At 40.9% G+C, this 51,030-nt stretch carries 52 protein-coding genes, 1 tRNA gene, 9 pseudogenes and 1 riboswitch (1 of these 63 only partly in view); of the genes and pseudogenes, 55 read left to right on the top strand and 7 right to left on the bottom strand.

Going from position 1 to position 51,030, the window contains the following annotated elements; all coding sequences use genetic code 11:
• Nucleotides 1-535 precede the first annotated feature (535 nt).
• From rpmH to mnmG, 7 genes are all read left to right on the top strand, one after another.
• Nucleotides 536-670 (top strand): 50S ribosomal protein L34, encoded by a 135-nt coding sequence (rpmH, locus tag ETP43_RS16235; protein WP_022171424.1) that lies wholly within the window; start codon nt 536-538, stop codon nt 668-670.
• 81 nt (nt 671-751) lie between these two features.
• Nucleotides 752-1,120: a ribonuclease P protein component gene (gene rnpA, locus ETP43_RS16230; protein WP_022398558.1), complete on the top strand. Its 369-nt coding sequence runs from the start codon at nt 752-754 to the stop codon at nt 1,118-1,120.
• Entirely contained in the window at nt 1,101-1,310 is a 210-nt protein-coding gene (gene yidD, locus ETP43_RS16225; RefSeq protein WP_118619854.1) for a membrane protein insertion efficiency factor YidD, read from the top strand. The genes rnpA and yidD overlap by 20 nt, the downstream gene beginning before the upstream one ends.
• A gap of 39 nt (nt 1,311-1,349) precedes the next feature.
• Nucleotides 1,350-2,648 (top strand): YidC/Oxa1 family membrane protein insertase, encoded by a 1,299-nt coding sequence (locus ETP43_RS16220; protein WP_243114322.1) that lies wholly within the window; start codon nt 1,350-1,352, stop codon nt 2,646-2,648.
• A 14-nt stretch (nt 2,649-2,662) separates the two neighbouring features.
• The gene (gene jag, locus ETP43_RS16215; protein ID WP_129259345.1) at nt 2,663-3,556 is read left to right on the top strand and encodes an RNA-binding cell elongation regulator Jag/EloR; all 894 of its coding nucleotides are present in this window, start codon (nt 2,663-2,665) and stop codon (nt 3,554-3,556) included.
• Between the two features lie 74 nt (nt 3,557-3,630).
• Nucleotides 3,631-5,007 carry a tRNA uridine-5-carboxymethylaminomethyl(34) synthesis GTPase MnmE gene (gene mnmE / locus ETP43_RS16210; RefSeq protein WP_129259343.1) on the top strand — a complete coding sequence of 459 codons (1,377 nt, stop codon included), beginning with the start codon at nt 3,631-3,633 and terminating at the stop codon, nt 5,005-5,007.
• 21 nt (nt 5,008-5,028) lie between these two features.
• Nucleotides 5,029-6,906: a tRNA uridine-5-carboxymethylaminomethyl(34) synthesis enzyme MnmG gene (gene mnmG, locus ETP43_RS16205; RefSeq protein ID WP_129259341.1), complete on the top strand. Its 1,878-nt coding sequence runs from the start codon at nt 5,029-5,031 to the stop codon at nt 6,904-6,906.
• On the opposite strand, the pseudogene ETP43_RS18715 reads toward mnmG, so the two are convergent.
• Nucleotides 6,894-7,046: pseudogene (locus ETP43_RS18715) on the bottom strand (DUF6783 domain-containing protein); the annotation flags it as partial. The gene mnmG and the pseudogene ETP43_RS18715 overlap by 13 nt on opposite strands.
• Between ETP43_RS18715 and ETP43_RS18710 the strand changes: the two are divergent.
• The 6 genes from ETP43_RS18710 to ETP43_RS16175 all read left to right on the top strand — a co-directional run bounded on the left by ETP43_RS18710 (nt 6,984) and on the right by ETP43_RS16175 (nt 13,757).
• Nucleotides 6,984-7,154 carry a DUF6783 domain-containing protein gene (locus ETP43_RS18710; protein WP_334295547.1) on the top strand — a complete coding sequence of 57 codons (171 nt, stop codon included), beginning with the start codon at nt 6,984-6,986 and terminating at the stop codon, nt 7,152-7,154. The pseudogene ETP43_RS18715 and the gene ETP43_RS18710 overlap by 63 nt on opposite strands.
• A 71-nt stretch (nt 7,155-7,225) precedes the next feature.
• Nucleotides 7,226-7,951, top strand: a complete 726-nt coding sequence (gene rsmG / locus ETP43_RS16195; protein WP_118619846.1) for a 16S rRNA (guanine(527)-N(7))-methyltransferase RsmG — start codon at nt 7,226-7,228, stop codon at nt 7,949-7,951.
• A gap of 868 nt (nt 7,952-8,819) precedes the next feature.
• Nucleotides 8,820-9,875, top strand: a complete 1,056-nt coding sequence (locus tag ETP43_RS16190) for an ABC transporter ATP-binding protein (protein ID WP_129259339.1) — start codon at nt 8,820-8,822, stop codon at nt 9,873-9,875.
• Nucleotides 9,859-10,722, top strand: coding sequence for an ABC transporter permease (locus tag ETP43_RS16185; protein WP_022399178.1), 864 nt, complete (start codon nt 9,859-9,861; stop codon nt 10,720-10,722). Before ETP43_RS16190 ends, ETP43_RS16185 begins: the two co-directional genes overlap by 17 nt.
• A gap of 12 nt (nt 10,723-10,734) precedes the next feature.
• Nucleotides 10,735-12,213: a GldG family protein gene (locus ETP43_RS16180; RefSeq protein ID WP_129259337.1), complete on the top strand. Its 1,479-nt coding sequence runs from the start codon at nt 10,735-10,737 to the stop codon at nt 12,211-12,213.
• Nucleotides 12,213-13,757: a DUF4340 domain-containing protein gene (locus ETP43_RS16175; RefSeq protein WP_129259336.1), complete on the top strand. Its 1,545-nt coding sequence runs from the start codon at nt 12,213-12,215 to the stop codon at nt 13,755-13,757. Before ETP43_RS16180 ends, ETP43_RS16175 begins: the two co-directional genes overlap by 1 nt.
• Before the next feature lie 73 nt (nt 13,758-13,830).
• On the opposite strand, the gene ETP43_RS16170 is transcribed toward ETP43_RS16175, so the two are convergent.
• Both ETP43_RS16170 and ETP43_RS16165 read right to left on the bottom strand, forming a co-directional pair.
• Nucleotides 13,831-15,171, bottom strand: coding sequence for a DHHW family protein (locus ETP43_RS16170; RefSeq protein ID WP_129259334.1), 1,341 nt, complete (start codon nt 15,169-15,171; stop codon nt 13,831-13,833).
• Between the two features lie 15 nt (nt 15,172-15,186).
• Nucleotides 15,187-16,620: an MBOAT family O-acyltransferase gene (locus ETP43_RS16165; protein ID WP_129259333.1), complete on the bottom strand. Its 1,434-nt coding sequence runs from the start codon at nt 16,618-16,620 to the stop codon at nt 15,187-15,189.
• Between the two features lie 367 nt (nt 16,621-16,987).
• Between ETP43_RS16165 and ETP43_RS17975 the strand changes: the two genes are divergently transcribed.
• Complete coding sequence (locus tag ETP43_RS17975) at nt 16,988-17,119, top strand: hypothetical protein (RefSeq protein WP_279222210.1); 132 nt, start codon at nt 16,988-16,990, stop codon at nt 17,117-17,119.
• A 125-nt stretch (nt 17,120-17,244) separates the two neighbouring features.
• Here the strand turns inward: ETP43_RS17975 and ETP43_RS18855 are convergent.
• Nucleotides 17,245-17,295, bottom strand: a pseudogene (locus ETP43_RS18855) (DUF6783 domain-containing protein); the annotation flags it as partial.
• Here ETP43_RS18855 and ETP43_RS18850 point away from each other — a divergent pair.
• Nucleotides 17,272-17,541, top strand: a pseudogene (locus ETP43_RS18850) (DUF6783 domain-containing protein); the annotation flags it as partial. The pseudogenes ETP43_RS18855 and ETP43_RS18850 overlap by 24 nt on opposite strands.
• Here ETP43_RS18850 and ETP43_RS16160 read toward each other — a convergent pair.
• Nucleotides 17,457-18,284: pseudogene (locus ETP43_RS16160) on the bottom strand (alpha/beta fold hydrolase); the annotation flags it as partial. The pseudogenes ETP43_RS18850 and ETP43_RS16160 sit on opposite strands and share 85 nt — an antisense overlap.
• 954 nt (nt 18,285-19,238) lie before the next feature.
• Between ETP43_RS16160 and ETP43_RS16155 the strand changes: the two are divergent.
• The 6 genes from ETP43_RS16155 to ETP43_RS16130 all read left to right on the top strand — a co-directional run bounded on the left by ETP43_RS16155 (nt 19,239) and on the right by ETP43_RS16130 (nt 24,267).
• Nucleotides 19,239-20,015, top strand: coding sequence for a ParA family protein (locus ETP43_RS16155; protein WP_022399172.1), 777 nt, complete (start codon nt 19,239-19,241; stop codon nt 20,013-20,015).
• Nucleotides 20,006-20,941, top strand: coding sequence for a ParB/RepB/Spo0J family partition protein (locus ETP43_RS16150; RefSeq protein ID WP_129259329.1), 936 nt, complete (start codon nt 20,006-20,008; stop codon nt 20,939-20,941). The genes ETP43_RS16155 and ETP43_RS16150 overlap by 10 nt, the downstream gene beginning before the upstream one ends.
• A 54-nt stretch (nt 20,942-20,995) precedes the next feature.
• A complete protein-coding gene (locus tag ETP43_RS16145; RefSeq protein WP_022399170.1) occupies nt 20,996-21,511 on the top strand; it encodes a DUF4446 family protein in 516 nt (171 codons plus the stop codon).
• 193 nt (nt 21,512-21,704) lie between these two features.
• Nucleotides 21,705-22,994, top strand: a complete 1,290-nt coding sequence (serS, locus tag ETP43_RS16140; protein ID WP_129259327.1) for a serine--tRNA ligase — start codon at nt 21,705-21,707, stop codon at nt 22,992-22,994.
• A gap of 159 nt (nt 22,995-23,153) precedes the next feature.
• Entirely contained in the window at nt 23,154-24,026 is an 873-nt protein-coding gene (locus tag ETP43_RS16135) for a DUF3881 family protein (protein WP_129259325.1), read from the top strand.
• Nucleotides 24,027-24,193: 167 nt separating this feature from the next.
• Nucleotides 24,194-24,267 (top strand) — tRNA-Arg (locus ETP43_RS16130).
• A 204-nt stretch (nt 24,268-24,471) separates the two neighbouring features.
• On the opposite strand, the pseudogene ETP43_RS16125 reads toward ETP43_RS16130, so the two are convergent.
• Together ETP43_RS16125 and ETP43_RS16120 are read right to left on the bottom strand one after the other, a co-directional pair.
• A pseudogene (locus ETP43_RS16125) lies at nt 24,472-24,798 on the bottom strand (hypothetical protein); the annotation flags it as partial.
• On the bottom strand, nt 24,776-25,162 hold the full coding sequence (locus tag ETP43_RS16120; RefSeq protein ID WP_129259323.1) for a plasmid mobilization protein: 387 nt from the start codon (nt 25,160-25,162) through the stop codon (nt 24,776-24,778). The gene ETP43_RS16120 and the pseudogene ETP43_RS16125, both read right to left, overlap by 23 nt.
• Nucleotides 25,163-25,354: 192 nt before the next feature.
• On the opposite strand from ETP43_RS16120, the gene ETP43_RS17200 reads away from it, so the two are divergent.
• The 34 genes and pseudogenes from ETP43_RS17200 to rhuM form a co-directional block, all read left to right on the top strand.
• The gene (locus tag ETP43_RS17200; protein WP_162297484.1) at nt 25,355-25,498 is read left to right on the top strand and encodes a hypothetical protein; all 144 of its coding nucleotides are present in this window, start codon (nt 25,355-25,357) and stop codon (nt 25,496-25,498) included.
• A 46-nt stretch (nt 25,499-25,544) separates the two neighbouring features.
• Entirely contained in the window at nt 25,545-25,970 is a 426-nt protein-coding gene (locus ETP43_RS16115) for a GNAT family N-acetyltransferase (RefSeq protein ID WP_055053942.1), read from the top strand.
• A gap of 55 nt (nt 25,971-26,025) precedes the next feature.
• Nucleotides 26,026-26,349 (top strand): hypothetical protein, encoded by a 324-nt coding sequence (locus ETP43_RS16110; RefSeq protein WP_004613237.1) that lies wholly within the window; start codon nt 26,026-26,028, stop codon nt 26,347-26,349.
• A 70-nt stretch (nt 26,350-26,419) separates the two neighbouring features.
• Complete coding sequence (locus ETP43_RS16105; RefSeq protein WP_164979758.1) at nt 26,420-27,181, top strand: class I SAM-dependent methyltransferase; 762 nt, start codon at nt 26,420-26,422, stop codon at nt 27,179-27,181.
• A gap of 37 nt (nt 27,182-27,218) precedes the next feature.
• Entirely contained in the window at nt 27,219-27,713 is a 495-nt protein-coding gene (locus ETP43_RS16100) for an HD domain-containing protein (RefSeq protein WP_008981870.1), read from the top strand.
• Nucleotides 27,714-27,805: 92 nt separating this feature from the next.
• Entirely contained in the window at nt 27,806-27,937 is a 132-nt protein-coding gene (locus ETP43_RS17830; protein ID WP_330546581.1) for a hypothetical protein, read from the top strand.
• Entirely contained in the window at nt 27,937-28,407 is a 471-nt protein-coding gene (locus ETP43_RS18910) for a site-specific integrase (protein WP_243114320.1), read from the top strand. Before ETP43_RS17830 ends, ETP43_RS18910 begins: the two co-directional genes overlap by 1 nt.
• A 128-nt stretch (nt 28,408-28,535) precedes the next feature.
• Nucleotides 28,536-28,766 (top strand): hypothetical protein, encoded by a 231-nt coding sequence (locus tag ETP43_RS18905; RefSeq protein WP_243114319.1) that lies wholly within the window; start codon nt 28,536-28,538, stop codon nt 28,764-28,766.
• A 63-nt stretch (nt 28,767-28,829) separates the two neighbouring features.
• Nucleotides 28,830-29,954 carry a Fic family protein gene (locus tag ETP43_RS16085; protein ID WP_117495895.1) on the top strand — a complete coding sequence of 375 codons (1,125 nt, stop codon included), beginning with the start codon at nt 28,830-28,832 and terminating at the stop codon, nt 29,952-29,954.
• Between the two features lie 719 nt (nt 29,955-30,673).
• Nucleotides 30,674-31,102, top strand: a pseudogene (locus ETP43_RS16080) (ParB N-terminal domain-containing protein); the annotation flags it as partial.
• Between the two features lie 278 nt (nt 31,103-31,380).
• Nucleotides 31,381-31,628: pseudogene (locus ETP43_RS18695) on the top strand (linear amide C-N hydrolase); the annotation flags it as partial.
• Nucleotides 31,610-32,035, top strand: a pseudogene (locus ETP43_RS16070) (GTP pyrophosphokinase); the annotation flags it as partial. The pseudogenes ETP43_RS18695 and ETP43_RS16070, both read left to right, overlap by 19 nt.
• Before the next feature lie 36 nt (nt 32,036-32,071).
• Entirely contained in the window at nt 32,072-33,631 is a 1,560-nt protein-coding gene (gene cls, locus ETP43_RS16065; RefSeq protein WP_118384501.1) for a cardiolipin synthase, read from the top strand.
• 189 nt (nt 33,632-33,820) lie between these two features.
• Nucleotides 33,821-35,254 carry a phospholipase D family protein gene (locus tag ETP43_RS16060; protein WP_129259319.1) on the top strand — a complete coding sequence of 478 codons (1,434 nt, stop codon included), beginning with the start codon at nt 33,821-33,823 and terminating at the stop codon, nt 35,252-35,254.
• Between the two features lie 24 nt (nt 35,255-35,278).
• Nucleotides 35,279-35,950: a response regulator transcription factor gene (locus ETP43_RS16055; RefSeq protein WP_117602944.1), complete on the top strand. Its 672-nt coding sequence runs from the start codon at nt 35,279-35,281 to the stop codon at nt 35,948-35,950.
• A complete protein-coding gene (locus ETP43_RS16050) occupies nt 35,950-36,996 on the top strand; it encodes a HAMP domain-containing sensor histidine kinase (RefSeq protein ID WP_129259316.1) in 1,047 nt (348 codons plus the stop codon). The genes ETP43_RS16055 and ETP43_RS16050 overlap by 1 nt, the downstream gene beginning before the upstream one ends.
• Before the next feature lie 23 nt (nt 36,997-37,019).
• The gene (locus ETP43_RS16045) at nt 37,020-38,084 is read left to right on the top strand and encodes an FUSC family protein (RefSeq protein WP_119297979.1); all 1,065 of its coding nucleotides are present in this window, start codon (nt 37,020-37,022) and stop codon (nt 38,082-38,084) included.
• Nucleotides 38,074-38,646, top strand: a complete 573-nt coding sequence (locus ETP43_RS16040; protein ID WP_117602947.1) for a CDP-alcohol phosphatidyltransferase family protein — start codon at nt 38,074-38,076, stop codon at nt 38,644-38,646. Before ETP43_RS16045 ends, ETP43_RS16040 begins: the two co-directional genes overlap by 11 nt.
• Nucleotides 38,647-38,857: 211 nt before the next feature.
• Nucleotides 38,858-40,219, top strand: coding sequence for an MATE family efflux transporter (locus tag ETP43_RS16035; RefSeq protein WP_129259314.1), 1,362 nt, complete (start codon nt 38,858-38,860; stop codon nt 40,217-40,219).
• Between the two features lie 219 nt (nt 40,220-40,438).
• Nucleotides 40,439-40,723: pseudogene (locus ETP43_RS17330) on the top strand (VirB6/TrbL-like conjugal transfer protein, CD1112 family); the annotation flags it as partial.
• Between the two features lie 505 nt (nt 40,724-41,228).
• On the top strand, nt 41,229-41,372 hold the full coding sequence (locus ETP43_RS17195) for a hypothetical protein (RefSeq protein ID WP_164979531.1): 144 nt from the start codon (nt 41,229-41,231) through the stop codon (nt 41,370-41,372).
• Nucleotides 41,373-41,426: 54 nt separating this feature from the next.
• A riboswitch (FMN riboswitch) is annotated at nt 41,427-41,541 on the top strand.
• Between the two features lie 276 nt (nt 41,542-41,817).
• Nucleotides 41,818-42,945, top strand: a complete 1,128-nt coding sequence (gene ribD, locus ETP43_RS16015) for a bifunctional diaminohydroxyphosphoribosylaminopyrimidine deaminase/5-amino-6-(5-phosphoribosylamino)uracil reductase RibD (protein WP_014081338.1) — start codon at nt 41,818-41,820, stop codon at nt 42,943-42,945.
• Nucleotides 42,927-43,580 carry a riboflavin synthase gene (ribE, locus tag ETP43_RS16010; protein ID WP_129259312.1) on the top strand — a complete coding sequence of 218 codons (654 nt, stop codon included), beginning with the start codon at nt 42,927-42,929 and terminating at the stop codon, nt 43,578-43,580. The genes ribD and ribE overlap by 19 nt, the downstream gene beginning before the upstream one ends.
• An 18-nt stretch (nt 43,581-43,598) precedes the next feature.
• Nucleotides 43,599-44,816, top strand: a complete 1,218-nt coding sequence (locus ETP43_RS16005; protein WP_129259310.1) for a bifunctional 3,4-dihydroxy-2-butanone-4-phosphate synthase/GTP cyclohydrolase II — start codon at nt 43,599-43,601, stop codon at nt 44,814-44,816.
• A gap of 29 nt (nt 44,817-44,845) precedes the next feature.
• Nucleotides 44,846-45,319 (top strand): 6,7-dimethyl-8-ribityllumazine synthase, encoded by a 474-nt coding sequence (gene ribH / locus ETP43_RS16000; protein WP_004844980.1) that lies wholly within the window; start codon nt 44,846-44,848, stop codon nt 45,317-45,319.
• An 18-nt stretch (nt 45,320-45,337) separates the two neighbouring features.
• The gene (locus ETP43_RS15995) at nt 45,338-45,985 is read left to right on the top strand and encodes an HAD family hydrolase (protein ID WP_181951956.1); all 648 of its coding nucleotides are present in this window, start codon (nt 45,338-45,340) and stop codon (nt 45,983-45,985) included.
• 394 nt (nt 45,986-46,379) lie between these two features.
• Nucleotides 46,380-46,763, top strand: coding sequence for a hypothetical protein (locus ETP43_RS15985; protein ID WP_129259306.1), 384 nt, complete (start codon nt 46,380-46,382; stop codon nt 46,761-46,763).
• A gap of 42 nt (nt 46,764-46,805) precedes the next feature.
• Nucleotides 46,806-47,249, top strand: a complete 444-nt coding sequence (locus ETP43_RS15980; RefSeq protein ID WP_129259304.1) for a GNAT family N-acetyltransferase — start codon at nt 46,806-46,808, stop codon at nt 47,247-47,249.
• Nucleotides 47,250-47,404: 155 nt separating this feature from the next.
• Complete coding sequence (locus ETP43_RS15975) at nt 47,405-47,731, top strand: MATE family efflux transporter (protein WP_129259302.1); 327 nt, start codon at nt 47,405-47,407, stop codon at nt 47,729-47,731.
• On the top strand, nt 47,677-48,468 hold the full coding sequence (locus ETP43_RS15970) for an alpha/beta hydrolase (protein WP_129259300.1): 792 nt from the start codon (nt 47,677-47,679) through the stop codon (nt 48,466-48,468). Before ETP43_RS15975 ends, ETP43_RS15970 begins: the two co-directional genes overlap by 55 nt.
• 283 nt (nt 48,469-48,751) lie before the next feature.
• Nucleotides 48,752-49,222, top strand: a complete 471-nt coding sequence (locus ETP43_RS15965; protein ID WP_129259298.1) for an LURP-one-related/scramblase family protein — start codon at nt 48,752-48,754, stop codon at nt 49,220-49,222.
• A gap of 40 nt (nt 49,223-49,262) precedes the next feature.
• Nucleotides 49,263-49,481, top strand: a complete 219-nt coding sequence (locus ETP43_RS15960; protein WP_129259296.1) for an aspartate dehydrogenase — start codon at nt 49,263-49,265, stop codon at nt 49,479-49,481.
• A 138-nt stretch (nt 49,482-49,619) separates the two neighbouring features.
• Entirely contained in the window at nt 49,620-50,255 is a 636-nt protein-coding gene (locus ETP43_RS15955) for a metallophosphoesterase (RefSeq protein WP_243114318.1), read from the top strand.
• A 224-nt stretch (nt 50,256-50,479) separates the two neighbouring features.
• On the top strand, nt 50,480-51,030 hold the 5' portion of the coding sequence (gene rhuM, locus ETP43_RS15950; RefSeq protein ID WP_129259294.1) for a RhuM family protein. It continues 235 nt past the right edge of the window; 551 of the gene's 786 nt are visible here — the first part of the coding sequence; it begins with the start codon at nt 50,480-50,482; its stop codon lies off the right edge, out of view.

The raw sequence follows: 51,030 nt of genomic DNA, 5'->3' as shown, positions 1-51,030 counted from the left end.
GATTTCCTCCATAAGTGCAAGGCAGCTGATAGAACGAGCTACTTTCTCTACCATATCTTATAATAAAATGTGGATTTTAGCAACGACAAAATGTGGATAAGTCGATAAAAAAACGGAGGTAAAATACTTGTCCCGTGGATAAATAAAAAGGCAGCAGGAGTTATACACATCGAAAAATGCGGAAAAACAGGGAATTATGGGAATTGTCCAAAATGTATACACATCATATACACCACTTATCCACAAGTTATCCACATCCGGTGGATAACTTACGTAAACCATGTGTACAGGCTGTGCAAAGATGTGCGTAACCGAAAAAGGGGGGATTCGGTCTGCTATCGGGAGCACGGAAATCGGCGGAGCGCGGATGATCCCGGGAGCCGGATTTTAAGAAAAAAATGAAAAAAATCAGGAAAAAACCGCGATTTGACTTGACTTGCCATTTATTTATGAATATAATTGAAACGATGTTTTCTGACATACATGAAAAGACGATTATAACCGAATAACGGATATTAAAGGAGGTGCCTTAGATATGAAAATGACATTTCAGCCGAAAAAAAGATCCAGAGCAAAAGTTCACGGATTCAGAGCAAGAATGAGCACAAAAGGTGGCAGAAAAGTTCTGGCTGCCAGAAGATTAAAAGGAAGAAAAAGCTTATCAGCATAAGACATAAGACCGCATACATTGTGGTCTTTTCTTCTATCTAAAAGATTTTAAAAAATTTTTCTTTAAAGGTAAGGAATTTCTATGAAATATAAAGATGCAGAGAGCTTAAAAAAGAACAGAGATTTTCAGCTGGTATATAAAACAGGAACATCTTATGTAAATAAGTATTTAGTCATGTATGCGAAAGAGAATCAGCTGGGGAAAAACAGAATCGGAATCTCCGTCAGTAAAAAAGTGGGCAACAGTGTAGTGCGCCACCGGCTCTGCAGACTGGTAAGAGAAAGTTACCGGCTGCATGAGGATGTATTTCGTAGAGGGTTTGATATTGTTGTGGTAGCCCGCGTGAGTGCAAAAGAGAGAACGTTTCGTGAGATTGAGAGTGCATTCCTACACCTTGGCAGGTTACATCACCTTGTAGAGAAGGAAGAACATGAAAGCAATATTGATTAAAGGAATCAGATTCTACCAGAAATATATTTCCCCTTTAAAGAGTACCAAGTGTCCCTATTTTCCGTCCTGTTCGCAGTACGGACTGGAGGCAATTGAAAAATACGGAGCGTTTAAGGGCTCTCTTTTAGCCATATGGAGGATCTTACGGTGTAACCCGTTCTCCAAAGGCGGAGTGGATCCGGTTCCGTAGACTGATGTAATGGGAATTACATTTAAGGAGGAAACATAATTGAATATCGTAATGACGAAGGTTTCGATGCCTATTATCGGATGGGTAAGTGAGATTCTGGGATGGATGATCAATGTGATCTACAGCGGTCTGGAACTGATCGGTATCACAAACATCGGTCTGTCCATTATTTTATTTACACTGGTTGTATATCTTCTGATGACTCCGTTGCAGATCAAACAGCAGAAATTCTCCAAATTGAACGCTGTGATGCAGCCGGAGATCCAGAAAATCCAGAAGAAATACAATGGTAAAAAAGACCAGGATTCTATGATGAAGCAGAATGAGGAGATCAGTGCTGTATATCAGAAATATGGTGTATCTCCAACAGGAAGCTGCGTACAGCTGTTGGTTCAGATGCCGGTTCTGCTGGCTCTGTACCAGGTAATCTACCATATTCCGGGATATATCACCGGAGTAAGAAACGTATTTACCGGACTGACCGCAAAGATCATGTCTGTCGATGGATTTGGCAGTATCATCAGCCAGTTCTTAACCGACAACAAGATAACAATGACCGGAATCTCAGCCAATACAGAATTTACCAAGACAACAACGATTGATTTTCTGTACAAACTGTCCCCGTCACAGATGGAAAAATTCTCACAAATCAGCGATTTCAGCGGATTTTCCGATCTGTTCGATAAAGTAGCGCAGCAGACCAGCCATATGAATACGTTCCTGAACCTGAATATCTCAGATACCCCGCTGGCTATTATCAAAAGCGGTATGGCACAGGGCGGAGCAGCAGGATACCTTCTGGTATTTTCCGCTGCCATGGTTCCGATCCTTGCATGGCTGACACAGTGGATGAACTACAAACTGATGCCGCAGCCAAAGCAGGCTCCGAACAGTGAACCGAGTGCAATGGAAGCTTCTATGAAGAGCATGAATACGTTCATGCCGATCATGTCTGCCGTATTCTGTTTCTCTTTCCCGGTAGGTATCGGTATTTACTGGGTAATCGGTGCTGTGATCCGTTGTATCCAGCAGCTGGTGATCAACCGTAAGATGGAGCAGATGGATATGGAAGACCTGGTTCGCCGGAATCAGGAAAAGATGAAGAAAAAGATGGAAAAAAGAGGTGTGTCTGCACAGCAGATCAACCAGCAGGCAAGAATGAATGCACGAAACATTCAGGCACCTGATAAAACATCCGGTCTGAGTCAGGAAGAAAAAGCTGCACAGAGAAAGAAAGCAACGGAATATTATAATAACGCCAATGTAAAACCGGGCAGTCTGGCTGCCAGGGCGAACATGGTAAAACAGTTTGACGAAAAGAACGCGAAGAAGAAATAGGGGGAGAAAGGGCTATGGAATTCAAAGAGATTACTGCGAAAACCGTCGATGAAGCCATTACAAAGGCTTGTCTGGAGTTCGAGACTTCCAGTGATAACTTAGAGATTCAGGTTGTCCAGGAGGGTACTTCCGGTTTCTTGGGATTTATCGGCAGCAAACCTGCCGTGATCAAAGTTCGTAAAAAGGTGCAGGAAGAAGAATTCGACATCTTAAAAGAGCTTGCAAAAGAAGAGAAAAAGGAAAAGAAAGCCCCTGTTAAGGAAGAAAAGAAAGAACCCAAAAAAGAATTCAGAAAAGAAGTAAAAAAAGAAGCCAAACCGGTAAGAGAGCCGAAAAAAGAGACTGCTGCCAAACCGCAGACAGAAAATAAGGAAGTAAAACCGGTGGCAAAAGAAGCACAGCCGAAGCCGGAACCGAGAAAACCGGTTGTCCGTACCGAAGAACAGGTACAGCAGATGAAACAGGATGCAGAAAAATTCCTGACCGGCGTATTTGGTGCAATGGAACTTCCGGTGGAGATTACCATGAACTATGATAAGACCGCCGATTGCCTGGAAATCGATTTTGCCGGCGAGGATATGGGTATCCTGATCGGTAAGAGAGGACAGACACTGGATTCTCTGCAGTATCTGACCAGCCTGGTTGTCAACAAAGAGCAGCAGGATTATGTCAGAGTGAAAGTAGATACCGAAAACTACAGAAGCCGCAGAAAAGACACGCTGGAAAACCTGGCAAAAAACATTGCTTTCAAAGTGCGTAAAACAAGAAAGCCGGTAGTGTTAGAACCAATGAATCCTTATGAGAGAAGAATCATCCATTCTGCACTGCAGGGAAACAAGTACGTGGAAACATACAGTGAGGGCAATGAACCTTACCGTCATGTCGTAGTTGTTTATAAAGGTAAATAAGTTGTTGAATGGAAAAGATGTTATTTCACGGGGTGTGAGTAGCATCTTTTCCTGTTTTAAGGAGTAAGACAGAGATGACAGGAGATACGATTGCGGCAATTGCCACAGCGATGAGTGCTTCAGGAATCGGCATTATCCGTATCAGCGGTGACGATAGCATGGAGATCATCAGCAAAGTATACCGCTCAAAAGGCGGAAAAAAGAAGATAAAAGAAGCCGAAAGCCATACGATCCATTACGGATTTATCTATGACAACGATACCATGATCGATGAAGTCCTGGTGATGATCATGAAAGGACCGAGAAGTTATACCGGAGAAGATACGGTGGAGATCGACTGCCACGGCGGCGTTCTTGCCATGAAAAAGGTACTCGAAGCCGTGATCCATGCGGGTGCAAGACCGGCGGAACCGGGAGAATTTACCAAGCGTGCCTTCTTAAACGGAAGGATCGATCTGTCTCAGGCAGAGGCGGTGATCGATGTGATCCAGGCGAAGAATGAATACGCACTAAAAAGCTCGTTAAGCCAGCTGAAAGGCTCTGTCTTAACGTCCATCAAAGAGATCCGAAGCAGTATCCTGTATCATATCGCGTATATTGAATCGGCGCTGGATGATCCGGAACATATCAGTCTGGACGGGTACAGCGAAAAACTCGCGCAGACGGTAGAAGAGGAAAAGAAGAAGATCCGTCGTCTGGCGGACTCTTTTGACGAAGGAAAGATGATACGGGAAGGTATCCGGACCGTGATCGTGGGAAAACCGAACGCGGGAAAATCTTCTCTGTTAAATTATCTGGTCGGAGAGGAAAAGGCGATCGTCACGGATATCGCCGGAACGACGAGAGATGTCCTTGAGGAGACAATCGTTTTACAGGGAATCTCCCTTCGGATGATGGATACGGCGGGAATCCGGGCAACGGAAGATGTGGTGGAAAAAATCGGCGTGGAGAGAGCCAGAGCTTACGCAAAAGACGCGGATCTGGTATTATATGTCGTGGATTCCTCCATTCCGTTAGATGAAAATGATGAGGAAATTCTGGAGATTCTCCGGGATAAAAAAGCGATCATTCTGTTAAACAAGAGCGACCTGACTCCGGTGGTGACAAAAGAGATGCTGGAAGCGCGCACGGATATGCCGGTGCTCGCGATCTCCGCAAGACAGGAGCAGGGTGTAGAACTTCTCGAAGAACAGATCAAATCGATGTTTTTTGCAGGAGAATTGTCCTTTAACGATGAAGTATATATTACGAATGTCCGCCATAAGACGGCGCTTGAGGAAGCGTATCAGAGCCTTACGATGGTGGAAAACAGCATTGCCATGGAGATGCCGGAAGATTTCTTCTCTATCGATCTTATGAACGCATATGAGGCGCTTGGAAGGATTGTGGGAGAGTCGGTTGGAGAGGATCTGGTCAATGAGATCTTCAGCAAGTTCTGTACCGGCAAGTAAGAGTGGCAGAAGGAGAAAGAAATGAACAAACTGGTGGAATATATAGATGTCGCCGTTATCGGAGCCGGACACGCCGGCTGCGAGGCATCACTGGCAGCAGCCAGACTGGGGCTTGAAACTATGGTATTTACCGTCAGTGTGGACAGCATCGCGATGATGCCGTGTAACCCGAATATCGGAGGAAGCTCCAAGGGGCATCTGGTAAAAGAGATCGATGCGCTGGGCGGAGAGATGGGAAAGGTCATCGATAAGACCTTTATCCAGTCCAAGATGTTAAACAAATCCAAAGGACCTGCAGTCCATTCCCTGCGTGCCCAGGCGGATAAGAAAAATTACAGCAATACCATGCGCCAGGTGCTGGAAAATACGCCGCATCTGACGATCAAACAGGCGGAAGTGACGGAACTGATCGTGGAAGACGGTACGGTCAAAGGCGTAAAGACGTACTCCGGTGCGACCTATTATGCAAAGGCAGTGGTACTGTGTACCGGAACCTACCTGAAGGCGAGATGCATCTACGGAGATGTCAGCAATTATACCGGTCCGAACGGACTGCAGGCAGCCAATTATCTGACAGATTCCCTGAAGGCGAACGGTGTGGAGATGTTCCGTTTCAAGACCGGAACACCGGCGCGTATCGACAAACGGTCGATCGATTTTTCAAAGATGGAAGAGCAGAAGGGAGACGAGAGAGTCGTTCCGTTTTCTTTCTCCACTGACCCGGAAAGCGTCCAGATCGATCAGGTATCCTGTTGGCTGACCTATACCAACGAGAAAACCCATGAGATCATCCGGGAAAATCTGGATCGTTCCCCGCTGTATTCCGGTATGATCGAGGGAACCGGTCCGCGGTACTGTCCGTCGATCGAGGACAAAGTGGTAAGATTTGCAGATAAATCCAGACATCAGGTATTTATCGAACCGGAAGGGCTGAACACGAATGAAATGTATGTCGGCGGTATGTCCAGCTCCCTGCCAGAGGATGTCCAGCATGAGATGTATCACTCCGTACCGGGACTGGAACACGCAAAGATCGTGCGCAATGCCTACGCGATCGAGTACGACTGCATCAACCCAAGACAGCTGATGCCGACACTGGAATTTAAAAATATCAAAAATCTGTTCAGCGGCGGACAGTTTAACGGAAGTTCAGGCTATGAAGAGGCAGCTGCGCAGGGGCTGATCGCGGGTATCAACGCGGCATTGAAAGTCAAAGGTGAGGAACTACTGGTACTTGATCGATCCGAAGCTTATATCGGAGTATTGATCGACGATCTGGTAACAAAAGAAAACCATGAGCCATATCGTATGATGACAAGCCGCGCCGAGTATCGTCTGCTGCTCCGTCAGGATAACGCGGATCTGCGGCTCCGCGAAAAAGGCTACCGCGTCGGACTGATCAGCGAGGAACAGTATCAGGATATTCTTGAGAAAGAACGGCTGATCAAAGAAGAGATCGAGCGTGTGGAACATGTCAATGTGGGAGCATCCAAACCGGTACAGGAACTTCTAGAACAGTATGGAAGTACCCCGTTGACCTCCGGCTCCACACTGGGCGAGCTGATCCGCCGCCCGGAACTGAACTACGAAGTGCTGGCACCAATTGATAAAAACCGTCCGGAACTCCGCTATGACATCCGGGAACAGGTCAATATCAACATCAAGTATGATGGATATATCACCCGTCAGTTAAAACAGGTGGAACAGTTCAAAAAACTGGAAAGCAAAAAGATCCCGGAAGATATGGATTATGATCAGGTCAAGAGTCTGCGCATCGAGGCCGTACAGAAATTAAAACTGTACCGCCCGGTAAGCATCGGCCAGGCCTCCCGTATCGCAGGGGTATCTCCGGCGGATGTATCGGTGCTGCTGGTATATCTGGAAAGTCATCGCGCGTAAAATGAGATATATGTGTGGCAGCAGAAGTTTCTGCTGCCGCCTACCTTAGAGCGTGTCTGAAAAATCATTTCCGCAATCTGCAAGCCCCACTTTGCGGTATATTTTACCCTCATTCGGTTGCCGTAGCCCGCTACGCCGCCCTCATTCGGATAAAATCTCCCACAAACTGGGACTCGCAGCTCACGAAAAGCCTTTTTCAAACACGCTCTAACGCAGATGAAAGAAATATGAAAAAAAATGTAAGATAAGAAGTAACTATTCAGCAGGTAGAAACTGTGAATGTACTGGACAGTTACGATAAGAAAAGAAAGGAACAAGCATGGCTCAATACGATACCACATGGTTTGAAAAAGGACTTGCCGAGCTGGAGATCACATTAAATGAAAAACAGATCGAACAGTTTCTGACCTACTATGAACTTCTGGTGGAATGGAACAAAGTGATGAATCTGACGGCCATCACCGAATACGAAGAAGTCATCACCAAACACTTCCTGGACAGCGTAGCGTCTGTCAAAGTGTGTGATTACAGCAAACCGATGAAAATCCTGGATCTTGGAACAGGCGCCGGATTTCCCGGCATACCGTTAAAAATCGCTTTTCCGGATCAGGAGATCGTCCTTCTCGACTCCCTGAACAAGCGCGTCAAATTCCTGAACACCGTCATTGAAACCCTCGGTCTCACAGGAATCCGCGCTATCCACGGAAGAGCCGAAGACTACGCCCGTCAGGCAGACTACAGAGAACAGTTCGATCTGTGTGTCTCACGCGCTGTAGCCAACCTGAGTACGCTATCCGAATACTGCCTGCCCTATGTAAAAACAGGCGGTTACTTCATCCCGTACAAGTCCGGCAGAATCCAGGAGGAACTGACCGAAGCCCAAACCGCTATCAAAATCCTCGGCGGCAGCCTGGAAAAAACCGAAAAATTCCAGCTGGCAGATACCGACATGGAAAGATCCTTCGTAGTCATCCGAAAAACCAAACCAACCGGCAAAAAATTCCCAAGAAAAGCCGGTTTACCATCCAAAGAACCAATCAAATAACACATCAACACAAGAAAACCCCGTGAGAAGCCGAAAAACGGCTCAAAACGGGGTTTCTTTGCACAAGTCAACAAACAATATCGGATCACATAGTAAAAACGCCAATATAGGGAAAATACGAGGAGAGTAAAAATAAGATCATTAGAAATTGGTGGAAGAAAATAAAAAAGTTATATATCATAAAATTGAAAACTAAAATAAGACATAACCTGCGATTGAATCTGAAAAACTATGAAAAATAAAGACAGAGAACAGATATAAAGTGTCCGGCATACGAATCTGAAAACAGACCAGAGAAAAATCACTCCCATGAACATTCTTCTACTACGCGCATCTAAAAATCACACAAATCATATAAGCTATTCTTTCGAAAATGATTTTAAAATATCAACTCTGAATATAGGCCATAAATGTCACCCCGTAACGTTCCGTCTACACCACGCTACACATTTTGACTCTTACATTTTCAGACATATTCTCCAGTCAAAAAGCCAAAAATCGCCGTCCCCAACAGTTCCCATAAATATCAGCCAATAACGTTCCCCACACACCTCCTCTTCAGCTTTGAATACCCAGCTCAGATCCCTCGTATCTTCCCCAGATGAGCCGCTTGTCGAGCACGAGTTTGAGACTACAGGCTCAAACCGAGCGCAGACCCGGCCATATGGGGAAGATACGAGGGATCTGAGCGTCCGACTATTCACCTCCCCCTCAAACCGAGCGCAGACCCGGTCGCGTGGGGAGGAGCGTGAGTCCGGAAGCGTTCGGGTAATCAAAGTCACACATATTTCACAAAGAAAACACAAACATTTCGAAACTTCATCACACTTTCTCTATAAAATAATACCAATAAAGGAGGTAACAAATTGTGATAGAAGTGAAGAATTTAGTAAAGAAATACGGTGATCACACTGCTGTCGATCACCTGTCATTTCACGTGGAAAAAGGCCAGATCTACGGCTTCTTAGGTCCCAACGGCGCCGGAAAATCCACAACCATGAACATTATGACCGGCTACATCGCGTCTACATCCGGCGAAATCCTGATCGACGGACATAACATTCTGGAAGAGCCGGAAGCCGCAAAAAAATGCATCGGATACCTGCCGGAACAGCCTCCGCTGTACTTCGATATGACGGTAGCTGAATACCTGAAATTCGCGGCAGAACTCAAAAAAATCCCGAAAAACGAAAGAGAAACCCAGATCGAACAGGTTATGGAACTGACAGGCATCACCGCGATGGCAAACCGCCTGATCAAAAACCTGTCCAAAGGATACAAACAGCGAGTAGGACTTGCCCAGGCGATCCTCGGATATCCAGAGATCATCATTCTGGATGAGCCAACCGTAGGACTCGATCCGAAACAGATCATCGAGATCCGTGAACTGATCAAGAAACTCAGCGAAGAACACACCATTATATTAAGTTCTCATATTCTGTCAGAAGTAAGTGCTGTCTGTGATTACATCATGATCATCAACCACGGAAAACTGGTTGCAAGTGATACCACAGAAAACCTGATGAATCATTCACTGGGAAGCAACACCCTGGAACTTACTGTAAAAGGAGAAAAACAGGACGTTAAAAATCTGTTGCGCGGAGTAGAAGAAATTCAAAAAATAGAGTGGAAAGCGGAAGAAAACGAAAAAACAGTGAGTATGGTGATCACAACAGAAGAAAAGACGGATATCCGTGAAAAACTGTTTTATATGATGGCAGATGCAAAAATGCCGATCCTGAATATGCAGTTTACGAAAGTATCTCTCGAAGACATCTTCCTCGAACTGACACAAAACGAAACAGCCCCTGTTACGGACGAACAGGACACCGAACCGGAGTCCGTACCGGAAGATGAAACCGGTACAGACGTGGAAAAAGAGAATGAAACAGAACAGGAGGCTCACGATGAAAGCGATTTATAAGAAAGAAGTAAAAAGTTATCTGACCTCTATGATCGGATATGTATTTATATTTTTCATTCTGCTTCTGGAAGGCATCTATTTTACCGCCTATAACCTGCAGAATGCATACCCGTTATTTGGCAACACCTTAAGTGCCATTACCGTTATGTTCCTGATCCTGGTGCCGATTCTGACGATGAAAACCATCGCAGAAGAACGCAAACAGAAGACCGATCAGCTGCTTTTGACAGCTCCGGTATCGGTTGGTGAGATCGTTACCGGCAAGTTCCTGGCAGTATCTACCGTTTATGTGATCCCGCTGCTGATCATCTGTCTGTATCCGCTGATCATGGGAAAATACGGCACGGTATCCTATGCGATGGCATATACGGCAGTGCTTGGATTTGCCCTTCTCGGATTTGCTCAGATCGCAGTCGGAATCTTCTGGTCATCTGTTACGGAAAATCCGGTCATTGCAGCAGTTGTAACCTTTATCGTGCTGTTTATCTGCTACATGATCACCGGTATCGGATCCCTGATTCCGGACAGCTCCATGGCGTCTCTGACCTGCTATATGATCCTGGTTCTGCTGGCTGCTGTATGGATTTACCATATGATCCAGAACCTGTGGATTGCAGCGGTTATCGGTATCGCAGGGGAAGCGGCGCTTGCCATCACCTATATGGTAAAATCCACACTGTTTGAGGGAAGCATTCAGAAATTCCTGGATGTTTTCAATATTACCAGTCACTTTGATAACTTTACAAACGGTATTCTGGACCTGCAGGGAGTGGTATATTTCCTGTCTGTGATCATTATTTTCCTGGTTCTTACGGTTCAGACCATTACCAAGAGAAGATGGAATTAGGAGGCTGGAAGAATGAAAATCAATATCAAAAAGAAATTAAAATCAGCGGGAAGTACCATCAAGGAAATGGGAAGCATCAATAAAAAATCGCTGAAAAACGGTTCTTACAGCATGGCGGTGACTGCGATCGTGATCGCGGTTCTGGTTGTTGTGAACCTGATCGTGGGACAGATTCCCGAGAAATACACGCAGGTGGATGTAAGTACCCAGAAACTGTATACCATCTCAGATGAGACGGTAAGTTACCTGAAAAATCTGGATACGGATATTACGATCTACCATATCGTACAGTCCGGAAATGAAGACTCCATACTGGAAAAAATGCTGACGAAATACAAAGAGGAGTCCAAACATATCACCGTAGAGAAAAAAGATCCGGTGTTATATCCGAACTTTACTTCTCAGTATACGAGCGATGATGTGTCCGATAACAGCCTGATTGTGGTTGCCGGGGACAAGAGTAAAGTCATCAACTACAGCGATCTGTACGAAACACAGGTGGATTATACGACCTATCAGACCAATACGACAGGATTTGACGGGGAAGGTCAGATCGACAGTGCGATCTCTTATGTGACTTCCGAGAATCTGCCGGTGATCTACACGCTGGAAGGTCATGAAGAACTGGATCTGAACAGCAGCCTGACCGACAGTCTGGAGAAAGCAAATTACGATGTACAGAGCCTGAATCTGCTGACACAGGATGCGGTTCCGGAAGATACCGGATGCCTGCTGATCGCAGCGCCGCAGAAAGATCTCTCGGAAGAAGAAGCACAGAAGATCATTACCTACATGGAAGCCGGCGGAAAAGTGATGATTTTCACGGAATATACCGGAACAGATATGCCGAACCTGAAGAGCGTACTGGAAAATTACGGTGTGACTACCGGAGACGGTGTGATCATGGAGGGAGATACCGGTCATTACATCATGCAGAGACCGTATTATATTGTTCCGACCATTGACAGTTCGGATATTACCTCAGACATTAAGAGTAACAACCGCTATGTGCTGGCGCCGATCTCACAGCCGGTAAAAACACTGAGCGATTACCGTGATACGCTGGAAATTACTCCTCTGTTATCAACATCCGATAAAGCGTATACCAAGAAAGATGTACAGAATATGTCCACCTATGAGAAAGAGGACGGCGATGAAGAAGGCAGCTTCCAGGTTGGTGTTTCTGTAACCGAGCAGGTGGACGATGACAATACCACACAGCTGGTATATTTCGGCTGTGCAAGCCTTCTCGACGAGGCTACCGACCAGCAGGTATCCGGGGGCAATACGGATCTGGTGCTGGCAGCGCTGGGCTGGATGTGTGAAAATGATGCACCGGTCATCGATGTGACGAGCAAGAGCCTGACCATGAGCTATCTGACCGTTCCGCAGTTTGATGCGGCATACTGGAGCATCATCGTGTGCGGTGTGATCCCGGTGGCATTCCTGCTGATCGGTACCTTGATCTGGTTTAAGAGGAGAAAACAGTAATGAAGAAAAAAAGGGGCTTATTTGTAATCCTTGCGGGTGTTGTCCTTCTGTGTGTGCTGATCGTGTGCTATGTTGCACTGTTAAAAGTGAACAGCAGTGAGGGAAAGACAACGGAAGAAGAGACCGCGCAGGAAGAAGCGGCGGCAATCGCCAGTGACGATATCAGTACATTAACCTTTGAGGCGGGGGATCAGACCCTCACCTTCCAAAAGGGTGAAGACAGCTGGACGCTGGAAGGTCAGGAGGACTTTCCGGTGGATGCTTCGAAAGTAGACAGCGCAGTATCCTATCTGGCATCGATCAAAGCGGACCGTACCCTGACGGATGTGGAGGATCCGGAAGAATACGGTCTGGACGATCCGGTCAATGTGATCGAGGTTGTCAAAACAGACGGAAGTACAGAAAAGATTACCGTCGGTGATAAAAACAGTTCCACCGGCAACACCTATATCTGCCTGAACGATGACACCTCAACGGTGTATACCACAGGTACGGATCTTGGAAATGCATTTTCCGGCGGGCTGTATAACTATGCGGAGAGTGAGGACTATCCGACGATCACTTCCTCCACGATCAGCAAGATTGCGGTGGAAAAAGACAGCAATTCCTATACGCTGACCAATAATGGAAAATCATCGACTGGCTGGTATGTAGAGGGAAGCGATAAAGACAAACAGGAAGCGGATTCCACACAGGCGGGAACACTGCAGAGCACCGTCGCCGGTATTTCCTTTGCCGGATATTACGACTACAACTGCAAAGACTGGGCTGTGTATGGCCTTGAGAAGCCGAAAATGACCCTCACAGTCGATTATACCGAAGAAGTGGAAGCAGATTCTACAGACGACACAGAAAGCGATTCTGAGGCAAATACGGACGATACAGAAGATTCCAGTGAAACGACCACACAGACAGTGGACAAAGAACTGGTTCTGTATGTGGGAAATGTCAATGAAACCGATGGAAATTATTACGTGAGACTGGGCGATTCCAGTGAACTTCACGGAATTTCCCAGGCATCTCTGGATACATTACTGAACGGAAAAGCATTTGATTACTGGAAAACATCGATTGATTCGATGACGATCAGTGATCTGGATCATCTGGATGTGACCTATCAGGGAACCACTTATACGCTGAAACGGGTTGTGACAGAAGAAAAAGTGGAGAAGGATGAGAGCAAAGACACAGAAGCTGATGCAGATGCGGACAGCGAGGACGCAGACGAAGAAGAGACAAAGACCGTGACCACTTACTATGTGAATGATCAGGAAGCAGACAGTGATGCTTTCAACGCATTCTACCGGGCAGCGGCAGGTATGACATGCCAGAGCCGTCTGGAAGAAAATACAAACAAAGGCGACGCGGAACTTACACTTTCCTATTACGGAACAGATGGAAGTGAAATCACGATCTCCTATACGCCGAGAGATTCCAGTTTCTATGTGATGGAAGATCAGGATGGCAATTATGGACTAGTCAACAAGATGAATGTGAAAGATCTGATCGATGCGTTTTTGACGCTGACAGAGGAAGAGAAATAGTTGTAAAAAAGAATAAAATGAAAAAAAGAAACCGAACTGTTTCCGATGAGGAACAGCCCGGTTTCTTTTTTTTTTAACTGATGATACGGGTCATATTTTTAGCTGCACTTTCAATCAGTGCATTTGCGTTATTAACATAGATAACATCCTGAATGCCGTTTTCTTTTACAAGATCGATCAGGTTGCCGCTGAAGTAACGGTAGTCGACAACGTGTACGGTCTGGTAACTGTTGACCAGGAACGGTACGAAAGCATTACCGTAAGACTCTTTGATGACAACGCAGGAGGATCCGTCGGTGATATTCGGGTTATCAATACGTTCGTATGGCTGGTCACCACAGATGAAGCAGAGATATTTGTTACCTTCCGAATACTGGGTTGCATCAGAAACTACATGACCTGTTTTCTGATTACCGTCGGTATCGGTATAGGTCAGATCATTGCAGGTCGGTGTATAGGCAACGACTGTATCCGGATTATTTTTCAGGGTGTCGGACTGGTTACTGTACTGGTAGAAGGAACCGATAAATCCCGGATATTCGGTTCTGGTATAATCTGTCAGCGCAGAGGCTGTCATACCCTTGGCTTTCATCAGTTCCCTGTAAGCGTAATAAGCACCGTCAGCGGTCCAGTGGTGGTCGGTCTTAAAGTACAGGTATTCGCTGTTGTGCTTCTTTAAGGTATCCAGAACGCCTACCTGGTTGATGGAAGCGTCCAGATGACCGTTGACGTAAGCGAAAGTGTCTTCCTGACTGTTAGAACCGACTTTCTGCTGGTTTTCTTCATCGACATTGACGGCGATACTGGTAGGAACCAGAATATCGTATACAGTGGCGATATCTTTTAACTGAGCAGCAGCAGAATTCATCATATTGATGTAGGCGTCGGCACCGGCCCGGCTGAAGCCGTAAAGTTCAAAACCGCGGTTATCGGCAATATAGATCTTACCCAGTTTTTCCGGTTCCGCATGGATAGTTCCATCTTCCTCCGGAAGGTCCTCCTCTTCTTCCGGAGTGACCTCAGGTGTCGGTGTGGTCTCCATCTCGGCATCGGCATCCGGAATCTCATCACCCTGAGCAGCATCACCGTAGATTTCCTGTGTGGTAATGCCATACAGTTTTTTCATCTTTGCATTGGCGCTCATCAGAGTTTCCCGGAATGGAAACGTATCGGCGTACCAGGTACTGATATCGGAGAAAAATTCTCCGTTTAGTACCGTGGAAACGGTTGGTTTCGGGAATTTGGAAAGTTCACGCTTTTCCAGCTCCGATTCCTTCGGGCGGAGGGGAAGCAGAAGTCCGAGAAAAGCGATCACAAAAAGGAAAACGAAAAAGGTTCGGATCCCGATCTGCCAGAATCGCTTATGGACAGCATTATTTTTGAGAATAAATTTTTCTTTTTTATTAGTATTCATGTTCAGACAGATCCTTTAAAACTGGAAATATAAAAACGGATTGTAACTGTTTCCGACCAGTGCCAGGAGTGAGAGAATCAGCAATACAGGAGGTATTACGATCTCGTATGCGTAGGTCAGATAAGGAATCCGATAATGCACAAGGTCAAGGCGTTTGATATAAGTGCCGATATTTTTCAGTAACGGTGTGGAAGCGATAATACAGAAAATCAGCAGATACAGATTGTTCTGGAAAAGAACGGAGGTCGAAAGATCGATAAAACCGTTGTGGTTCAGACCAAACATTCCTTTCAGGATCGTTCCCAGATTACCCAGGGATTCGCAACGGAACAATACCCAGCCGAAGTAAACCACGATCATGGCATACAGATGGCTTACAAAACGCGGAAGGTGGGAAAGTTTTTCCAGAAGGAAGGTGTTCTCCATGTAGATAAACAGGAAGAAGTACAGTCCCCAGAAAATGAAGTTCCAGCTTGCTCCGTGCCAGAATCCGGTAAGACTCCAGACAATCAGAAGGTTGATGGTACGTCTGCGGGCACCTTTCCGGTTTCCGCCGAGTGGAATATAGACATAATCACGGAAGAAAGTTCCGAGGGAAATATGCCATCTGTTCCAGAATTCTTTGATGGAACCGGAGATGTAAGGGTAATTAAAGTTTTCATCGTAGTGAAAACCAACCATAAGTCCCATACCGATTGCCATGTCGGAATAGGCGGAAAAATCAAGATAAATCTGCAATGCATAGAACAACATACCAATCCACAGACCGGCTGCCGGAATCTCGGCAATGTCACTTGCAAGTGTAGGAACCAGAGTATCTGCAACCGTTGCACAACCGTTTGCCAGAATTGCTTTTTTGGCAAGACCGATGGTAAAACGCTTGATACCCTTGTATAACTCATCCATTTTCACTTTACGGTTTTCAATTTCATCGGCTACCAGCTGATAACGGACGATCGGTCCGGCGATACACTGATGAAACAGAGAAGCATACAGCAGCAGATTTACAAATTTGCGCTGCGGCTCCACTTCCTCGCGGTATACGTCAATGACGTAAGAGAGAAGCTGGAAAGTGTAGAAAGAAATACCGATCGGCAGAGCAATCTGCGGGATCTCTTTCGGAAAATGAAAAATCGTGTTCGTGATGGATGAAAAGAAGGTCAGGTATTTGAAAATACAAAGCAGACCTAACATAAATACACAGTCACAGATCAGAAAGAGTTTACTTCGTCCGGATTCACGGTACTGATCAATCAGCAAAGCAAAAATCCAGGATGCGAAGACCATGCTGAGCAGAAGCAGAAGATATTTTGGCCCGCCCCAGGCGTAAAATACAAGAGAAAAACCGAGGAGAACCATATTTTTCCGCTTAATACCATCAGCAAAATGATAGGCGATCAGATTTAATGCCAGAAAGAAAAAAACAAAAAATAAGCTTGAAAAAACCATAAAACTCCTTTTGTATTTGCAGATGTAAGCATAATGAAATTGTGCACAGGAAAAAATCCTGTGTTGGGTTAGCGGGTAAAGTTTTCAGATCGTTTAAGAAAGGCAGATACATTCTTGATACCGTCTGTCGGGGCACCGTTTTATATGGAAATCGTATGTGTAAAAGATATAAATAATCAGTAAAATAGATATCAGTCGAATGTAAAAACATATGTATCTATGCCATGATGCGACGAACTTCCACAAAAAACAACAAAAAGTGCTGTACCTATTATAATATAATAACGCAATAATGATGTCAACAAAAGAACAGCGGAAAAAGGGGGAAAAATGCTGATTTTAAAGGGAAAACAGGAAGTGAAAGAAAATGGCTGGGGAGGGTAGAAGAAGTGGAAGAGGAATAACTATTATGAACAGAGAAAAAAATGTAAAGGATGAAAAAAGGTCGGGCATAGTAGAAGAACATAATGGAAGAAGAGAAGAAATGTTGAAGTGTTGATCAGAATAAAATTTTGTGAATAACGAAAAAAAGAGATACCATATTTTCAGATGTGATACCTCTTTTCTACCATGTGCAATGTTAGAGCGTGTTTGAAAAATCATTCCTGCAATCTGCACGCCCCACTTTGCGGCATATTTTACCTTCATTCGGTTGACGTAGCCCGCTACGCCGCCCTCATTCAGGAAAAATCTCCCACAAACTGTGACGCACATCTTGCAGAAAGCCTTTTTCAAACACGCTCTAGTTTTATTTATGAAGCAAAAAAGATATTGACTGCTTCCAGTACCTGCTCCGGAGATTCTATTTGTGGCAGGTGTTTTGCATTTTTTATAATCTCGGATTCGATCGCGGGGTTTATAGAAGTATATAATGCAACACTTTCTCTCGCGCGAGGCTCGGAATCACCCTGCAGGATATAGATGCTGTTGTCGATGGTTTTTAATGCCCGCGTAATGTTGCAGTAGATATATTTTCCGGTAATGCTTGCCAGCAGGTATTTTCCGGCGCCGTTTTCCAGGTGTGCGGATTCGTAGTAAAGATCTTCCAGTTCGGTATCTACATGGAATGGGTTATGCAGATACTTTTCGGTAAAGGCAAGGTCAATATTCGGACGGGAATTCAGAATATTGTAAACCAGAGTACCGATCAGAGGAAGTTCAAGCAAAAATTTGGATGCTTTGGAGCGCCTGTCCGGAATCTGATTCAATACGGCAAGATCTTCCGGATTGATCATCATGATCCGGCGGATGATAGAAGTATCGTTTTTACATGCCATAACAACAAAAGAACCGGATAATCCGCTGGTGATCACATCGGTTGGCTGCTTGATTACGGATTTGATAAAATCGGTGATCAGCTGGACATATAAAAAGTTTGTGTAAGTGATTTTCGGACGATCGGAACATCCGCAGCCCAGAAGATCCATACAATAGACCGTATGATCTTTCGCAAGATGCTTTTTCAGGGATTTCCACTCGGCGGAATTGCTTACAGGGGAAAGATCGTGTAAAAGTAGCAGTGGAGAGCCGGAGCCTTCGATCGTGTAATGGATACGCCCAAATTTCCAGTCATAGAAATACTGAGATTTATTGTGCAACGCATTGCGGATTACAGCAGAAGCGTTGATCAGTTTATTTACAGCAAAAATACCAGCACCGGTCATAGAAGTAAGGATGCTGATCGTTAATAAACGCTGAACATTTTTCTTCATGATAGATTACCTCCTTGTTTGAATGGCAATTGTTACATCTATTATAAGTCATCCGGGGGGAAGTTACAAACATTTTTTGCATGGATTTTGAAGGTGGGAGAGGAGAATGTTTCACGTGAAACATTCTCCAAAAACAAGGGAGAACAAAAATAATAAAGCTAAAATGGTGGATAGTAATAGCATAGCTACTTATTATAATAGCGTGAACAGAAAATGCCAAATGTTTCACGTGAATCATTTGTAAAAAGAGAAAATAAAAGGGATAATATAAAAATAAGAAAAGGAACGGAATGGTGAAAAGGTTGGAAAATAAATGAAAATATGAGATGAAAAATGAGCGAATGTTTCACGTGAAACATTTAATTGCGTAAGTGCTTAATATGATAATTATTGTGACAGTAAGTGAAATTTACAAATCACACAGTGAAATATAAATATGAGTAATAAAAACAGAAGAAAAATATAAGGAATTTAATGATATGCTTTGAAATGGAAAAGTAATATTTTGATTTTTAAAATAAAATATAAATGTTTCACGTGAAACATTTTCAAAAATAGATAAGACAATGAGATAAACATTAAAAGACTAATTGAGATGTTTCACGTGAAACATCTCAGCATTATATGTGAGTATCAAATATAAATGATTTTACCGGGAATAAAAATAATTCTACCAAAACAAAAATCAGAAAAGCAACTTTTCTATGTAAAGAGAAAAAATGTTTCACGTGAAACGTTTTATATGGAATTATGGGAAATCAGGTGCTATAATAGAACCAGCAACTCAGGGATATATGAAAAAGTATAGAATATCCTAAATTTTCAAAGAAACAAATGAAAACAGGGAAAAGTTGTAAATTGAAAGTGAAAAATACAGATGAAAATGAAACTGGAAGGAGTACAGTTATGGGAAGAGCAATAGCGATTGCAAATCAGAAAGGCGGCGTAGGAAAATCTACGACAGCGATTAATTTATCCTCCTGTCTGGGTGCTATGGGACAGAAAGTTTTAACAATAGATCTGGATCCCCAGGGAAATACCACCAGTGGTCTGGGTGTGGATAAGGATGAAACAGAAAATACGGTTTATGAATTACTGCTGGGAGAATGTGAAGTAGAGGATTGCCTGCAAAAACTGGAATTTGAAGGAGTATCTCTGATTCCTTCGAATGTCAATCTGGCAGGCGCAGAGATTGAACTGATCAGTATCGAGGACAAAGAGTATATTTTACAGAATAAAATCAGTAAGATCCGGGATCAGTTTGATTTTATTATTATCGACTGCCCGCCGTCACTGAATATGCTGACAATCAATGCGATGACGACAGCCAATACTGTTCTGGTACCAATCCAGTGTGAATATTATGCGCTGGAAGGACTTTCACAGCTGATGCACACGATCGAACTGGTACAGGAACGACTGAATCAGGATCTGGAGATGGAAGGCGTTGTATTTACCATGTATGATGCAAGAACAAATCTCTCTTTACAGGTGGTGGAAAATGTAAAGAATAATCTGAATCAGACAATCTATAAAACCATCATTCCAAGAAATGTACGTCTGGCAGAAGCACCGAGCCATGGACTTCCGATCAATTATTATGATGCGAGATCGACAGGAGCAGAAAGTTATCAGCTGCTGGCGGAAGAAGTAATACACAGGGGGGATGAAGAATGGCAGTAAAAAAAGGTGGTCTGGGAAAAGGTTTGGACTCTTTGATTCCATCCGGAACTCCGAAAAATAAAAAAAGTGTTACAGAAGAAAAAAAACAACCGGTAAAAGTAGTGGAAAAAGTGGTAGAAAAGATTGTTGAGAAACCGGTAGAGTTAAAAATGAAAATCACAGAAGTAGAGCCGAACAGGGAGCAGCCAAGAAAGAATTTTGATGAGGATGCACTGCTGGAACTGGCAGAATCCATCAAACAGTTCGGCATTCTGCAGCCACTGCTGGTGCAGAAAAGAGACGATTATTATGAGATCATTGCCGGAGAGCGCAGATGGCGTGCAGCAAAACTGGCAGGATTGAAAGAAGTACCGGTGATCATTAAGGATTTCTCAGATCAGGAAGTTGTAGAGATCGCTCTGATTGAAAATATTCAGCGGGAAGATCTGAATGCGATTGAAGAAGCGGTTGCCTATAAACGGCTGATGGAAGAATTTCATCTGAAACAGGATGAAATCGCGGAGCGAGTATCCAAGAGCAGAACAGCGGTTACGAATGCGATGCGTCTGCTGAAACTGGATGATAGAGTACAGGATATGCTGGTACAGGATATGATTTCTCCGGGACATGCAAGAACACTTCTGGGAATCGATGACAGGGAACAGCAGTATAATCTGGCAATGCGGATCTTTGATGAGAAGTTGAGTGTCAGAGATACCGAAAAGATTGTAAAAGATTTACAGAAACCGAAAAAAGAAGAAAAGAAAAAAGAAGTCGATACACAGATGGAAGTGATCTATCAGCAGTTGGAAGAACGGATTAAGTCTATCGTGGGAACGAAGGTTTCCATCCAGCACAAGAATAAGAACAAGGGAAAAATCGAGATTGAGTATTATTCCCAGGAGGAGCTGGAACGGCTGATCGACTTGTTTGAATCTATAAAATAGAAACAGATCGTATACATACACATACTTGAGAAAACAGAAAGGGTAGAATCATAGATGAATAATTTTTTTGATGCAATAGGCATTGATCTGGGAATTCTGGTAGTCATGCTTATGGTGTTGGTACTGGTACTGATTGTACTGGTGCTGAATGTTTCTCTGGGACTGCACCGGCAGAAACGCCGTTACAACATGTTTATGAAGGGCGCAGACGGACAGAGCCTGGAGAGAGTATTTTCTCAGAAACTGAAAGAGGTGGACAGACTTTCAAGAGTCAATGAACACAGTCTGGAAGAGGTCCGGGGATTAAAAGATATGCTGTCAAAATCTCTGACAAAGTACGGAATCGTAAAATACGATGCATTCGATGATGTGGGCGGAAAACTGAGTTTTGCGATTGCTCTTCTGGATAAAAACAACACCGGATTTATCCTGAACGCGATCCACAGCAGAGACAACTGTTTCTTCTATATTAAAGAGATCGTAAAAGGGGAATCCTACATTCTGCTCAGTTCAGAAGAAATGGATGCACTGCGGCAGGCAGTTCATTTTGGAGAAAATAAAGTGCAATAAGAATAACAGAAGCAGATGGAACCGATAAAAGGTTTTGTCTGCTTTTTGTATTATTCGGGGGATTGTATTTATCAAAGAACCGTATGAATCCTACTTGAAAAAAAGGCAATACTATTATAAAATAAAGAGAATGATTACTTATTATAATAAAGAATAAGGAAAAGAACCAGTAACCTGAAAGAGGGAGGAAAATATGTTAGATATCAAGTTTGTCCGGGAAAATCCGGATGTGGTAAAAGAAAATATTCGTAAAAAATTCCAGGATCAGAAAATCCCGATGGTAGATGAAGTCATCGCTCTGGATCAGGAAAACAGAAATATTAAACAGGAAGTAGAATCCCTGCGTGCAAATAAAAACAAAATCAGCAAACAGATCGGTGCGCTGATGGCACAGGGTAAAAAAGAAGAAGCAGAAGAAGTGAAGAAAGAAGTTGCAGCTTCCGGTGCAAGAATCGATGAACTGTCTGCAAGAGAAAAAGAAGTAGAAGAAAAGATCAAAACGATCATGATGACAATCCCGAACATCATCGATCCTTCTGTTCCAGTTGGAAAAGACGACAGCGAGAACGTAGAGATCGAACGTTTCGGTGAGCCGGTGGTTCCGGAGTTTGAAGTTCCGTATCATGCAGAAATCATGGAATCTTTCGATGGTCTGGATTTGGACAGTGCAAGAAAAGTAGCAGGTAATGGTTTCTATTATCTGATGGGCGACATCGCAAGAATTCATTCCGCAGTTATCTCTTACGCAAGAGATTTTATGATCAACAAAGGATTTACTTACTGTGTACCGCCTTTCATGATCCGAAGCGATGTAGTTACCGGTGTTATGAGCTTTGCTGAGATGGACGCTATGATGTATAAGATCGAAGGTGAAGATCTGTATCTGATCGGAACCAGCGAACATTCCATGATCGGTAAATTCATCGATACCATCCTGCCGGAAGATACACTGCCGAGAACTCTGACCAGCTATTCTCCTTGCTTCAGAAAAGAAAAAGGTGCACATGGTCTGGAAGAGAGAGGTGTATACCGTATCCACCAGTTTGAAAAACAGGAAATGATCGTTGTCTGCAAACCGGAAGACAGCAAGATGTGGTTCGATAAACTGTGGCAGAACACCGTAGAACTGTTCCGTACTCTGGATATTCCGGTTCGTACTCTGGAATGCTGCTCCGGTGACCTGGCTGACCTGAAAGTGAAATCTATCGACGTAGAAGCATGGTCTCCAAGACAGAAGAAATACTTCGAAGTAGGAAGCTGCTCTAACCTGGGTGATGCACAGGCCAGAAGACTGAAGATCCGTGTAAACGGTGAAAACGGTAAATATTTCGCTCATACGCTGAACAACACCGTAGTTGCTCCGCCGAGAATGCTAATCGCATTCCTGGAGAACAACCTGAATGCAGACGGAAGCGTAAATATTCCGAAAGCACTGCAGCCATACATGGGCGGAATCGAAAAAATCGTACCGAAACATAAATAAGAAATAAAATAATAAAAAGAAACAGCGGCATAGTATGACAGACACCAGATATCCGGATAAAAAGATGGATATCTGGTGTTGGCATGCCGGGGGAAAGTTACCGGGTCATTCCTGTGATGCGGTAACAGAAAATGGATAATAAGAAAGGAGGAAGACTGTATGCACAGTTATCTTCGGGCTATAGGATTTTCAAAACTGGAGCAGAAAGATCTGGATCAGATCCTGCAAGAGGTGATTGTTTTCTGTGATGAGAAAAAGATCGCAGAGCAGGGAAAAAACGAGATTTTTGCGGAATTGTCCCGATATTTTGGTATGAATATCGGACTGCGTGTCTGTGGAACTTATGATGAGCAGGATCAGTTTCGGATGGAATATTATTTTCCGTATTTTGCCGGAAGCGGTATCACCAGTCAGGAAGATGTGATGGTAGAACAACGTTCTGAAAAAGTCTGTTTTTCCGGAGCGTGTGACGATGTGCGTGTGGGTGTGACTCTGATCTTTTATCTGGCAAATGCAGGAGAATATCTGACAGAACGTACCAAGGGGACACCGGGGGAAGGTTTCAGCAACCTGACCTTATCCGGTCTTTCTACGGAGGGCAAGATTTTGTTGCCAATTCAAAAAAATATTGCCCAGAGAGAACGGGATCAGCAGCTGACCCGGAAAAGAACGCAGATGATCTACGAAGCGCGCCGGGGAAATGAAGAAGCGATGGAAAATCTGACTATGGATGATATGGATACGTATGCCATGATTTCAAGAAGAATCGCTAACGAAGATATTTTTTCTATTGTAGATACGTATTTTATGCCTTATGGCATGGAGTGCGACCGGTATAATGTAATGGGAGAGATTCTTGAATGGATGGAAACCACGAACAAACTGACCGGCGAGAAGCTGTATCAGATGACGATCAACTGCAACGACCTGATCTTCGATATCTGTATGAACCAGGAAGATCTGATGGGAATCCCGGAAGTTGGTCGAAGATTCAAGGGAATTATCTGGTTGCAGGGAAGCCTGAATTTTTAAGGTTGTCATTTCAGGTATTCTATAGTAGAATAAATATATCTGTGAAGGTAGCGAACAGTTACCGAAATAATCTGTAGATTGACAACTCGAAAAAGAGTTGATAATCTTATATATGGCCGAAGGGAAAAATCCCAGAAACCCAGTAAAATCAAGGGTTTGCGGCATGAGTCGTCATAGCTCAGCTGGATAGAGCACTCGCCTCCTAAGCGAGGGGTCGGAGGTTCAAATCCTCTTGGCGACGGGCTTCAAAGCGTTCGAAAATGTTAGCTGGATTAGCTGACAACGAACGCTTTTGTTATTTTCTAATCACGTTCGTGACACAAAATTCCATTCAAAATAATCAATTTCCAGCTAACACAATCCGATTTTTGTTAGCTGACAGCTAATCAAAATTACCGTTTTGCAAACATGGGTTTTAAGAAGTCCAGCTAACATTTGGGTTATGAGTAATTTTTCTTTCAGCCGGAGCAAGAAGATCTATCTGGTGAAGTCCTTCCTGTTGACACCGATCCATGACAGTTTTCTTAAAAGTATTCATGAATTTATCCGTGGAACGATGCTTGTATCCGGTAGCTTCTTCATGTGTTTTATCCATATATGGCTGCCTTTCCACTGCAGTCTTCCTCACACTGTTGATGACGATGTGAGTATGGATATTTCCGGATTCATCTACAATCTTTTTCTCGGTTTTTTCATCATGTTCAAACAGAAGATAATTGATAGCAGCTGAGTAATTTGCATTTCTGCTTTTAATGTGTTTTACGATTGCCATTCATACCACCTGCCAGTTTCAGTACTTCTTTTCTCAATAGGAATAAGTCCGTGATGCACTGATGGATTTCATTTTCTATAGCACGTGACTGACTGCCACCACTGTTAAAATGCTTGGCGATCTGATTGAGATTCGATCCGATCTTTCCATATTCACTGACCAGTTTTCTGAGGTCGTTCATGTCTGCAACAACTTCAATCTGGTGATTGATTTGCTTTTCAAGCAGAAGTTTTCTCAGATATTCTGATCGGCTAATAGATAAACAAGTAGCGCCTTGGTCTAATAAATCCAGTTCGACATCGGTAAGACGTAATCCTATAAAATGTCTGTGATTCAGTTCTTTATCTTTGCTGTTTGTTCTCATACTCCTCCTTCCGCTGAGACTATTCCTCCCGCCGGGAGTCCACGTATTTCAATATCGGCTGTCCCTTCTGATATTAGAAATAGTGCTGTGAACACCTTCAGGTGGAACCAACAGACAAGTGAAACGTCTGTTATTGAGAGGGTATGGGGAGATCCCCATCAAGATAAAACCCATAGGTTGACGGGAGGCCAAATGGCAATACCGTTAAACATGGGTGGATCTTGCTCTGTATGTGTACCCCTCTATATAACGAAACGCTCAGAGGCTGTTTTACAGTGGGGGAAAAGAAAAAATATCAAAAAAATGATGATTAATGGTGAGCTTGTGATAGAATGAAAAAAAGAGAAAAGCATAAAGGATGTAGTTGTGGAGAAAATTTGTTATGATTAGAAAGTTGCTGAACGGAGATATCGATAGAGTTGCTGACATATGGTTAAAGACAAATCTGAAAGCACATTATTTTATTTCCAATCAATACTGGAAAAGTAATTATGAATTAGTAAAAGAAATGATGTCACAATACGAAGTTTATGTGTTTGAAGCAGATAAAATGATACAAGGATTTGTAGGACTAAATGATAAATATATAGAAGGTATTTTTGTCTCCGATGAAATGCAGTCATGTGGCATAGGTAAGCTTTTATTAGATTATGTTAAGGATAAAAAAGTTAGCTTACGATTAAATGTATACCAGAAGAATGCCAGAGCAATTTCTTTTTACCAAAGAGAAGGGTTCATTATTCAATGTGAAGGCTTGGATGAAGCTACTGGTGAAAAAGAGTACACTATGCTATGGAAACGAAAATAGAAATCGGTATTTATCAGAAAATGAGGAATAGTTGAAATGGAGGCGCTATAATAACATGAAGATTGAAGGGAACCAGAAAGAACTGGATGCAATGGTAGAATTTCATAAGGGAAACCGTGTCGAGGGACTGAGACTGCAAGAAGAATTTGCAGCGGAATTTCGTAAGGAGTATAAAGACAAAGATCACTGTCCTTGCCTGAAAGCCTGTCGTTATCACGGAAACTGTAAGGAATGTGTAGCAATCCACAGAGCGCATCAGGAACATGTTCCTAATTGTATGCGACCATTGATTAATAAAAAATTGAAATTGATGTCAGAATTAACAGAGCATACCTTGGCAAATGAAATAGAAGCTCCACATGAGATTTTAAGAAAATAGGCAAGTCAAATTCCCGTTTATTGGGAAGTCGCAGAGAACGAAAAATCGGAAGTTTACAGCGAGGTGAAAGATGTTGAACTATGTAGAATATGGAAAAGAAAACAAATATGATGATGATATATTTTTTCAAAAATACAGTCAAATGAGTCGCTCACAGCAGGGATTAGCCGGTGCAGGAGAATGGGAAACATTGAGAAAGCTGCTGCCGGATTTTAAAGATAAGCGTGTGCTTGATTTAGGATGCGGCTATGGATGGCACTGTATTTATGCGATGGAACACGGAGCGTCTTCTGTTGTAGGTGTTGATATTTCTCATAAAATGCTCGAGGTAGCCAAAGAAAAAACACATTTTCCACAGGTTGAATATAAATGCTGTGCTATAGAAGATGTGGAATTCCCAGAGGAGAGTTTTGATGTAATATTAAGTTCACTTGCGTTTCACTATGTAGCAGATTATGAGATTTTAGTAAAAAAGATATATAGAATACTGAAGTCTGGTGGCAAGCTAGTTTTTACGGTTGAACATCCTGTTTTTACTGCCTATGGAACACAAGACTGGTATTATAACGAAAAAGGAGAAATACTGCATTTTCCGGTGGATAATTATTATTATGAGGGCAAACGAACAGCTGTGTTTTTGGGAGAAAAGGTTACAAAATTTCATAGAACACTGACCACATATCTAAATACACTGCTTTCAAATGGTTTTATAATAAATCATATTGTGGAGCCGCAGCCGCCGGAATACATGATGGATATTCCGGGGATGCAGGATGAAATGCGCCGTCCCATGATGCTGATTGTATCGGCGAACAAAAAAGTGGATAGATAGAACTAAAACACCTATAAGGTATAAATGGGGGTAATTTATGTTTAAAGAAAAAATTATTATAGAGATGAAAGAAGTATTCAAAGAAATTCCTTTTGGCATAGAGCATACTCTCAAAGTTTTGAAAAATGCAGAAGATATAATGAAAGGAGAAAATATCGGAGAGGAAGAAAAAGAATTCATCAGTATTATTGCTATACTACATGATATTGGTGCGGTTGAAGCACAAAAAAAATACGGTTCTATTGATGGTGTCTATCAAGAAAAGGAAGGACCAGAAGTAGCGAAAGAAATATTAAAAAAGGTAGGATATAACAAAAATATTGATAGAATATGCTTTATAATAGGCAACCATCATACTCCATCTAAAATTGATGGACTTGATTTTCAAATACAATGGGAAGCTGATTTGCTTGAAAATTTAACGGTTATGGATAAAGAAAAAGAACAGGAAAAGATAAAAAAGTGTATAGATGAAAACTTTAAAACAAACACAGGAAAAAGGATAGCTTATAATCGCTTTATTTTAGATTAGTAGTAGATTATTACAGTTATGTATTTTATATCGCAAAGAAAAAATAGTAGTTAAGTTTAACCCTAGGGTTAAATGATGAATATGTTGAGGGCATTTTTGTTTCTGGTGAAATGCAATCGCAGGGTATAGGTAAAATTCTGCTGAATTATGCAAAGGATAAAAGGAATAAGTTGTACTTGAACGTATACCAAAAAAAAGAGACATCTGGACAGCGGATACATTGATGTGTGCGCTTAGTGTCTGTGAAGATGAACGATTAAAGCTCGCAATAAATCTATCGTTCTCATGCTCTTTACGACTTGGTGAGCTGCTTGGCCTTACCTGGGATTGTATAGATATTTCTCCGGAAGCAATCGAGGAAAACCGTGCATATGTATTCATTAACAAAGAATCACAGCGTATAAGAAAAGAATCTTTAAATGCACTGGATGGAAAAGATGTGTTGTTGGTATTTCCGACAAATCATAAGAAGAATTCTACGGTCCGTATTTTGAAAACATCGAAGACAGAAAGCAGTGTGCGTAAGATATTCTTACCAAAGAGTGTCGCTAATATGCTGGTAGATTGGAAAGCTGAGCAAGATGAAATGAAAGAAATTCTTGGTGATGAATATATGGACTATAACCTGGTTATGGCAAGTACCTTTGGGCTTCCTCTCGGAGATGGAGCAATCCGTGGTCCTTTAAAAAACTGATCGAGGACTATAATCTCCCACCGGTTGTATTTCACAGTTTCCGTCATAGCAGCGTTACTTATAAGCTGAAACTGAATGGTGGGGACATCAAAGCGGTACAGGGTGATTCCGGCCATGCTCAGGTCAATATGGTTACGGATGTGTACTCTCATATTCTGGATGATGACCGAAGGAAAAATGCAGAGCTTTTTGAAGAAGCATTTTATGAGAAGAAGAATCTGGATCCACAGATGCATGTACAGCAGGAAAATAATAATGCAACTGTTGCTGATGAAGTCGATCCTGAACTTTTGGCAAAAGTGTTGGCAAATCCAGAGATGCGGGCATTACTCAATTCGCTGGCGAAGACAATGAAGTAATGAAAAATAGTGAAAAAATAGTGTAATTTTAGTGGAAAAACAATTCATAAAACGATATAATATATGGATGAAATGGAGGTGGATCATGTGATTAAGGTTACGTTAACAAATGAAATTTTAAAAAAAATATCGGAAATAGACGAAAAGCGTTTTTCTCTTAGTACGATAGAAATGCCACCTGTTATAAAAAACAGACTTAGAAAAAACTCTAAGAAAAAAAGTTCCTATGCTTCTAATAAGATTGAAGGAAATCCATTAACTGAAAAACAGGCAAATGAGGCTATTGATAGTGATCCTCACAAACATTTTTTAAAGCCAGAACAGGAAGTTCGTAATTACTTTTTGGCTTTAAATTTTTTAGAAGAAAAACTGAAAAAGAAAGAAGCTTTTTCAAAAGAAATGATTTTAGAAGTGCAGGCAATGGTTGAAAAAGGTGCGTCAAAAGAAAAGATAGGCTTAAGAGGCCCTATGCCACCTGGAATGTTATTCGCAGTATATGATTCCGAAACAGGCGCAGCGGAATATATTCCACCAGAGTATATTGATATTCCAGACTTGTTGGATGAACTTGTTGAATATGTAAATACTACAGATGATCATCCGCTGATTATTGCTGCTGTAGTTCATTATCAATTGGTTACCATTCATCCTTTTGAAGATGGGAATGGAAGAACCGCCAGATTAATGTCAGGCTATATTCTTGATTATTATGGATATGGTTTTAATGGAATAGGTTCTCTGGAAGAATATTTTGCCTATGATCCAGATGAGTATTATGCATCACTGCAAATGGGGTTACCGGCGTTATATTATTCAGGAAGAGAAAACCCTCCTCATCCGGAAATTTGGATCAATTATTTTTTGCGGATGATGGAATTGTATTCTAAAAAGGTATATGAATTATCAAAAACATCCGAAAACGACGAGTTAGATGGAAGTCTATCTTATTTAAATGCAAAAGAAAAAGAATTCTTAGCATTTCTGTTAAAAAAGCGATTATATGAGTTTACACCAATTGAAGTCAGCAAAATGCTAGGTGTAACCAACAAAACGATTATTAATCGATGTGCAAAGCTGGTAAATAATGGTTTGTTAATTCCAATCATTGTAAAGACAAGAGTCCGATCTTATCGGTTAAGTGATTTTTCAAAGACAAATGCGAAAAAGATTTTGAAAAAAATATCGTAATAAAATATAAAATTTGCCAGTCAAAAACGCATGGACAAACCGTCTCGTATGCGTTATATTATTTATAGACAAGAAAATATCTTGTGCTTTCGATAGGAAGTTTAATTGAATACTGTTTACCATGATCGAACGTACGAAGCATGGTGGTCATATAACAGATGTCGATGGTAATATCAAGGCATTCCCCAATTATTAGCTGGAGCAAACAATCAGCTAACTTTCAGAGCTTTACAGAGCTTGACAGAGGGGGTATTCAGAATAACTCAAATTGAATCGGAAACAGTTTTTAATAGTGTCCCATATGGGTTTACCTTACCTCAGATTGACAGAGAGTGACAATAGGTTGGAGCTCTCCTAAGCGAGGGGTCGGAGGTTCAAATCCTCTTGGCGACGGGCTTCAAAGCGTTCGAAAATGTTAGCTGAATTAGCTGACAGCGAACGCTTTTCTTATTTTCTAAACACGTTCGTGACATGAAATCCCATTTAAAATGATCCATTTCCAGCTAACACAATCCGATTTTTGTTAGCTGACAGCTAATCAAAATCACCGGTTTGCAAACATGGTTTTTCAAGAGTCCAGCTAACATTTGGGTTCCGCTCTGTTGTCACCCCTTATTTGGGGATGTAAATCAGAGAAAAGGCGGGAAAAGAAACAATCTCTCCGAAACCTGCAAACATTAATTAGCTGAAACAGTATACAATTCTATTAGCTACAGCTAATGGTCAAACAGCAATGTCTGTTTGGAACTTTACCTACAACAAAAGTTCCAGGCAGGCATTTTTTATATCCTGAATCCTGGAGAAAAGGAGTCGAGATGATTGAGGCAAACAGACAATCAGAAGAAAAAGAAGAACGAATCATAGAAATTGAGATTGAACGTCTCCGCCCTTTTAAGGAACATCCGTTTCAGGTAAAAGATGATAAGGAAATGTTTCTTCTGCAGGAAAGTATTGAGAAGTATGGCATCTTAAATCCATTGATCGTCAGACCGGTACCGGATGGCTATTATGAAATCATATCCGGTCACAGAAGAAAACATGCTGCGGAGAAACTTGGATACCGTAAAGTACCAGTGATCATCCGGGTATTAAGTGAAGATGATTCGTTTTTAAGTATGGTGGATTCCAATCTTCATAGAGAGCGGATATGTGCAGAAATATGTGAAGCATAAGACTTTGGATGAGATGCTGCAAGAATGGTCGGGAGCAAGCAAGTTCATCCTTGCTATGGATACTTGGTTTGAAAGACTGATGGCGGAATAATATGATTTTACAAAGTGTTTGAGTGTAATCTTTTGAAGGCATTCAAACATTTTTTTAAATTCGATTATTAGTGAATTTGAAACAAAATAACAGAATTGTGCTATACTATTGTTCGACAAAAATTTACTGACATATTTCAAAATATTTAGGAGGATAAACAATCATGTGTACAGCAGCAACTTATAAATCAAAAGATTTTTACTTTGGAAGAACCCTCGATTATGAATTCTCTTATGGTGATCAGATTGTAATTACACCACGTAATTATTCGTTTCATTTTCGTTATATTGGAGATAAAAAAAGCATTATGCAATGATTGGAATGGCTCATGTTGCAGAAAACTATCCGTTGTATTATGAGGCGATGAATGAAAAAGGAGTGGCGATTGCTGGACTGAATTTTGTCGGAAATATCTAAATGATGTAGCAGGTGTTCGAATAGTTTGTGCATTTATTGATGATATTTATATGATATCTGATTTGATCACACAACAAGATGATATCAAAGTTATTGAAGTAAAGGATTATATAAAAAATCCCAAACCAAATGGCTATCGAAGCTATCACATGATTGTTGAGATTCCTGTATTTTTTGCTAAGGGTAAAACACCTATGCGTGTAGAACTTCAAATACGAACTAATGGGATGGATTTCTGGGCAACGTTGGAACATCAGCTTCGTTATAAAAAAGGCATTGAAGAAATGCCTGGATATGAAGAGATAAGTGAAGAATTACTTCATTCTGCAAGAGTTGTCATTGAAGCAGATAATGAAATGCAGAGAATAAAAGACAAAATTGGTATGTTCCACGAAATTTAAGCAGAAATTTGATCGAGTAGAAAGGTTGGAATATATATGAAACAAGATACTTTAGAAGGAAAAGCGAAAACAAAAAACGGAGTAAAACGATTGTGTTTTTCCATAATCTGCATTCTTCTAGAAGTAGTTTTTATTATTACTATTGTAACACGCTTAAATGAATATGCAGAAATCATAAATCTATTTACAAGGATTTTAAGTGGAATTTTAGTTTTGGGATTGTATGCATCAGATAAGACATCTTCCATGAAAATGCCTTGGGTTATATTAATTTTAATTTTCCCAATTATGGGTGTAGGCCTATATTTATTGATTGGTTTGAATGGCGGCACACATAAAATGCGTGAGCGATATGCAGAAATTGATAGCAAATTGTTACCAATGCTTTCCGATAATCAGGAGTGTTTAAACAGAATAAACGAAACGATTCCGAAGGCAGGAAATATTGCAAGTTATATACAAAGAAATTCGCAGTATCCAATCTATCAGAATACGGATGTGATGTATTTCGATGAAGCAGTAAAGGGATTAGAGACCCAGCTTGAAGATCTTGCAAAGGCACAGAAGTTTATCTTCATGGAGTATCATGCTATAGAAGATGCAGAGGCGTGGCATAAGATCCAAAAGATTCTGGAAGAACGAGTAAAAGTTGGAGTGGAAGTACGCATATTTTATGATGATATGGGTTCTATAGGATTTATTAATACTGATTTTGTAAAAAAAATGGAGTGCGTAGGAATTCATTGCCGTGTATTCAATCCGTTTGTACCAGGTTTAAATTTGTTCTTAAACAATCGTGATCATAGAAAAATAACGGTTATTGACGGGAAAGTTGGGTTTACCGGTGGATACAACCTCGCAAATGAATATTTTAATTATACACATCCTTATGGACAATGGAAAGATACAGGTATTCGTTTAGAAGGAGATGCTGTTCAGTCACTCACAGTGACATTTTTGGAAATGTGGAATGCGGTTAGTGATAAAGATGCGAATGATCCTGATTTTGGTAAATATATTTTTCATTATGATTACAAGGCGCAGCAAACGGGGTTTATTCAGCCTTATGCAGACAGTCCTATGGATAATGAACAGGTTGGAGAAGAAGTTTATATTAGTATGATAAATAAAGCTGAAAAATACTGTTGGTTCATGACTCCATATCTGATTATAACAGACGAAATGACACATGCGTTATGTTTGGCTGCTAAGCGAGGAGTGGATGTCAGAATTATTACACCGGGTATTCCAGACAAAAAATTTATTTATAATATCACTCGTTCTTTTTATCATGGATTGGTTAAACATGGTGTGCGTGTTTATGAATGGACTCCTGGTTTCTGCCATGCAAAAATGAGTGTGGTGGATGACTGTATGGCAACTTGTGGAACAATTAATCTGGATTATCGAAGTTTATACCATCATTTTGAAAATGGATGTTTTATGATAGATTGTCAGTCTGTTTTAGATATAAAGAGTGATTTGATAAAAACCATGGGTGAATGTCGTGATGTGACAGAACAATATTGTACCGGACGCAGTGCATATTTACGATTAGGACAATTATTTATGAGATTATTTGCTGGATTGCTATAAGAATCTGATGTAACGATCTCTCAAAAAACAGTTAATTTAAAAGTCGACTGTTTTTGAGAGGTCGTTTTGTTATATCGAATGATTTGTACAGAATTTCCGTTTAGGTGAAAAAAATAAATTTTGTTGAGGTTGAATTGAGATTGACATTGTATTATATAAGCATAGAAAAAAGGAATTAGGTGATATACAATGAAAAAGCATAAAATATGTAAAATTCTTCTTGCTATACTGGCAGTTCTTCTGTTTATGGCTTGTTATGAATTACTTGGAATCTGCATTGCATATAAAAAACAGCCAGAAATGTCCGAAAAAACCATAAAAGAAATACATAATGAGTCGTGGAACGAATGCAGTGAGAATCCAGAACGGGCAGTGATCATAGAAAAGAATTCGGAAGCTCTTTTACAAAGAGTGCGATTGATTAAGAATGCAAAAGAGGAAATTATTCTTTCTACGTTTGCATTCAAATCCGATGAAAGTGGGAAATTGATCTTAGGAGCTCTTCGTGATGCGGCAGACAGAGGTGTACATGTTCGCTTGTTGGTAGATGGAATGGAGAGTTGGATTGATATGGAAGGTAATCCGTATTTTTATGGATTATCTTCCCATGAGAATGTTGAAATCAAATTATACAATAAGGCCAATCCGTTGAAACCATGGAAAATGATGGGAAGAATGCATGATAAATATTTGATTGCAGATGGTAAAAACTATATTCTTGGAGGAAGAAATACATATAATTATTTCCTGGGCGATTTTCCAGGACACAAGAACTATGACAGAGATGTGTTGGTTATTTGCGATGAACCAAGGAAAGAAAATTCAGTCAACCAGTTGTTAGATTATTTTGAAACGATATGGGAACAAGAAGATAGTGGCTATTTTCATAATGATAAGAAACTTGCAAATAGAAAATCTGTAAAGAAGGCAGTATTAGAACTGCAGGAAGGATATCAGCAATATTTTAATGAAAACAAGGGAATGATTTTCGATACGGATTATACAGACGAAACGTTTGAGACAGAAAAGATTGCATTGGTATCAAATCCTATTCACACAGGTTCCAAGGAACCAGTAGTCTGGTATCAGCTGGGAGAATTGATGAAAAGTGCGAAGAATCGTGTAAAGATTCATACACCATATATTATCTGTAATGATATGATGTACAATACATGGGAGGAGATTGCAGAGAATGTTCCAAATTTTTCAATCATGACAAATTCGGTTGCAAATAATGGCAATCCATTCGGGTCTGCTGATTATGCAAAAAATAGAAATAAGATTTTAAATACAGGAATTGACATCTGGGAATATGAAGGCGGTTATTCTTACCATGGAAAAAGCATCCTGATTGATGATGATTTATCTGTGATTGGTTCCTTTAACATGGATATGAGAAGTACGTATCTGGATACGGAACTGATGCTTGTAATACGTAGCAAAGAAATCAATAAACAGTTGGAAGAAGGAATGATGGAATATGAAAAAGTATCCCGACAGGCATTAGAAGATGGCACGTATCATGATCCGTATCATGTAAAACCGATTGAATTAACAAAAAAACGTCAGAGAAATGTGTTTTTGGTACAGCATCTGCTTGGATGGGCAAGATATCTGTTTTAATAGATAACAGGGAGGAAGGAAAACGTGTTTCAGATATTAATTGTAGAAGATGATAAAGAATTAAGCCAGCTATTTCAGAAAGTGCTCGAGAAGAATGGTTATCAGGTTAAAAGTGCACCGGATGGAGCTCAGGCATTAGAAGTATTGGATAAGGAATATATTGATCTGATTATTTCCGATATCATGATGCCGGTTATGGATGGTTATGAGCTGGTGTCGGAACTTCGTTCAGCAGGATACCAGATACCGGTACTTATGATCACTGCAAAAGGAAACTTTGATGATATGCGCCAGGGATTTCTTTCTGGAAGTGATGATTATATGGTAAAACCGGTAAATGTGAATGAAATGGTTTTAAGAGTAGGCGCATTGCTCCGTCGTGCACAGATCCTGAATGAACATAAAATTGTGATTGGTTCAACAGAGTTTGATTATGATGCAATGACCGTTACAACGGATAAGGAAAGCCTTGTTTTACCGAAAAAAGAATTTCTGCTTTTATATAAGCTGGCAGCTTCGCCGGGAAGAACATTTACAAAACAGCAGTTAATGGATGAAGTTTGGGGATATGAGACAGAGGCAGACCCACATACGATAGAGGTGCATATAGGAAGAATTAGGGAGCGTTTTAAAGATAATCCAAATTTCGAAATTGTAACCATGCGTGGAATTGGATATAAGGTGGTGAAAAAATAATGAGTCAGAATAAAGAAAAAAGATTGAAGATTCGGTCCTGTCTGACTGGTGCAATCTGGCTGTCTCTCGTATTTTCAACAGTGATATCTGCTTTATTATTTGCATTTTTAAATCATTTCTTTAAGCTACCGGGGAGTATACCTGTGCTTGGCTGGCTTTTGATTTTTAATACACTGATCGCAGGGCTCATTACTTCTTTTATTAATGCAAAGTTACTGGAGCCAATTACCAGACTCAGTAAAGCAATGAAGGAAGTTTCTCAAGGAGATTTTGAACAGCATTTGGAAACGAACAGTCGTATAGCAGAGGTTGGTGAATCCTATCAAAGTTTCAACGTGATGACAAAAGAGCTTCGTGCAACAGAAGTGCTGCAGATGGATTTCGTATCTAATGTTTCTCATGAGTTTAAGACCCCTATCAATGCCATTGAAGGTTATACAATGCTTCTTCAGGGAGAAGAATTATCGCAGGAGCAAGAGGGATATGTAGAAAAAATCTTATTTAACACGAAGAGGCTTTCTGGGTTGGTTGGAAATATTTTGTTGTTGTCTAAATTGGAGAATCAGAATATACCAATGAAAAAAACGAAATATCGACTGGATGAACAGATTCGTCAGGCATTTCTTTCTTTGGAATCAAAATGGACAGAAAAAGAAATTGGCTTCCAGGTAGAATTGGAGGAAGTCAAATATACTGGAAATGAAGGACTTCTTATGCATATCTGGATGAATCTTTTAGATAATGCAATCAAGTTTAGTCCGGCAAAGGGAACAATTACGATGTTTCTGAAACAGGAAAAGAATTCTGTGAAGTTCATTGTGGAGGATGAAGGACCAGGAATCGAGGAGGATGTAAAGACTAGAATATTCGACAAGTTTTATCAGGTAGATGGTTCTCATAAGGCAGAAGGAAACGGTCTTGGTCTTGCACTTGTAAAGCGGATTGTAGATAGTGCGGGAGGAACGATCAAAGCAGAAAACCGGGAATATGGCGGATGTAGATTTGTTGTAGAACTTCCGATACAGACAAATGAGAATATAATATAAAAGTAGAAGATGGGAGGATTTATATGACATTTTATCAGGAATTACAGTTAAATCAGGCAGGATCGAAAAACCTGTTGAAAAAGAGTGAAACCACGAAAGAAAAAATGTATCATATACTGGTATATCTGATTAAGATAGCTGTTACAATGGTTTTTTGTTTTTTATTTGTTACTGTTTTCAGCATCCTGTTTGGAAATGAAAACAGTATTGTTGGTGTGGTAGTTTTATTATGTCTTATGGTATTTCGAAATGCGGATTTGGGAATCCACACTGGACAATCTACGATGCTTTTGGCTATGTTTTTTGTAATAATGGCCGTATGTCCGCATCTTGCAAATCAGCTTTCACCGGTACTGGGAATGCTGTTAAATATTGCTGCACTGGCAGTGTTGATATTTTTTGGATGTCATAATCCATTCATGTTTAACCAATCTACATTGGTTCTTGGCTATCTGCTATTATATGGATATGATGTTACAGGAACAAGCTATCAGATGCGATTGGCCGGAATGATTTTAGGCGCAGTTCTTACCTGTTTTGTATTTTATCGAAATCATAAAAATAGAACTTTTAAAAGAAATTTGAAAGATCTAATCCAGGAATTTGATATCACTTCATCGAGAACAAAATGGCAGTTATGCCAGATTATATGTGTACCAATTGTCCTTTGCATTGCAGAACTTTGCAATATGCCACGTGCAATGTGGGCTGGTATTGCGGCTATGTCAGCAATTTTGCCGTTTGTGGAAGACATGCAATACAGAGTCCGTAAAAGGATTGTCGGAAATATTGTAGGTGTTATATGCTTCACTGTATTATATTTTCTGCTTCCATCATCCATCTATGCTTATATAGGAATTCTTGGTGGAATTGGTGTAGGATTTTCAGCGCAATACGGCTGGCAGGCTGTATTTAATACCTTTGGCGCTCTCGCAATTGCTGCGGAAAGTTATGGATTAAAAGGAGCAGTTAGTCTTAGAGTGATTCAGAATGTTTTTGGTGTTGTATTTGCATTGGCATTTTGTGCTGTATTTTATTGGTTTATGTCGAAACAAAAGGAAAGTGATGTGACCGTACATGCAGAGTGAAGGAAGTCAGAAAGAAAATTTGAATAGAATTATTACAGTACCCAATTTGCTTTCTTTTTTTCGGTTTTGTCTGATTCCAGTAATTATATGGAGTTATTGTGTAAAGGAAAATCCTTTGTTAGCAGGAGAAATCTTATTGCTATCCGGTCTTACGGATCTCGCTGATGGATATATTGCAAGAAGATTTCATATGATTAGCAATCTAGGAAAGATTCTCGATCCGGTTGCCGATAAGCTGACACAGGCAGCAATGTTGATTTGCTTGTTTACTCGCTTTCCACATATGCTCCCGTTGATCGTTATAATGGCAGTTAAGGAACTTTATATGGCGGTTAGTGGATGCCTTGTGATACGAAAAACAGGAAAAGTGCATGGTGCAGACTGGCATGGAAAAATAGTAACCTTTTTATTATATGGAACTGTGGCTGTGCATATTATATGGTTCCACATTACACCAATGGTGTCAGATCTGTTAATTGGTTTGTGTGCTATAATGATGGTTGTATCAGTTGTTTTGTACATTATCAAGAATACCAGAACACTTAGGGGAGAGACTGCATAAGCAATTTGATTATATTGAGATGACTAGTACAGCGAATATTAAGTAACCGCCATATTGACTTGTCTGATTTTTCATCTGCTGCGTTGTCGTCAATCGTCGTAGCCACCGCTACGCCTCATTCCTCCGCCTTGCATATGAAGAAATCATCCTACGTCAATATAGCAGATACTTAATTTTCGCTGTACTAGATAATATTTAGGAGAACACAGATATGAACAGTAAGTCAAACGTACAAGCTATGGAAACAGAAAAAATACCACGTCTTTTGGCCCAGCTTGCAATACCTGCTGTTGTGGCTCAAATCATCAACCTTTTATATAATATTGTTGACCGTATTTATATCGGACATATTCCAGGTGTCGGTGCCGCAGCATTAACAGGTGTTGGATTGTTTACGCCAATTCTCATGCTGATCAATGCCTTCGCCATGCTGGCAGGATCCGGAGGTGCACCGCGTGCAGCGATTTCTATGGGAAAGAAAGATAATAAGACAGCTGAAAAGATTCTTGGAAACTGTTTTGCAATTCTCATGCTTATGGCCGCAGCTTTGACGGTGATATTCTTTACTTTTGCGCCACAGTTACTGACGATGTTTGGTGCTAGCGATAAGACACTTCCTTATGGCGTGGATTATGCAAGGATTTATATTCTTGGAAGTATTTTTGTTTTGATCGTGATGGGAATGAATCCATTTATTACGACACAGGGATTTGCAAAGATCAGCATGATGACAACAGTGATTGGTGCTGTAATCAATATCATTCTTGATCCGATTTTTATCTTCGTATTTCATCTTGGAGTAAAGGGCGCTGCACTCGCAACTGTTTTGAGTCAGGCTGTAGGGGCAATATGGATCCTTCGTTTCTTGTCAGGAAAGAAGACGATTCTGCATCTTAAAAAAGAAAACTTTAAACTGCAAAAAGAAATCATCTTACCATGCCTTGCTCTTGGTATATCTACATTTGTCATGTTATCTACGGAAAGTATTTTGTCTATCAGTTTTACTTCCAGTTTGTCAAGATATGGCGGAGATCTCGCAGTAGGGGCTATGACAATTATTACCAGTGTTAGTCAGCTTGCAACATTACCATTACAGGGAATTTGTCAGGGTGGACAGCCAATCATGAGCTATAACTATGGTGCAGGAAATAGAGATCGAGTAAAAAAAGCATTTTTTACTCAATTTACAGTTTGTACAATTTTTACGGGATGCTTCTGGTTGATTATGCTTCTATTTCCGAAGATGTTTGCAGGTATTTTTTCGAATAATACAGAATTAATCACGTATACGGCATGGGCGTTAAGAATTTACATGGCAGGTATTTTTTCTCTTGGATTCCAAGTTGCTTGTCAGCAGAGTTTCATGGCATTGGGCCAGGCAAAAGTTAGTTTATTACTTGCCTGCTTAAGAAAATTGATTCTGTTGATTCCGTTGATTTTTATACTGCCGCATTTTATCCAGAATAAAGTATTTGCGGTATTTTTGGCTGAGCCAATCAGTGATATTTTGGCAGCGATAATAACAACTTCAACGTTCTTTAGTCGGTTTAATAAAATTTTAGATAGAAAATAAAGCATTATAAAAAGATCCTGTTCAAACTATGCTATAAAGAACAGGATCTTTGTGTATTTATTTTGCTAGGAAATTACTCTGTATCTCCATCGGCATATGATAAGCCTGGCCTCGTTTTGTCAGGCTGTATAGTTTAAAGCTCATGAGTTCCGGAGTCGCATTCAAAGAGCTGCAGAGTCCGAAAGAATCCAGGTCTTCGTTCTGAACCATGTGGAATATACTACCGCCATTGATATTTCTTCGGCATTGACGGATCTTTCCACAACACTGGAAAGTATGGAAATCGGAGAACTTATTGTATTGGCGTTAGAAACCCTTATCGTCGGCTTCTGTATGAAGATCCTGTCTGTACTGATCACAGTGATTATGTATGGACGTATGATAGAGATTTACCTATATACCTCAGTTGCGCCGATTCCATTCGCAACTATGAGTAACAGAGAATGGGGACAAATCGGCACGAATTATTTCAGAGGACTCTTTGCCCTGGCTTTCCAGGCATTTAATTCAGACAGACGATATTATGAGCGTGTGCAGGAAACAGGTACATATCTGGATACGGTAGCAGCATCTACTGATCAGGCAGAGCTGAAAACAGTACAGGACTTCTTGGATCATATTGAGAATCAGGAATTGTATCATGTACTGATCACAGTGGACAGGCTTACCCTGCAGATCATTCTGATGAAGATCCAGGGGTACAGCACTCATGAAATCGCCAGGTATCTGAAGATTACCGAAAAGGCGGTTTACAGGCGTATGGACAGGCTGAAAGAAAAAATCAAAAAAATATTTTAATTATGAGGGGAAATTCATAGTTTCCCATTGGCGACAGGGTGAGAGGACGAAATCCTCCACCCTGTTTTCCTTTGTGTGGCGTAAACAGGATTGTTCCTTGACAACCGAATAGTCATTCGCCAAATATCAAGCCTGAATGAGTATTCCGTTCAGATTAGATTAGGTTCTAATCTGGGCGGATTTTTTTATTTCAGGAAGAAGGAGGATGCCTATGGCAGAAAAAGTGGATCAGATGGATCCAGATGAAAAAATCATTGAGATAGCGATTGAACGGTTAAGAGTATTGGCATTGGAACTGAGAAATTATATGAAAATTGCTCATCCGAGAACTTTCATTTCCAAACCAGTAAACTAAGTAAAATAAAAATTCTGCTTTACAAATAACAGATAAAGTATTAAAATAAACAAAAAATATCTTCAGGGCAGGGTGAAATTCCCTACCGGCGGTAAAGCCCGCGAGCCGAGAGGCATGATCCGGTGAGATTCCGGGGCCGACAGTACAGTCTGGATGGAAGAAGATGATAGTACAGTTGATTTTTTGTATGAATGAATGTAGTATCAGAGCTCTGAGATGGTGATCCATTTCAGAGCTTTTTATATAGGAAAATCAGACATTCATTTATCAATCATATGTAACAGATCAATTCCACCCTGCAGATATTTCTGCAGGCTTTTTTTGTATCTGGTACATCGTTTTCGAAATAACTATACCATTCACTTGTCTGTGAATCCGATTGCACATGTTTAAAAGCCTCGGCGTAGCCCAGGCAAAGAACAGGAATAAGAAAGAAGGAATAGAAATGACGGATCAGGAATATATGCTTCGGGCTATTCAACTGGCCAAAAAAGGGGAAGGCTGGACGAATCCCAATCCTATGGTAGGGGCAGTGATCGTAAAAGACGGAAAGATCATCGGGGAAGGCTATCATAAAAAGTATGGAGAACTTCACGCGGAACGTAATGCAATTGCTTCTCTTACAGAATCAGCAGAAGGTGCGGTGATTTATGTCACGTTGGAGCCTTGCTGTCATCATGGTAAAACACCTCCATGTACGGAAGCGATCATTGAACAGAAGATCAGAAAAGTGGTGATCGGTTCCAGAGATCCGAATCCGAAAGTGGCAGGAAAAGGTGTACAGATGTTAAGGGAAGCCGGTGTAACAGTAGTTGAAGATTTTATGAGAGAAGAATGTGATCAGCTGAACCCGGTGTTTTTCCATTATATTACTACGAAGACTCCTTATGTGGTAATGAAGTATGCCATGACACTGGATGGGAAGATCGCAACGAAAACAGGAGCATCAAAATGGATCACCGGAGAATCTGCACGAAAAGAAGTACAGCATATGCGGCATCAGTACATGGGAATCATGGCTGGTATTGGAACTGTGCTTGCAGATGATCCGATGTTAAACGTCCGGGTAGAAGGCTGGAAAAGTCCTGTCAGGATTGTGTGTGACAGTAAGCTCAGGATCCCGCCGGGCAGTCAGATTGTAAAAAGTGCGGAAAAGTACCGGACGATCGTGGCTTATGCAGAACAGAAAAATGCAGAAGAGAAAATAAAAATATTACATACCATGGGAGTTGAAACCATTTACTGTCCCGACGAAAAGAATCAGATAGACCTTAAGAAGCTGATGGCAGATCTTGGAAACAGAGGCATTGACAGCATCCTCCTGGAGGGAGGAGGTACGTTAAATGACAGTGCACTGCGAGCTGGAATTGTAAAGGAAGTACAGGCTTTTGTGGCACCAAAGCTGTTTGGCGGTGTGGCTGGGAAGACACCGGTAGAGGGTATTGGAGTTGAACTGCCGTCTGAAGCAGTGGAACTGAAATATACAGATATCTGCCAGATCGGTGAGGATATCCGGATAAAATGTCAGGTGTGTGATAAAAAACAGGAGGAATCATGTTTACAGGAATCGTAGAAGAGAAAGGAAAAGTCCGTTATATACAGCTGACAGGGGAATCAGGGATCCTGGCAGTGAAAGCCCGGAAAGTCCTGGAAGGGACAAGGATCGGTGACAGTATCGCTGTGAATGGTGTGTGTCTGACAGTTACGTCGATTCAGCCGGACGGATTTACTGCCGATGTGATGGCAGAGACGATCAGAAGAAGCAGTCTTGGCAGCTGCAAGGCCGGAAGCCAGGTAAACCTGGAACGTGCAATGGCTGCAGACGGCAGGTTCGGGGGACACATAGTAAGCGGCCATATTGATGGGACTGGCGTGATACGTTCCATGCTCCGGGAAGAAAATGCCATCTGGGTATCAATTGAGACATCGCCACAGGTTTTGCATCTGATCGTGGAAAAAGGATCCGTCTGTATTGATGGGATCAGCCTGACAGTTGCAAGGGTTGATGAAGCTGGTTTTCAGGTGTCGGTCATTCCACATACAGGAGAAGAAACCACTCTTTTGGAAAAGGTGCCGGGGGATCTGGTTAATCTGGAAAATGATGTGATCGGAAAATACGTAGAAAAACTGCTTGGCATCAGAAAAAACGAAGAAGAGAAAAAAGAATCCGGAATTACGATGGAGTTTCTTGAAGAATTCGGGTTTTAGAACAGGAGGATATACACTATGTCACAAAATTATCAGTACAACACAATTGAAGAAGCACTTAGGGATCTTAAGGAAGGAAAAATAATTCTGGTCACAGATGATCCGGACAGAGAAAATGAGGGAGATCTGATATGTGCGGCAGAGTTTGCGACCAGGGAAAATATTAATTTCATGGCGACCTATGCAAAGGGTCTTATCTGTACACCGATGAGTGCAGAAATTGCGGCGAGATTGAACTTTCCGCCGATGGTTGCGGAGAACACGGACAATCACAGTACAGCATTTACCGTGGCAGTAGATCACGCAGATACAACGACAGGTATCTCTGCGGAAGAGCGCTCCTATACTATCATGAAGTGTGTGGATGATCAGTCAAAACCGGAGGATTTCAGAAGACCGGGACATGTGTTTCCGCTTATTTCCAGAAAAGGCGGGGTTTTGGTACGAAATGGCCATACAGAGGCAACAACAGATCTTATGAGACTTGCCGGACTGAAAGAATGCGGCGTGTGCTGTGAAGTTATGAAAGAAGATGGAACTATGATGCGTACATCACAGCTATGGGAAATGGCAAAAGAGCATAACCTTACATTTATTACGATCCGTGATCTGCAGGATTATATAAGAATACATGAAAAGCATGTAAAGGAGGAATCCGTTGCAAACCTCCCAACGCAGTACGGTGATTTTAAAATGTATGGTTATATCAATGATATTACAGGAGAGCATCATCTGGCACTGGTAAAAGGTGATCTGGGAGATGGTGAGGATGTGCTTTGCCGGGTACATTCGGAGTGTCTGACAGGGGATGCATTCGGATCGCTCAGATGTGACTGTGGCCTGCAGCTGCAGACAGCGATGCGCCAGGTAGAAGCAGAAGGCCGAGGAATCATTCTGTATATGAGACAAGAAGGCCGAGGAATCGGACTGATCAATAAGATCAAAGCATATGCGCTTCAGGAGCAGGGATACGATACTGTGGAGGCTAATGTGAAGTTAGGGTTTGCACCGGATCTCAGAGAGTACTGGGTCGGGGCACAGATACTGTCAGACCTTGGTGTGAAATCATTAAGATTACTGACAAATAATCCGGATAAAGTCTATGGACTTGGCGAATTCGGACTGAAGATCAATGAGAGAGTACCTCTGGAGATTCCGGCACAAAAGTATGACCGGAAGTATATGAAGACGAAGCAGGAAAAGATGGGTCATATTTTTAAAGAAATAAATTTATAAAAAACAGCAAATATCAGGAGGAAGAAAAAATGAGACAGATCAATTTAGTAGAAGGAAAAGTAGTAGCACCGGAGGGAATGAAGGTTGGTATCGTGGCAGCGAGATTCAATGAAATTATTGTGAATAAATTATTGGGAGGGGCAGTCGACGGACTGGTAAGACATGGAGTAGAAGAAGAGAACATTACTGCAGCATGGGTACCGGGAGCATTTGAGATTCCGATTACAGCACAGAAGATGGCACAGTCAGGAAAATATGATGCAATTATCTGCGTTGGAGCTGTCATCCGTGGAGATACTTCACATTATGATCTGGTGTGTAATGAATCTGCCAAGGGAATCGCACAGGTTGAACTTGCAACAGGAATCCCGGTTTTATTCGGAGTGATCACGACTGAAAATATCGAGCAGGCTATTGCGCGTGCAGGAAGCAAAGCGGGAAATAAAGGCTATGATTGTGCATTATCTGCGATTGAGATGGTCAATCTGATGAAGCAGCTCTAAAAGACAGGAAAATAAATGATGACAAAAACGATCATATTCGATTATGATGGAACGATCCATCATACCCTTGGAATCTATGAACCGGCATTTCGTGAAACCTATCAGTGGCTGACAGAACAGAAGGTTACCGAAGAACGGGAGATAGGCTCGGTGGAAATTGCCGGCTGGTTGGGACTTAACAGTAAGGAGATGTGGAATACATTTTTGCCGGAACTGGATCAGAGCTATAAAGAGCAGGCAAGCAGGATGGTAGGAGATCTGATGGTAAGACAGATCAGGGAACATAAGGCAGTGTGGTATCCGGGAGCAGAGGAGATGCTAACAGCTTTGAAGAACCGGGGATATCACCTTGTGATCCTAAGTAACTGTAAAGCTTCATATCGTGAGGCACACTGGAAGGAATTTGGGATGGAACGATGGTTTGACCGTTTTTATGACTGTGAATCATACAGATTCCGTCCAAAGACAGAAATTGTGCAGGAAATCATCCGGGAATATAGTGGCCCTTATCTGGTAGTCGGAGACAGGAGACAGGATCTGGAATGTGCCAGGTCCTGCAAAAGCCCTTTTATAGGATGCCTGTATGGATATGGTGAGAAAGGGGAACTGAATGGGGCTGATTATTATGCAGAACATATAGAGGATATACTGCAGATGGTGATATGATTTTTGCAATATAAAAATCTGAAGGAAAAAAGTTAAAAATAAGTACTTCTCCAGTTGTACAAAGCGCTACTGCACGGGGAACCAGATGGAATGCATCTCCACTTCCTAAAAGAACTGCCATAATTCCAAACATGGTAAACTGTCGGTTTCCTTTGCCTTTGCGGATCATTTATAGATTTTACTGTGGAAGATTTTGCATAAAGTGTTTTCCGTGCTTGTGTGTACCATTATCTGATATCAAAGCAGTACAGGGTGATTCCGGCCATGCACAGGTCAATATGGTTACGGATGCGTACTCTCATATTCCGGATGATGACCAAAGGAAAAATGCAGAGCTTTTTAAAGAAGCATTTTATGAGAAAAAATCAGAAATTTGGCGAAGGAGTGTGAATGGATGAAAAAGAAAATGATTCTATCAATAGCGTTTCTGATCAGTTTATTACCAATGTTATTTAACCAATATGGTGGATTAAAAGGTGTACAGGAAATTACCGGCTTGATAAATCTGCTCAATCCTATTGGAATGGTGTCTGTCATTTTGTTTGTTTTAGGAGTATGGTTTCCCTTTAAGAAGCGAGGTATTAGTAAAGGTTTAGGCGTATTAGGCACGATTGGGATCGTGGTCTCCGAAATATATAAATTCCTCACCTGGCATACATTGACTGTCACCGGTGAAGTCAGTTTACAGAATAGCATTCGATTAGCATTCCCCGAGTTTTACATAGGATTGACCATTTCTTTGGTAATGGTGATTGCTTATTTTGTGATTGACAAGTAAACTTGGCATAAAGATAACTTCCAGTTTGACGGAGTAGTGGATATGATAATTCGAGAAGTAAATGAAAATAAAAAGCAGTTTATATCATTATTGTTATTAGCTGATGAACAGGAAAATATGATTGATCGCTATCTTGAAAAGGGTACTATGTATGTACTTGAAGATGGTAATGTAAAAGCTGAATGTGTCGTTACTGATGAAGATAATGGAATACTTGAAATTAAAAATATCGCAGTTGATCCAAAGAACCAAGGAAATGGCTATGGTAAAGCTCTGATAGACTTCCTTGCAGAAAAATATGCAGAAGAATATTCTATTTTGCAGGTTGGAACAGGTGACAGTCCATTGACAATACCATTTTATGAAAAATGTGGATTTATCCGTTCTCACAAGATTCCCAATTTCTTTATCGATAATTATAATCACCCAATCTATGAGGGCGGTGTACAGTTAATAGATATGGTATATTTGCAAAGATATTTATGAATTTAACATTCCTTTTGCAATAAACAGTTGGAAAACCTATTTAATATGTGGTAATATATAAAGAAAAATAACGCAGAAGATTCCCAATGGGCAGGATGGTATTCCGTGAAAATTCCGGAGTATCATCCTTTTTTGTGTGAAAAGGAGCATAAGAGATGGATATATTAAAAGGAAACATCAAATCAATTTATTTTAAGTATCTGATTGCAGCCTTCGGCGGTACATTGATTCCGTGCATTTATTCTGTTGTGGATGTTGCAATGGTAGGGAAATATCATGGTCCGAGCGGACCAGCGGCACTTGCAGTTTTTGCACCTTTATGGAATATCATTTATGGTTTGGGATTGCTGGCTGGTATTGGTGGATCTGTATTGTTTAGTACAATGCGTGGATCAGATGAAAAGAATGTTCGCAGAAGCAATGAAATATTTACGGCATCTTTATTTTTAGGCATATATATATTCCTGCGAATATTGACATAAATGAAAGTCAGCATCTGATTCTTTATATTCATGGTGGCAGCTTTAACTCAGGTGCAAAAGAGGACGGGGATGTTTGGTGTAAATATTATGCTTCTAAAGGCTATATTACCGCTACTCTTGACTATACGCTGCAAAATCAAGGAAAGAAAGCCGATCTGTTTTTTATGAATAATGAAATAAAGAACTGTGTGGATGCCATTAATCAGAAGTGTCAAGAACTGGGATATCGTGTTACAGGGATGGCTACCTGTGGTGTATCTGCGGGTGGAACATTGGCAATGAATTATGCTTATACCAGTGGGGAATATTCAGCAATACCGGTGAAATTTGTGTTCCAGCTTGCGGGACCTGCCAGCTTTGAACCGGAACATTGGGATATTCTCAAAAAAATAAATGGATTAAGTACAGATATAGAGTTTATAGAAATGATGACAGGAGAGGAAATAAGCGAGGAAATGCTTATTTCCGGTGACTATAAAACATATATTGAGAAAATATCTCCAACATATCTGGTAACAGAGTCCTCAGTTCCTACACTTTTAGGATATGGACTGAAAGATCATCTTGTACCTGGTAATCTGAAATATGGTTTGGTTGATGCTTTGGACAAGAATGAAGTGCCATATGATTATCTTGAATTTCCTCACTCAAATCATGGTATGTATGCAGATTTGGATGTTTTGCAGGATTTTTTGGATTTATCATTAGATTACTGTAATAAGTATTTTAAGGAATAACAGGTAATTAGGAGTATGATTTAAAATCTGTATTGTTAGATAAAAAAGCTGATTAAAAAATCGAAAGCTTCCTGTTTGCAGGGACGACAAGCAGTATATGGTCTTTTTTATATCTTTTGGGGAATAAGTTGTTGATTTATAGCTGGAAATATATGTTTCATCATAATCGGTGAAATAAGATGGGTTAATTCTTCGATTTACATATTTTTTTAGGTGTTCTGGCATGGTATTATGATACTTATAAAGAACCAATTATATCTGTTGGAGAGAGTGGTGAAAAGTTATGAAGTTATTATTTAAACAAAGGCTGTTTTCATGGTTTGACAGCTATGATATCTATGATGAAGCAGGCAACACTGTTTATGTAGTAAAAGGCCAGTTGTCCTGGGGACATAAACTTGTAATTTATGATGCCTATGGAAATGAAGTAGGAATGGTTGTTCAGAAAGTACTTACTTTTCTTCCTAAATTCGAAATTTATAAAAACGGCAGTTATATCGGATGCCTGAGCAAAGAATTCTCATTTCTGACGCCACATTATAATATTGATTACAATGGATGGCATATTGATGGAACCATTATGGAATGGGACTATAGTATTCTTGATCAAAGCGGATATTTAATTGCACGGGTCAATAAAGAACTGTTTCATATGACTGATACATATGTTATTGATGTACAGAATCCAGGAAACGCTTTGGATGCTCTGATGTTTGTATTGGCAATCGATGCAGAAAAATGTTCCAGAAATTAAATAGTTGATCTTGTTACTGTAATTATTCGGAGGATGAAGCATGGGAATATTCAAAAAGAAAATCGTGAAAAAAACATATGACCGAGAACATATGAAACCAGTAATTCGTGCAAGCATTTGTACCGGAGAAGAAGTAGCAGGGTTCAAAGATATACGAACCGGAAAAATCGAAGAAATCATGCTGATCAGATCACCGGAGGACTTAGAAAAATTCAAAGAGATATATGAGATAACAGAGAAAATAACAAAAGAATATTAGACATCTTCTATATTTCCCTACCGGTGGAGGTAAGACAGAAGCATATTTAGGCTTAATTGCGTTTATAATTGCATACAGAAGATTAACGTCAGATACAGATTCTGATTATGAAAAAGATGGTGTGGAGATTTCGGGGGTGTGTGGCACAGAGAGGCAGAAAGTAAAGAGGAAACGATGATATTGGACTGGCTGGATTCCAGACCATTTACTACGCTTTTTGTCTGTGGTAATCATGAGAATTTTGACCGTTTATATCAGTATCCGATCGAGAATTGGCACGGTGGCAAGGTTCATAAAATAAGAGAATCTGTTATCCATCTTATGAGAGGACAGGTATTTAAGATTGCAGAAAAGAAGATATTCAGCTTTGGAGGAGCCAGCAGCCACGATATCCAGGGTGGAGTGTTGGAACCAGATGATCCGGAGTTTGAAAAGAAATATGACACATTAAGCAAAGGGTATTTGCCGTTTCGTATTAATCATTGGAGTTGGTGGAAGCAGGAATTACCATCAAAAGAAGAGATGGAGGAAGGACGACAGAATTTAGAGAAGCATGATAATAAGGTTGACTTTATTGTCACACATAGTTGTGCTTCAAGCACCCAGGCCTTACTTGGAAATGGTTTTTATTCAAAAGACTATCTGAACGATTATTTGGAGGAAATACGTCAGAAGTGTACGTTCAAAAAGTGGTTTTTTGGTCATTACCATGATAATCGAAATGTAAATGCAGAGGAGATTTTGCTTTGGGAGCAGATTATAAGGATTGCGTAGAAAGAAAGCACATGGACGGAAAACAGGAATACTTACATGAGATACAGAAGAGTTTTTTTACCGGCTGGGATAAAGGATGGACTGAATCTGAAAAGTACAGTAAAATCAGTGATAGATACATTATCATAAAACATTTTTATTTGTTAATGACAGTTGAACTATATGAACAGTGTAGGTGGATAAATACATATTGTACATTGTACAGAAGGTAATAGGTGAAGAATATGGGAAATGATATTGTCTTATTTATGGATGGAAATATGCAATTAGAAGTACCAGTATCTCGAGATGGAGAATCGGTATGGCTGTCTGCGAATCAAATGGCAGTTTTGTTTGATAAGGATGAAACTAATATTAGAAAGCATATAAATAATGTTTTCAGATCTTCAGAAGTTGATAAAAATAACAACACGCAAAAAATGCGTGTTGATGGAGTAAAACAGCCGGTTGCATTTTATTCTTTAGATGTGATTCTGGCAGTTGGATACAGAGTCAATTCACAAAGAGGTATAGCTTTCAGAAAATGGGCAAATAATGTTCTTAAACAGTTTATTTTGAAAGGTTATGCAATCAATGAAAAGCGTCTTCAGGCTCTTAAGAAAACAGTTGATATTCAGTCAAGGATGCTTGCAGATGCACTTGATATAGAGGAAAAAGATGTGCTAAGAGCAGTAAATGAATACACAGATGCATTGATTCTTCTGGATCAATATGACCACCAGGCATTAAGTAAGCCAGAGGGAAGTACTCCGGTATACCGCATTACTTATGAAGA

The organism is Blautia faecicola (assembly GCF_004123145.1).
Lineage (GTDB): Bacteria > Bacillota > Clostridia > Lachnospirales > Lachnospiraceae > Oliverpabstia > Oliverpabstia faecicola.
Note: the sequence above shows the minus strand (reverse complement) of the source record. Positions and strands in the feature narration are given on the sequence as shown.

Bases quoted from the DNA above. Each gene is read 5' to 3' on its own strand.
- yidD (WP_118619854.1), top strand. From the start codon at position 1,101: ATGAAAGCAATATTGATTAAAGGAATCAGATTCTACCAGAAATATATT.
- ETP43_RS16135 (WP_129259325.1), top strand. From the start codon at position 23,154: ATGCACAGTTATCTTCGGGCTATAGGATTTTCAAAACTGGAGCAGAAA.
- ETP43_RS16035 (WP_129259314.1), top strand. From the start codon at position 38,858: ATGAACAGTAAGTCAAACGTACAAGCTATGGAAACAGAAAAAATACCA.
- ETP43_RS16170 (WP_129259334.1), bottom strand. From the start codon at position 15,171: ATGAATACTAATAAAAAAGAAAAATTTATTCTCAAAAATAATGCTGTC.
- ETP43_RS16175 (WP_129259336.1), top strand. From the start codon at position 12,213: ATGAAGAAAAAAAGGGGCTTATTTGTAATCCTTGCGGGTGTTGTCCTT.
- ETP43_RS16110 (WP_004613237.1), top strand. From the start codon at position 26,026: ATGAAGATTGAAGGGAACCAGAAAGAACTGGATGCAATGGTAGAATTT.
- ETP43_RS16120 (WP_129259323.1), bottom strand. From the start codon at position 25,162: ATGAGAACAAACAGCAAAGATAAAGAACTGAATCACAGACATTTTATA.
- ETP43_RS16005 (WP_129259310.1), top strand. From the start codon at position 43,599: ATGTCACAAAATTATCAGTACAACACAATTGAAGAAGCACTTAGGGAT.
- mnmE (WP_129259343.1), top strand. From the start codon at position 3,631: ATGACAGGAGATACGATTGCGGCAATTGCCACAGCGATGAGTGCTTCA.
- ETP43_RS15975 (WP_129259302.1), top strand. From the start codon at position 47,405: ATGGATATATTAAAAGGAAACATCAAATCAATTTATTTTAAGTATCTG.
- ETP43_RS16145 (WP_022399170.1), top strand. From the start codon at position 20,996: ATGAATAATTTTTTTGATGCAATAGGCATTGATCTGGGAATTCTGGTA.
- ETP43_RS16185 (WP_022399178.1), top strand. From the start codon at position 9,859: ATGAAAGCGATTTATAAGAAAGAAGTAAAAAGTTATCTGACCTCTATG.
- ETP43_RS16045 (WP_119297979.1), top strand. From the start codon at position 37,020: ATGACATTTTATCAGGAATTACAGTTAAATCAGGCAGGATCGAAAAAC.
- ETP43_RS16105 (WP_164979758.1), top strand. From the start codon at position 26,420: ATGTTGAACTATGTAGAATATGGAAAAGAAAACAAATATGATGATGAT.
- cls (WP_118384501.1), top strand. From the start codon at position 32,072: ATGAAACAAGATACTTTAGAAGGAAAAGCGAAAACAAAAAACGGAGTA.
- ETP43_RS16040 (WP_117602947.1), top strand. From the start codon at position 38,074: ATGCAGAGTGAAGGAAGTCAGAAAGAAAATTTGAATAGAATTATTACA.
- ETP43_RS17195 (WP_164979531.1), top strand. From the start codon at position 41,229: ATGGCAGAAAAAGTGGATCAGATGGATCCAGATGAAAAAATCATTGAG.
- rsmG (WP_118619846.1), top strand. From the start codon at position 7,226: ATGGCTCAATACGATACCACATGGTTTGAAAAAGGACTTGCCGAGCTG.
- ETP43_RS16155 (WP_022399172.1), top strand. From the start codon at position 19,239: ATGGGAAGAGCAATAGCGATTGCAAATCAGAAAGGCGGCGTAGGAAAA.
- ETP43_RS15995 (WP_181951956.1), top strand. From the start codon at position 45,338: ATGACAAAAACGATCATATTCGATTATGATGGAACGATCCATCATACC.
- ETP43_RS15985 (WP_129259306.1), top strand. From the start codon at position 46,380: ATGAAAAAGAAAATGATTCTATCAATAGCGTTTCTGATCAGTTTATTA.
- ETP43_RS18910 (WP_243114320.1), top strand. From the start codon at position 27,937: ATGTGTGCGCTTAGTGTCTGTGAAGATGAACGATTAAAGCTCGCAATA.
- ETP43_RS15960 (WP_129259296.1), top strand. From the start codon at position 49,263: ATGGGAATATTCAAAAAGAAAATCGTGAAAAAAACATATGACCGAGAA.
- jag (WP_129259345.1), top strand. From the start codon at position 2,663: ATGGAATTCAAAGAGATTACTGCGAAAACCGTCGATGAAGCCATTACA.
- ETP43_RS16165 (WP_129259333.1), bottom strand. From the start codon at position 16,620: ATGGTTTTTTCAAGCTTATTTTTTGTTTTTTTCTTTCTGGCATTAAAT.
- serS (WP_129259327.1), top strand. From the start codon at position 21,705: ATGTTAGATATCAAGTTTGTCCGGGAAAATCCGGATGTGGTAAAAGAA.
- ETP43_RS16100 (WP_008981870.1), top strand. From the start codon at position 27,219: ATGTTTAAAGAAAAAATTATTATAGAGATGAAAGAAGTATTCAAAGAA.
- ETP43_RS17200 (WP_162297484.1), top strand. From the start codon at position 25,355: ATGGCAATACCGTTAAACATGGGTGGATCTTGCTCTGTATGTGTACCC.
- ETP43_RS16180 (WP_129259337.1), top strand. From the start codon at position 10,735: ATGAAAATCAATATCAAAAAGAAATTAAAATCAGCGGGAAGTACCATC.
- mnmG (WP_129259341.1), top strand. From the start codon at position 5,029: ATGAACAAACTGGTGGAATATATAGATGTCGCCGTTATCGGAGCCGGA.
- ETP43_RS15965 (WP_129259298.1), top strand. From the start codon at position 48,752: ATGAAGTTATTATTTAAACAAAGGCTGTTTTCATGGTTTGACAGCTAT.
- ETP43_RS15980 (WP_129259304.1), top strand. From the start codon at position 46,806: ATGATAATTCGAGAAGTAAATGAAAATAAAAAGCAGTTTATATCATTA.
- ribD (WP_014081338.1), top strand. From the start codon at position 41,818: ATGACGGATCAGGAATATATGCTTCGGGCTATTCAACTGGCCAAAAAA.
- ETP43_RS16085 (WP_117495895.1), top strand. From the start codon at position 28,830: ATGGATGAAATGGAGGTGGATCATGTGATTAAGGTTACGTTAACAAAT.
- ETP43_RS17975 (WP_279222210.1), top strand. From the start codon at position 16,988: ATGGCTGGGGAGGGTAGAAGAAGTGGAAGAGGAATAACTATTATGAAC.
- ETP43_RS16050 (WP_129259316.1), top strand. From the start codon at position 35,950: ATGAGTCAGAATAAAGAAAAAAGATTGAAGATTCGGTCCTGTCTGACT.
- ETP43_RS16150 (WP_129259329.1), top strand. From the start codon at position 20,006: ATGGCAGTAAAAAAAGGTGGTCTGGGAAAAGGTTTGGACTCTTTGATT.
- ribH (WP_004844980.1), top strand. From the start codon at position 44,846: ATGAGACAGATCAATTTAGTAGAAGGAAAAGTAGTAGCACCGGAGGGA.
- ETP43_RS16115 (WP_055053942.1), top strand. From the start codon at position 25,545: ATGATTAGAAAGTTGCTGAACGGAGATATCGATAGAGTTGCTGACATA.
- ETP43_RS16060 (WP_129259319.1), top strand. From the start codon at position 33,821: ATGAAAAAGCATAAAATATGTAAAATTCTTCTTGCTATACTGGCAGTT.
- ribE (WP_129259312.1), top strand. From the start codon at position 42,927: ATGTTTACAGGAATCGTAGAAGAGAAAGGAAAAGTCCGTTATATACAG.
- ETP43_RS18905 (WP_243114319.1), top strand. From the start codon at position 28,536: ATGGTTACGGATGTGTACTCTCATATTCTGGATGATGACCGAAGGAAA.
- rnpA (WP_022398558.1), top strand. From the start codon at position 752: ATGAAATATAAAGATGCAGAGAGCTTAAAAAAGAACAGAGATTTTCAG.
- rpmH (WP_022171424.1), top strand. From the start codon at position 536: ATGAAAATGACATTTCAGCCGAAAAAAAGATCCAGAGCAAAAGTTCAC.